The organism is Leclercia sp. M-A074-M (genome assembly GCF_965195605.1).
Taxonomy (GTDB): Bacteria; Pseudomonadota; Gammaproteobacteria; order Enterobacterales; family Enterobacteriaceae; genus Enterobacter.
In genome coordinates this window covers 226,900-281,369 of record NZ_CBDAHM010000001.1, presented here as the reverse complement: position 1 = coordinate 281,369, position 54,470 = coordinate 226,900, and the positions used below count along the sequence as shown (strand labels likewise).

General features: G+C 56.1%; 56 protein-coding genes and 2 other RNA genes (1 of these 58 running past the window's edge). 25 read left to right on the top strand and 33 right to left on the bottom strand.

Annotation, left to right across the window (positions count from 1 at the left end; all coding sequences use genetic code 11):
* Both ACOKCT_RS01525 and ampC read left to right on the top strand, forming a co-directional pair.
* On the top strand, positions 1-1,030 hold the 3' portion of the coding sequence (locus tag ACOKCT_RS01525) for a fimbrial protein (protein ID WP_159339184.1). It extends 35 nt beyond the left edge of the window; only the last 1,030 of its 1,065 coding nucleotides appear in the window; its start codon lies off the left edge, out of view; the stop codon is at positions 1,028-1,030.
* A gap of 97 nt (positions 1,031-1,127) precedes the next feature.
* The gene (gene ampC / locus ACOKCT_RS01520; RefSeq protein ID WP_420193090.1) at positions 1,128-2,270 is read left to right on the top strand and encodes a class C beta-lactamase; all 1,143 of its coding nucleotides are present in this window, start codon (positions 1,128-1,130) and stop codon (positions 2,268-2,270) included.
* Between the two features lie 66 nt (positions 2,271-2,336).
* Here the strand turns inward: ampC and ACOKCT_RS01515 are convergent, their stop codons facing one another.
* From ACOKCT_RS01515 to ACOKCT_RS01500, 4 genes are all read right to left on the bottom strand, one after another.
* The gene (locus ACOKCT_RS01515) at positions 2,337-3,707 is read right to left on the bottom strand and encodes a M24 family metallopeptidase (RefSeq protein WP_420193089.1); all 1,371 of its coding nucleotides are present in this window, start codon (positions 3,705-3,707) and stop codon (positions 2,337-2,339) included.
* 26 nt (positions 3,708-3,733) lie between these two features.
* Positions 3,734-3,970, bottom strand: a complete 237-nt coding sequence (locus ACOKCT_RS01510; protein ID WP_103178985.1) for a DUF1272 domain-containing protein — start codon at positions 3,968-3,970, stop codon at positions 3,734-3,736.
* A gap of 92 nt (positions 3,971-4,062) precedes the next feature.
* Positions 4,063-4,629, bottom strand: a complete 567-nt coding sequence (locus ACOKCT_RS01505) for an NTP transferase domain-containing protein (RefSeq protein WP_325940197.1) — start codon at positions 4,627-4,629, stop codon at positions 4,063-4,065.
* A 126-nt stretch (positions 4,630-4,755) separates the two neighbouring features.
* Positions 4,756-5,550 carry an SDR family oxidoreductase gene (locus ACOKCT_RS01500; RefSeq protein ID WP_325940196.1) on the bottom strand — a complete coding sequence of 265 codons (795 nt, stop codon included), beginning with the start codon at positions 5,548-5,550 and terminating at the stop codon, positions 4,756-4,758.
* A gap of 214 nt (positions 5,551-5,764) precedes the next feature.
* Here ACOKCT_RS01500 and ACOKCT_RS01495 point away from each other — a divergent pair, with 214 nt between their 5' ends.
* From ACOKCT_RS01495 to ACOKCT_RS01485, 3 genes are all read left to right on the top strand, one after another.
* A complete protein-coding gene (locus tag ACOKCT_RS01495) occupies positions 5,765-6,625 on the top strand; it encodes a DMT family transporter (RefSeq protein ID WP_420193088.1) in 861 nt (286 codons plus the stop codon).
* Between the two features lie 327 nt (positions 6,626-6,952).
* Complete coding sequence (locus tag ACOKCT_RS01490) at positions 6,953-7,447, top strand: molybdopterin-dependent oxidoreductase (RefSeq protein WP_103178989.1); 495 nt, start codon at positions 6,953-6,955, stop codon at positions 7,445-7,447.
* A gap of 17 nt (positions 7,448-7,464) precedes the next feature.
* A complete protein-coding gene (locus ACOKCT_RS01485; protein WP_420193087.1) occupies positions 7,465-9,396 on the top strand; it encodes a putative bifunctional diguanylate cyclase/phosphodiesterase in 1,932 nt (643 codons plus the stop codon).
* A 180-nt stretch (positions 9,397-9,576) separates the two neighbouring features.
* Here ACOKCT_RS01485 and ACOKCT_RS01480 read toward each other — a convergent pair whose 3' ends face one another.
* The 10 genes from ACOKCT_RS01480 to ACOKCT_RS01435 all read right to left on the bottom strand — a co-directional run bounded on the left by ACOKCT_RS01480 (position 9,577) and on the right by ACOKCT_RS01435 (position 18,200).
* Positions 9,577-10,566 carry a hypothetical protein gene (locus tag ACOKCT_RS01480; RefSeq protein WP_420193086.1) on the bottom strand — a complete coding sequence of 330 codons (990 nt, stop codon included), beginning with the start codon at positions 10,564-10,566 and terminating at the stop codon, positions 9,577-9,579.
* A gap of 288 nt (positions 10,567-10,854) precedes the next feature.
* On the bottom strand, positions 10,855-11,739 hold the full coding sequence (locus ACOKCT_RS01475; protein ID WP_103178992.1) for an SDR family oxidoreductase: 885 nt from the start codon (positions 11,737-11,739) through the stop codon (positions 10,855-10,857).
* A 175-nt stretch (positions 11,740-11,914) separates the two neighbouring features.
* On the bottom strand, positions 11,915-12,139 hold the full coding sequence (locus ACOKCT_RS01470) for a hypothetical protein (protein WP_420193085.1): 225 nt from the start codon (positions 12,137-12,139) through the stop codon (positions 11,915-11,917).
* Positions 12,140-12,214: 75 nt separating this feature from the next.
* Complete coding sequence (locus ACOKCT_RS01465) at positions 12,215-12,433, bottom strand: YgdI/YgdR family lipoprotein (protein ID WP_103178994.1); 219 nt, start codon at positions 12,431-12,433, stop codon at positions 12,215-12,217.
* A gap of 191 nt (positions 12,434-12,624) precedes the next feature.
* A complete protein-coding gene (locus tag ACOKCT_RS01460) occupies positions 12,625-13,584 on the bottom strand; it encodes a glycyl-radical enzyme activating protein (protein WP_420193084.1) in 960 nt (319 codons plus the stop codon).
* Positions 13,547-15,928: a choline trimethylamine-lyase gene (cutC, locus tag ACOKCT_RS01455; protein WP_420193083.1), complete on the bottom strand. Its 2,382-nt coding sequence runs from the start codon at positions 15,926-15,928 to the stop codon at positions 13,547-13,549. Before cutC ends, ACOKCT_RS01460 begins: the two co-directional genes overlap by 38 nt.
* Before the next feature lie 12 nt (positions 15,929-15,940).
* On the bottom strand, positions 15,941-16,264 hold the full coding sequence (locus ACOKCT_RS01450) for a DMT family transporter (RefSeq protein ID WP_156654247.1): 324 nt from the start codon (positions 16,262-16,264) through the stop codon (positions 15,941-15,943).
* A gap of 14 nt (positions 16,265-16,278) precedes the next feature.
* The gene (locus ACOKCT_RS01445; protein ID WP_103178998.1) at positions 16,279-16,617 is read right to left on the bottom strand and encodes a DMT family transporter; all 339 of its coding nucleotides are present in this window, start codon (positions 16,615-16,617) and stop codon (positions 16,279-16,281) included.
* 121 nt (positions 16,618-16,738) lie between these two features.
* Positions 16,739-17,542, bottom strand: a complete 804-nt coding sequence (locus ACOKCT_RS01440) for a PhzF family phenazine biosynthesis protein (RefSeq protein WP_156654248.1) — start codon at positions 17,540-17,542, stop codon at positions 16,739-16,741.
* Positions 17,532-18,200 carry a helix-turn-helix transcriptional regulator gene (locus ACOKCT_RS01435; RefSeq protein ID WP_214421815.1) on the bottom strand — a complete coding sequence of 223 codons (669 nt, stop codon included), beginning with the start codon at positions 18,198-18,200 and terminating at the stop codon, positions 17,532-17,534. The genes ACOKCT_RS01440 and ACOKCT_RS01435 overlap by 11 nt, the downstream gene beginning before the upstream one ends.
* 216 nt (positions 18,201-18,416) lie before the next feature.
* On the opposite strand from ACOKCT_RS01435, the gene ACOKCT_RS01430 reads away from it, so the two are divergent.
* The 3 genes from ACOKCT_RS01430 (at position 18,417) to ACOKCT_RS01420 (ending at position 20,239) form a co-directional block, all read left to right on the top strand.
* Complete coding sequence (locus tag ACOKCT_RS01430) at positions 18,417-18,773, top strand: hypothetical protein (RefSeq protein WP_159339173.1); 357 nt, start codon at positions 18,417-18,419, stop codon at positions 18,771-18,773.
* 104 nt (positions 18,774-18,877) lie between these two features.
* Complete coding sequence (locus tag ACOKCT_RS01425; protein WP_231736603.1) at positions 18,878-19,441, top strand: YcxB family protein; 564 nt, start codon at positions 18,878-18,880, stop codon at positions 19,439-19,441.
* 3 nt (positions 19,442-19,444) lie between these two features.
* Positions 19,445-20,239 (top strand): AraC family transcriptional regulator, encoded by a 795-nt coding sequence (locus ACOKCT_RS01420; protein ID WP_103823641.1) that lies wholly within the window; start codon positions 19,445-19,447, stop codon positions 20,237-20,239.
* On the opposite strand, the gene leuA is transcribed toward ACOKCT_RS01420, so the two are convergent.
* Both leuA and ACOKCT_RS01410 read right to left on the bottom strand, forming a co-directional pair.
* Positions 20,191-21,867 (bottom strand): 2-isopropylmalate synthase, encoded by a 1,677-nt coding sequence (leuA, locus tag ACOKCT_RS01415; RefSeq protein ID WP_103179003.1) that lies wholly within the window; start codon positions 21,865-21,867, stop codon positions 20,191-20,193. The two genes, ACOKCT_RS01420 and leuA, sit on opposite strands and share 49 nt — an antisense overlap.
* Before the next feature lie 94 nt (positions 21,868-21,961).
* Entirely contained in the window at positions 21,962-22,843 is an 882-nt protein-coding gene (locus ACOKCT_RS01410; protein WP_103179004.1) for a LysR substrate-binding domain-containing protein, read from the bottom strand.
* 100 nt (positions 22,844-22,943) lie between these two features.
* Between ACOKCT_RS01410 and ACOKCT_RS01405 the strand changes: the two genes are divergently transcribed.
* Genes ACOKCT_RS01405 through ACOKCT_RS01395 form a run of 3 tightly spaced genes read left to right on the top strand, consistent with a single transcriptional unit; the run spans position 22,944 to position 24,143 of the window.
* Complete coding sequence (locus tag ACOKCT_RS01405) at positions 22,944-23,246, top strand: carboxymuconolactone decarboxylase family protein (RefSeq protein WP_103179005.1); 303 nt, start codon at positions 22,944-22,946, stop codon at positions 23,244-23,246.
* Between the two features lie 4 nt (positions 23,247-23,250).
* Positions 23,251-23,640, top strand: coding sequence for a tautomerase family protein (locus ACOKCT_RS01400; protein WP_156654250.1), 390 nt, complete (start codon positions 23,251-23,253; stop codon positions 23,638-23,640).
* Positions 23,637-24,143 (top strand): DUF4865 family protein, encoded by a 507-nt coding sequence (locus ACOKCT_RS01395; RefSeq protein WP_420193082.1) that lies wholly within the window; start codon positions 23,637-23,639, stop codon positions 24,141-24,143. Before ACOKCT_RS01400 ends, ACOKCT_RS01395 begins: the two co-directional genes overlap by 4 nt.
* Before the next feature lie 205 nt (positions 24,144-24,348).
* Here the strand turns inward: ACOKCT_RS01395 and ACOKCT_RS01390 are convergent, their stop codons facing one another.
* Both ACOKCT_RS01390 and ACOKCT_RS01385 read right to left on the bottom strand, forming a co-directional pair.
* Entirely contained in the window at positions 24,349-24,741 is a 393-nt protein-coding gene (locus ACOKCT_RS01390) for a VOC family protein (RefSeq protein WP_420193081.1), read from the bottom strand.
* Positions 24,742-24,766: 25 nt separating this feature from the next.
* Entirely contained in the window at positions 24,767-25,699 is a 933-nt protein-coding gene (locus ACOKCT_RS01385; RefSeq protein WP_420193080.1) for an alpha/beta fold hydrolase, read from the bottom strand.
* A gap of 92 nt (positions 25,700-25,791) precedes the next feature.
* Here ACOKCT_RS01385 and ACOKCT_RS01380 point away from each other — a divergent pair, with 92 nt between their 5' ends.
* From ACOKCT_RS01380 to ACOKCT_RS01370, 3 genes are all read left to right on the top strand, one after another.
* Positions 25,792-26,367, top strand: a complete 576-nt coding sequence (locus tag ACOKCT_RS01380; protein WP_420193079.1) for a CGNR zinc finger domain-containing protein — start codon at positions 25,792-25,794, stop codon at positions 26,365-26,367.
* Positions 26,368-26,423: 56 nt separating this feature from the next.
* A complete protein-coding gene (locus ACOKCT_RS01375; RefSeq protein WP_103179011.1) occupies positions 26,424-26,990 on the top strand; it encodes a TetR/AcrR family transcriptional regulator in 567 nt (188 codons plus the stop codon).
* A gap of 529 nt (positions 26,991-27,519) precedes the next feature.
* Complete coding sequence (locus ACOKCT_RS01370) at positions 27,520-27,996, top strand: DUF1348 family protein (protein ID WP_159339165.1); 477 nt, start codon at positions 27,520-27,522, stop codon at positions 27,994-27,996.
* A gap of 65 nt (positions 27,997-28,061) precedes the next feature.
* On the opposite strand, the gene ACOKCT_RS01365 is transcribed toward ACOKCT_RS01370, so the two are convergent.
* Positions 28,062-28,511: a winged helix-turn-helix transcriptional regulator gene (locus ACOKCT_RS01365; protein ID WP_103179013.1), complete on the bottom strand. Its 450-nt coding sequence runs from the start codon at positions 28,509-28,511 to the stop codon at positions 28,062-28,064.
* 145 nt (positions 28,512-28,656) lie between these two features.
* Here ACOKCT_RS01365 and agp point away from each other — a divergent pair, with 145 nt between their 5' ends.
* On the top strand, positions 28,657-29,898 hold the full coding sequence (agp, locus tag ACOKCT_RS01360; protein ID WP_420193078.1) for a bifunctional glucose-1-phosphatase/inositol phosphatase: 1,242 nt from the start codon (positions 28,657-28,659) through the stop codon (positions 29,896-29,898).
* Between the two features lie 144 nt (positions 29,899-30,042).
* On the opposite strand, the gene ACOKCT_RS01355 is transcribed toward agp, so the two are convergent.
* Both ACOKCT_RS01355 and wrbA read right to left on the bottom strand, forming a co-directional pair.
* Positions 30,043-30,270, bottom strand: a complete 228-nt coding sequence (locus ACOKCT_RS01355) for a YccJ family protein (RefSeq protein WP_103179015.1) — start codon at positions 30,268-30,270, stop codon at positions 30,043-30,045.
* A 20-nt stretch (positions 30,271-30,290) separates the two neighbouring features.
* The gene (gene wrbA, locus ACOKCT_RS01350) at positions 30,291-30,887 is read right to left on the bottom strand and encodes an NAD(P)H:quinone oxidoreductase (protein WP_103179016.1); all 597 of its coding nucleotides are present in this window, start codon (positions 30,885-30,887) and stop codon (positions 30,291-30,293) included.
* A 394-nt stretch (positions 30,888-31,281) separates the two neighbouring features.
* Between wrbA and ACOKCT_RS01345 the strand changes: the two genes are divergently transcribed.
* A complete protein-coding gene (locus ACOKCT_RS01345; RefSeq protein WP_032617468.1) occupies positions 31,282-31,458 on the top strand; it encodes a general stress protein in 177 nt (58 codons plus the stop codon).
* Positions 31,459-31,598: 140 nt separating this feature from the next.
* Positions 31,599-32,516, top strand: coding sequence for an EamA family transporter (locus ACOKCT_RS01340; RefSeq protein ID WP_180210568.1), 918 nt, complete (start codon positions 31,599-31,601; stop codon positions 32,514-32,516).
* Here the strand turns inward: ACOKCT_RS01340 and rutG are convergent.
* The 7 genes from rutG to rutA are packed head-to-tail and all read right to left on the bottom strand — an operon-like array spanning position 32,507 to position 37,942.
* Positions 32,507-33,832 (bottom strand): pyrimidine utilization transport protein G, encoded by a 1,326-nt coding sequence (gene rutG / locus ACOKCT_RS01335; protein ID WP_263950997.1) that lies wholly within the window; start codon positions 33,830-33,832, stop codon positions 32,507-32,509. The genes ACOKCT_RS01340 and rutG overlap by 10 nt on opposite strands.
* Positions 33,833-33,852: 20 nt before the next feature.
* Positions 33,853-34,344: an NADH-dependent FMN reductase RutF gene (gene rutF / locus ACOKCT_RS01330; RefSeq protein ID WP_103823656.1), complete on the bottom strand. Its 492-nt coding sequence runs from the start codon at positions 34,342-34,344 to the stop codon at positions 33,853-33,855.
* 9 nt (positions 34,345-34,353) lie between these two features.
* Entirely contained in the window at positions 34,354-34,944 is a 591-nt protein-coding gene (locus ACOKCT_RS01325) for a malonic semialdehyde reductase (RefSeq protein WP_103179020.1), read from the bottom strand.
* Entirely contained in the window at positions 34,941-35,753 is an 813-nt protein-coding gene (gene rutD, locus ACOKCT_RS01320) for a pyrimidine utilization protein D (RefSeq protein ID WP_420193077.1), read from the bottom strand. The genes ACOKCT_RS01325 and rutD overlap by 4 nt, the downstream gene beginning before the upstream one ends.
* 7 nt (positions 35,754-35,760) lie before the next feature.
* Positions 35,761-36,147: a pyrimidine utilization protein C gene (gene rutC, locus ACOKCT_RS01315; protein ID WP_103823659.1), complete on the bottom strand. Its 387-nt coding sequence runs from the start codon at positions 36,145-36,147 to the stop codon at positions 35,761-35,763.
* A gap of 11 nt (positions 36,148-36,158) precedes the next feature.
* Positions 36,159-36,851, bottom strand: a complete 693-nt coding sequence (gene rutB, locus ACOKCT_RS01310; protein WP_420193173.1) for a pyrimidine utilization protein B — start codon at positions 36,849-36,851, stop codon at positions 36,159-36,161.
* The gene (rutA, locus tag ACOKCT_RS01305) at positions 36,851-37,942 is read right to left on the bottom strand and encodes a pyrimidine utilization protein A (RefSeq protein ID WP_103179024.1); all 1,092 of its coding nucleotides are present in this window, start codon (positions 37,940-37,942) and stop codon (positions 36,851-36,853) included. The genes rutB and rutA overlap by 1 nt, the downstream gene beginning before the upstream one ends.
* Before the next feature lie 290 nt (positions 37,943-38,232).
* Between rutA and rutR the strand changes: the two genes are divergently transcribed.
* A complete protein-coding gene (rutR, locus tag ACOKCT_RS01300; RefSeq protein WP_103179025.1) occupies positions 38,233-38,871 on the top strand; it encodes an HTH-type transcriptional regulator RutR in 639 nt (212 codons plus the stop codon).
* On the opposite strand, the gene ACOKCT_RS01295 is transcribed toward rutR, so the two are convergent.
* Both ACOKCT_RS01295 and putA read right to left on the bottom strand, forming a co-directional pair.
* Positions 38,868-39,263, bottom strand: coding sequence for a lysozyme inhibitor LprI family protein (locus tag ACOKCT_RS01295; protein WP_103179026.1), 396 nt, complete (start codon positions 39,261-39,263; stop codon positions 38,868-38,870). The two genes, rutR and ACOKCT_RS01295, sit on opposite strands and share 4 nt — an antisense overlap.
* A gap of 112 nt (positions 39,264-39,375) precedes the next feature.
* Complete coding sequence (putA, locus tag ACOKCT_RS01290; RefSeq protein WP_156654260.1) at positions 39,376-43,338, bottom strand: trifunctional transcriptional regulator/proline dehydrogenase/L-glutamate gamma-semialdehyde dehydrogenase; 3,963 nt, start codon at positions 43,336-43,338, stop codon at positions 39,376-39,378.
* A gap of 420 nt (positions 43,339-43,758) precedes the next feature.
* On the opposite strand from putA, the gene putP reads away from it, so the two are divergent.
* Both putP and ACOKCT_RS01280 read left to right on the top strand, forming a co-directional pair.
* The gene (gene putP, locus ACOKCT_RS01285) at positions 43,759-45,267 is read left to right on the top strand and encodes a sodium/proline symporter PutP (protein WP_263950992.1); all 1,509 of its coding nucleotides are present in this window, start codon (positions 43,759-43,761) and stop codon (positions 45,265-45,267) included.
* Positions 45,268-45,370: 103 nt separating this feature from the next.
* Positions 45,371-45,790 carry a DUF3574 domain-containing protein gene (locus tag ACOKCT_RS01280; RefSeq protein ID WP_263950991.1) on the top strand — a complete coding sequence of 140 codons (420 nt, stop codon included), beginning with the start codon at positions 45,371-45,373 and terminating at the stop codon, positions 45,788-45,790.
* A gap of 97 nt (positions 45,791-45,887) precedes the next feature.
* Here the strand turns inward: ACOKCT_RS01280 and ACOKCT_RS01275 are convergent, their stop codons facing one another.
* Positions 45,888-47,072 (bottom strand): NupC/NupG family nucleoside CNT transporter, encoded by a 1,185-nt coding sequence (locus tag ACOKCT_RS01275; RefSeq protein ID WP_159339160.1) that lies wholly within the window; start codon positions 47,070-47,072, stop codon positions 45,888-45,890.
* Between the two features lie 250 nt (positions 47,073-47,322).
* Here ACOKCT_RS01275 and efeU point away from each other — a divergent pair, with 250 nt between their 5' ends.
* The 5 genes from efeU to ACOKCT_RS01250 all read left to right on the top strand — a co-directional run bounded on the left by efeU (position 47,323) and on the right by ACOKCT_RS01250 (position 53,853).
* Positions 47,323-48,156, top strand: a complete 834-nt coding sequence (gene efeU / locus ACOKCT_RS01270) for an iron uptake transporter permease EfeU (protein ID WP_103179032.1) — start codon at positions 47,323-47,325, stop codon at positions 48,154-48,156.
* Between the two features lie 43 nt (positions 48,157-48,199).
* Positions 48,200-49,327, top strand: coding sequence for an iron uptake system protein EfeO (gene efeO / locus ACOKCT_RS01265; protein WP_159339159.1), 1,128 nt, complete (start codon positions 48,200-48,202; stop codon positions 49,325-49,327).
* Positions 49,328-49,331: 4 nt separating this feature from the next.
* Positions 49,332-50,615: an iron uptake transporter deferrochelatase/peroxidase subunit gene (efeB, locus tag ACOKCT_RS01260; RefSeq protein ID WP_103823669.1), complete on the top strand. Its 1,284-nt coding sequence runs from the start codon at positions 49,332-49,334 to the stop codon at positions 50,613-50,615.
* A 501-nt stretch (positions 50,616-51,116) separates the two neighbouring features.
* Positions 51,117-51,908 carry a phosphate starvation-inducible protein PhoH gene (phoH, locus tag ACOKCT_RS01255; RefSeq protein WP_168192048.1) on the top strand — a complete coding sequence of 264 codons (792 nt, stop codon included), beginning with the start codon at positions 51,117-51,119 and terminating at the stop codon, positions 51,906-51,908.
* Between the two features lie 451 nt (positions 51,909-52,359).
* Complete coding sequence (locus tag ACOKCT_RS01250) at positions 52,360-53,853, top strand: alanine/glycine:cation symporter family protein (protein ID WP_156654265.1); 1,494 nt, start codon at positions 52,360-52,362, stop codon at positions 53,851-53,853.
* A 173-nt stretch (positions 53,854-54,026) separates the two neighbouring features.
* On the opposite strand, the gene ACOKCT_RS01245 is transcribed toward ACOKCT_RS01250, so the two are convergent.
* A non-coding RNA gene (locus ACOKCT_RS01245) (RtT sRNA) lies at positions 54,027-54,162 on the bottom strand.
* A 46-nt stretch (positions 54,163-54,208) separates the two neighbouring features.
* Positions 54,209-54,344, bottom strand: a non-coding RNA gene (locus tag ACOKCT_RS01240) — RtT sRNA.
* Positions 54,345-54,470 lie beyond the last annotated feature (126 nt).

Here is a 54,470-nt window from a genome sequence, read left to right as displayed (position 1 = left end):
GCTGTTCAGCCCTGGCGTATGGGCGGCAGCCTGCAATGGCGATACCGGCCAGATGACCATCAACGTTCAGAACATCAAGTATCTCCCTTCGCTGCGTAACAACACCCAGATGACCAGCATCATGGCCGACAGCGGCAGCGGGTTTCGTTTTAGCTGCGATCAGGAGGCCCGGCAGGCCGGGGCGATAGCGGTGAAATATGAACAGGAGCGCACCGGGAATGAGACCTTTATCAATGGCCGAATGGTGTTTGAGTCGGCCATTCCGGGTATCGGCTATGCCCTGGGCTTCCAGTGTAGCGGCGGGCCGATCCACTACCTGGACGGCTCCGGTATGCATGAGACGCAGGTCTGTAACAGCAGCGAAAACCCCGCGCTGCTGCACCAGGAACATATCGTGGTGAAGGCGTTTATCACCTTCTTTAAAACCGGTGACGTCAGCCTCGTCAGCGGCAACCACACCAACGCTTCGCCGTTGGGGGCGGTCGGTAAACTCTATGTCGATATTCCCGGCTCAGGCACAACCGGCACGCCCATCAGCGCCGACCTGACGGCGATGAACGTGGATATCGGCGCGGTGGGCAGTTGTAATGTCACCACCCCGACCATTTTTGTCGATTTAGGCAAGGTTAACCGCGCCGATTTTAAAGGGGTGGGGCAGACGGCGGGGACGGCGAAGAGATTGACCATTCCGGTCTATTGTTCGCAGCCAGCGCAGATCAAAATTGGCTTTTTTGGCACGCCAGCCGCCACCGGCATCACCGATACGCTGGCCATTACCCCGTCGCCGTCGAGCGCCAGCGGCGTGGGGGTCAGGCTGAGCTACGGCAATAATGGCGCCAGTGCGCCGGTCGCGGGCACTGCCCTGCACATCAACGAGGCCGGAAACCTGCCGGGTCTGGGACAGGTGACCGCGACAAATGCCGCCAGCGCCCAGCCTTTCCACTTTGTTGCCCAGCTGGTACAGACTGACCCGACCGTGACGGCGGGGTGGGCAAACACCACTGCCACCTTTGCGCTGGAGTATAACTAGCCTTCTGCGAACGGGCGTCGGTTCACGCGTGCCCGTTTTACATCTTCCCGTCAGGCCTGCAAAATAGCGCTCTCACTTTTCGCTAAAGATCATAACGATGAAAAAATCCCTGCTCTGTATGCTCCTCGTTTGCCTGTCTGGTTCCGCTCTCGCCGCCACCCCGGAGGAGGCGCTGGTCGCGGAGGCGGTGAACCCCACCATGACCGCGTTGATGCACGACCAGTCGATCCCAGGCATGGCCGTTGCGGTCATCTATAAGGGCCAGACCTATTTCTTCACGCAAGGGCTGGCGGATGTCGCCGGGAAAAAGCCCGTCACCCGGCAAACCTTGTTTGAGCTGGGCTCGGTAAGCAAAACCTTTACCGGGGTGCTCGGCGGCGATGCGGTGGCGCGCGGGGAGATTGCCCTCAACGATCCGGCCAGCAACTACTGGCCCGCGCTGTCAGGCAAGCAGTGGCAGGGCATCAGCCTCCTCCATCTGGCGACCTACACCGCAGGGGGACTCCCGCTCCAGGTGCCGGAGAACGTGACCGATGCCGCAGCGCTGCAAACGTACTATCAGACCTGGCAGCCAGCATGGACGCCGGGTTCTAAACGCCTCTACGCCAACGCCAGCATCGGCCTGTTCGGCGCCCTGGCGGTCAAGCCCTCAAAGATGAGTTTCGAGCAGGCGCTCACCCGCCGGGTGCTGGAACCGCTGAAGCTGAGCCACACCTGGGTAACCGTACCGGCAAGCGAACAGGCGAATTATGCCTGGGGCTACCGGGACAGTAAGGCGGTGCACGTCTCGCCAGGGATGCTCGATGCCGAAGCCTACGGGGTAAAAACCTCCATCGTGGATATGGCAGGCTGGCTACAGGCCAACCTGCAACCGGACAGCATTAAAGATGCCTCATTGAAGAAAGGGGTGGCGATTGCCCAGTCACGCTACTGGCAGGTAGGCGAGATGTATCAGGTGCTGGGCTGGGAGATGCTCAACTGGCCGGTCTCCTCCCGGACGTTGGAGCAGGGGGCGGATAATAAATATGCCCTGGCTGCCCACGATGCCACGGCTATCGCGCCTCCACAGCCGCCGGTGCAAGCCTCATGGGTACATAAAACCGGCTCGACCGGCGGATTTGGCAGCTACATCGCCTTTATCCCGGAGAAGAACCTCGGCATTGTGATGCTGGCGAATAAAAGTTACCCCAACAGCGAGCGGGTCAAGGCTGCGTACCGCATTCTTGCAGCATTGCAGTAAGGTTTCTGCCCTGAAAGGCCCGGCAAGCGTAGCGCTGCCGGGCCTGTAAAGTGGCAGAAACAAACTTCAACAGGTAAACGCCATCTCCTTTGCCAGCAGGAACGGACGCAGATAACCCACGGTATTCGACAGCGGGATCACCTCATCCGCCAGATTAATGTTTAACACCTCGCGAATGTATGCCCGGCGGCTGGCAATCCGCGCCCACAGTTCCGGGTACGCCGCCTGAATTTTCTCCTGCAAGGCCTGGTCCGCCAGAGCGACGCTCTCCTCAGCGCTCACGCCGGTATAGCCGGAAACAGAGGGGATGATATCGAGTTGCAGGATCATGCCGCTTTTTAGCGTCTCGGCAGAGCCCGGGTAGATGGGGGAGGACATCCACTCCTCGTCGGCGCTAAGGTGCCCGGGATTAAGATGCCAGCCATACTGCGCTTTATTGAGCACCTGTTCGATATGGGCATACAGCCCGCCGCCCGGCATGCCGATTTTAATCTGCTCAAGCCAGCTGGCGATGGCGGCAAAATAGGGTTTCGCCACCCGATCCAGATAATCTTTCTGGCCGTCCGGCAGCTCGCTCTCGTCAGCAATCACAAATCCGGTCCGGCTGGACAGCCCACCCTTAAACCCGGTGGTCAGCGACAGCGGCTGCCCGCGTACCAGCTTTTTATAGGTGGGGTAGAAGTTTGCCTTCTCAAAGCGCTGCCCGGCGGCGGCAATGGTCACCACCGTCTGATACTGCCCCTCTGCCGCCAGCCGTGCCCCCAGCTCGGTTTCGCGGATCCCCGGCTCCACTGCGTCCATGGCGTTCAGCATGCAGGTCGAGGCCAGGTTCGCGCCATATTCATAATGCGCGATTTCATTCTCGTTGTTGGTGATGCGGGCGCCGTTTTCGCCGCCGATAAACAGGTGTGTGGCGTTCTCAAGCGTCGCATCGGTGCTGTTTTTCAGCGCCTCGACGATAAAATAAGGGAGATCGAAAAGCTGCCTGTTATCCGCTCCGGCTGCGGTAAACATCTTCCAGCCCACCACCCCGATTCGGTCATATGCATGCAGACCCGCTTCGCGAAACAGCGACTCCAGCGAGGTTTCATTATCCATCGGCTGATTGGGCAGCGAGAAATATGGGCAGTGTTTGAGGGTAACCGGAATGCGGGAATGGCGGGCCATCTTGAGATTTTCATTGCCGAGGATCGCCGTCGCCGCGCCGCTCTTTTCCAGAATCAGCAGACCCTCCTCAAAGCGCGGCACAAACCCGGTCAGATACTCAAAGTTGCTGCCGTGTTCTTTGTCGGCATAGATCACCAGGGCATCATAGCCCGCCTCGTTGATGCGGGCCAGCACCCTGTTTTTGCGCTCAAGCAGGGTGGCATCGGTAAGCAATACCGGAGCCACATCGGTGAAAGTACGCGGAGCAGGAATGGTCTGCAGCTGGATCATGATTTCTCTCTTCGTCAGAAGGCGGGTCAGGCGCTTTTTTGCGCATGAACCCGCACGGTGGAGGCAGGCGCATTCATCAGCTTATTTGCCGGACGCACCGGGCGGCGCACCAGCTCCCCCTGGCAGTTAGGGCAGCGATGGTTAAGGTGGGTGTCGGCACAGGTCGCGCAGAAGGTGCACTCAAAGGAGCAGATCCGCGCGTCCAGATCATCAGGAGGCAGGTCACGATCGCACCATTCGCAGTTCGGGCGGAGTTCAAGCATGGTTCTTATCCTGTTGGGTTAGTGGCCTTTTTTACTATGCCAGAGAGTAAAAAAAGCCGCGACAGCATAATAGTAACGTGACGCGGGAAGTGTTAACTCTCCTGTTGCACGCTTCTGAAATCGTCAGGAGTATCGATATCAACAATAATTTCCGGGCGATCGAGGGCCACGCACTGGTGTTTACCCTCCATCAGGGCCTGGCGCATGCTGCGGATAGCCGGACGGGAGATCGCCTGTTGCAGGCTGGCGCGATCAATCAAAACAGGGTGGCCGGGCGTACCGTGATAGTGCGGCAGGATCGCCCCCCCGGTGCGTAATGCCCAAAGTTGGCGGTAAATCTCCCCGTCCAGGCAGGGCAGATCGCCGGGGGTAATAAAACAGTAATCCGTGCTCACCGCCCGGGCACCGGTTATCACCGAACTGACCAGTCCGTTTTCATAATCGGGATTATGAACCAGGGTGACATTTTCCCGGTGCTGATATCGCGCCTGTAGCTCCTGGGCGCGAAAACCGGTGACGAGAATAATGCGCGAGCAAAACTGCAGGGCGTTGTTGATACTGGCATCCAGAAGGGTTCCCTCGCGCCAGGGTAACATCATTTTCCACGTCCCCATGCGGGAGGAGAGTCCTGCGGCAGTAATAATACAGTCGACCGGCATTGTCTTATCCCTTTATCAACATGAGAGAAGGTAAAGAGAAAATATACCGCAAATTTCGGGATTTAACGCGCTGACCGTCGCCTGCTAAAACGCCCCTCTGAGCCAGAGGGGCGATCCGCGCAATCCTCAGCGCGTCAGGTAGCGGGGGGCGGGTTCGCCGGTGCGGGCGCTGGCAAACAGCGCCAGGCGCGCCTCTTCGTAGCGCGTCCACAGGGCTTCATCGTGCATCGGCGGGATAGTGATCAGCTCACCCTGGTCGAGCCCCGCCAGCGCCGCATCCACCATATTGTCGGTGGTCATCACCGACCCGGCGGGCAGATCGTCGGCGCTGATGCCGGACAGCTCCCAAATCTCCGTGGCCGTGGCTGCGGGCAATACCGCCTGGATACGCACCTGGCTGTCGGCAAACTCCTCCTGTAATCCGCGCGTAAAATTCAGCACCCAGGCTTTGGTGGCGCTGTAGAGCGCGCTGCCCGCCCGGGCATGGATCGACAATACCGAGGCGATATTAATCAGGGTACCGCGGTTGTTTTGCGCCAGACGCGGCAGCAGGGCATAAGTGAGACGCATCAGCGCGGTGGTGTTGAGCATATTGATCGCCTGATGCTGCGCCACGTCTCCCGCGAGGAACGGCGCCATCTGCGCAGTACCGGCATTGTTGATCAGGGTGTCGATAGCGGCGTTGTTGCGCAACATCTCTTCCACGGCGCGGATCCCGCTTTCATCGGTAAGATCCGCCGTCAGGGGGGTGACCTTTACCCCATAGCGCTGCCTGAGCTGTTCCGCCAGCGCCAGCAGACGCGCCTCCCGACGGGCCACCAGCACCAGATCGTAACCGCGAGCGGCGAGACGGTCGGCGTAGACCGCGCCAATGCCGGAAGATGCACCTGTAATTAAAGCTGTTGAACGTTGCGTAGTCATTGTCGTACCTCATAATGGGAGATAGTGGTTTTAATATGAAACTAAATAAACTGTGCGCCATTTGGTTTTATTATGCAACCAAGTCAGCGAAATTTTTTGATCCCTGCGTTGGGCGGTGGAGATGCGCGTCCGCAAAAGTGCGGTTTTACAGTAAAGTAAATAGACAAACTCACGATCCCACCGTCGGTCCGGAACGGTCTCTCTCAGGAAGGGTATGAAAAAGCTGTTGCTGGTTCTCTTTGTCTTAACTGCATTTGCAGCGAACTCCATTCTTTGCCGCGTAGCCCTGAAGAACGGCCATGCCGATCCTGAAACCTTCAGCATGTTGAGATTACTGGGGGGAGCGGCAGTGCTGTTTGTCTGGCATCTGGCGCGGGGAAGGCTGCAAGAGATACGCTGGAAAATTATCGACGCCCTGCTGTTGTGCGCCTATGTCCTGTTTTTCTCGCTGGCGTATGTTCAGCTCAATACGGCGACAGGCGCATTGCTGCTGTTTGGCGCAGTCCAGGTCTGTATGATCGGCTGGAGCGTGGTAAAAGGCGAGAGACTGAGCGGCTATAAGGCCTGCGGGATACTCATTGCCGTAGGGGGCATTATTACATTACTGCTTCCTGGGGCGACCGCGCCTCCGCTTGCGGCGGCCATTACGATGGTAGCCTCTGGCTTCGCGTGGGGCGCCTATTCGCTGCGCGGCAAAAATATCCAGGCTGCGGCGGGAACAACGAGCGGTAATTTCATCCTCAGCCTGCCGGTTATTCTCCTCCTGAGCCTGGTACGACAGGTGCCAGTCCATATTGACACCAGCGGCATTATCCTGGCCCTGCTTTCTGGCGGGCTGGCATCTGGCGTTGCCTACGTGCTCTGGTATGCCCTGGTCACCACGCTCTCTTCAGCAACCGCCAGCACCCTGCAGCTGAGCGTTCCGTGTATCGCGGCGGCATGCGGCGTGTTATTTCTTGGTGAGGTACCGGATCTGCGGATGTTGCTTTGCACGCTGGCGGTGCTGGCCGGAATAGCACTGGTTATCGCCGCTGATAACAAGAAGCGGCAGCAGCCGGAAAAAAACGGTTTCTGAACGGGAAGGAGGTCATCATTCTCCCGCTGTCATCTCGCTTCTACTGAGCAGGGATAAAAAATAAAACCTTTATATTCTTGTGTGTTTAATTGCATTATATAAGTGGGTAGATTATTTTTTGTACAGATTCAATAAAATTTGCTCTAAATGAAATAAATGTACAGACTTTAGTTAATCATTTTTATAAGAAGGAAAATTTAACTTATTGATTTTAATGATTTATTGTATAAACGGTTTTGTTGCTGCAATAATAGGCAAGGAGCATATATTAATAGCACGTTAACTAAATTATAATTCTTTCATATCCGGCAGATAGGTGAGGTTAGTATGCGGTTTATTGTCATGTTCTTAAGCGTTGTGGTTGCCACCCATGCCTGGGCAGGTGAACTGCCCAAACCCGCCGGTAAAGCCCTTTTAACCCTGTCCGGTAATATACAAAATACAAACGAAGACGGGAAAGCCGTTTTCGATGTCGCCAGCCTTGAGAAACTCGGGATGGTCAGTTTCCAGACTACTTCACCCTGGTATAATGGGCGCACAACCTTTACGGGCGTGCCGCTGCAAAAGCTTATGGATTACGTTGGGGCAAAAGGCACCGTTGCTAAGGTCATTGCGCTCAATGACTACACCACCGTTATCCCGCTCAGTGATTTTAAAAAATACAACGTTATCCTTGCCTTGAAAGTCAACGGTGAATACATGCGTATCCGTGACAAAGGCCCGTTATTCATTGTGTATCCCTATGACAGTCTGCACGAACTGAATAATCAAATTTATTATTCACGATCGGCATGGCAGGTCAGCAAAATGAATATTGAGTAGGAGTTCAGAAGCGCAACATGAACAGGATACTGGCGGGCATCATTTTTTTCCTTTTTATCTCTACGGGATATATCTCTTTCCTTGTGCACGAGAGGCAACAAGAGTTACAAAAACTGACGCACTATACGGACTCATGGTCCGCAGCTCAGCTGGTATCAGAATTTTATCGATTCGAATCAACGCTCGGTCTTTACGCCAACGGTATTGACGCTTTGACGATTGACGACGTGCGCCTGCGTCTTGACATTATGCTCAGCCAGAGCGGTTTAATGAAAGAGGGTGATTTGGGGCGCTATATTGCCAGCAATAAAGCGCACCATGAACTGGCGGTAAATATAGAAAATATTCTCAAAGATCTGGACGCTAACCTTGAGAAAATGGACCGTCCAGCGCTCCAGACCTACCTGATTAAAATGCACCTGCTTGATGCCCCCTTAAGCCGCCTGTCATCCAGTGCGTTAGACAATGATATTAACTCGATCAATAAAGCTAATCTCAAAATACAAACGTTATATTATATTTATTCAGCGGCTTCTCTACTGTTAATCATTTTGAGTGCCATTCTTGGCGTGCTGATATTCTTCCAGAACAGAAATATTCTGACGGCGCATCTTCAGGTCAAAAGCCTTGCTGAAGAGCTGCAAAAATCTAAGGAGAAACTGCAAATCCAGAATACACAGCTGGAATATGACGTTTACCATGACTCGTTGACAGGCATGAATAACCGCCAGTTTTTCTGGGAAAATATAAAGAAAATCATTCAGGTGGCGGAAAAAAATAATGAATCTGTGACCGTCATGCTGTTTGATCTGGACCGCTTCAAGGAGATCAATGATACCTACTGTCATGATGTTGGCGATATGCTGCTGCGCCAGATCTCCGAACGCCTGATTGCCATGAGCCTGACGACCGATACCCTTTATCGCTTAGGCGGGGATGAGTTTGCCTTTCTCTCGAGCGGTTTGACAGAGAGCAGCGCCGTTTCGCGCGCGCAAAAAATATGTGCTTCTATCAACCAGCCGTACACCATTTATAACACCATCATTAATATCGCCACCTGTGTCGGCATTGTTATCTCGGACACGGAGCGCCGCTCCGACTTTCTCTATAAATTTGCCGATCTGGCCCTGTATGAAGCCAAAAAAGAGGGCCCCGGACAGATAAAAGTCTTCCGGCCGATCATGTTACAAAAGCTGCAGGAGAGCAGAACCCTTGAGCACGATCTGGCGATGGCCTTAGCGAATAAAGAATTCGTGGTTTATTATCAGCCCATTGTCGATTCGTTCAGCCGGGAAATTTACAGCTATGAAGCCCTTGTTCGCTGGGTGCATCCATTAAAGGGGCTTCTGTCGCCGGACAGCTTTATTCCCGTTGCGGAAAAGACAGGCATGATTAATGAACTGGGAAGATCGGTGCTTGAACTCGCCTGCCGGGAAGCGGCGACCTGGGCGGTTCCGGCAAAAATCTCGGTGAATGTTTCGCCTATCCAGCTCAGCAGCAAAGCCTTTGCCGGCATCGTGCTCTCCATTCTCGAAGAGACAGGGCTTGCGGCCGATCGTCTGGAGCTGGAGGTGACGGAATCCTCTCTCTTTACCGATAACGATACTCCGCTCAATACCCTCAACACGCTCAGAGCCCGTGGCGTGCAAATCTCCATTGATGATTTTGGTACGGGGTATTCTTCCCTTTCGCGGCTGAGCAAGCTCGCCTTCGATAAAATTAAAATCGATAAATCCTTTGTCCATTCGATCTCTGACCAGGACGACGCCCTGACCATCATCAAACTGATTACCGGGATGGCGAAGTCCCTTAATATGAAGGCGGTTGCAGAAGGGGTCGAAACGCAGGAACAGCTGGAAAGTCTCCAGGCGCTGGGTTGCGATCTCGCCCAGGGTTATCTTTTTGGTAAACCGCAGCCGGGAATCGATGGCAGGATCCGCAACGGATAAATCGCGTGGCCGGATGAAGGCGTGGTGAAAAAAGAAAAAAACATAAATGCCCGTCAGGGCATTTATGTTTTAAAAAGCGATTAATGGAAGAACAGTGCAATCAGGATAATGATTGGAATAGGTACGCCTAAAAAGAAGAGTAATAGTGAGCGCATTTTAAACCTCCTGCTTAATTAAGAATTATAAATCACGTTGACGACCACCGAAGGTCGCACACAGGCTGGCAACGAAAGCACCGGCCAGCAGCGCAATAAATGTCCAGAGCATCAGATAGCTTGTGGTTTTACGTGCGGCATCAGCAGCTTGCTGCGCTTTCTCCTTCGTTTCTTTTAATTTAGCCTGGGCTTTGTCATAGGTGGTTTGTACACGCTGTTCAGCTTCTTGCTGACTGATACCGGTCTTTTGTGCAATCAGCTGGGCGACATACTGACGATCTTCCGGCGGTAAGGTACCGGTGGTAATGCTGTTGGCAAAAATACCGGTCACTTCACTTACCTGCGCAGGCGTTAATGGCTCAGCAGGTGCGGCTGGCGTGGCGGGAGCAGGTGCAGCGGTTGGATCAGCAGGATCGGTAGCACCGTTTGCCGGTGTGGCAGGGTTACTGGCCCTGAACATCGAATTCACAAAATAGTCCATGGATGAACCCGGCGCCTCAGACGAACTGTTCGCCATACCCGCCGCGCCAGCTGCTGTGGCCGTCGCAGCCCCGCCGGCAACGGTACCCACGACTTTAGCGCCGCCACCAATCAGGGCGCCCACGGTGCTTGTAAACAGCGCCGCAGAAACCAGTGCAGCGACAGCCCAGGTTAAAAACCCGTGGGCAGTATCGCGGAAGTAGACTTCATCGGTACGGGTATCGACCCATTTGGTACGCAGTCGCCCGGCTAAATAGCCGCCCATGCCAGACGCCACGATTTGCGTGAACGTCAGCCAGGCGATGGCAGCAATGCCCACCGTGCCGGCGTCAAGCCCGCGGTTTTCCCAGGGTGAAATCGTTGTCAGGCCCAGCCCGGTACCCAGCATTAGCAAAATTAGCGACAGGGATGCCGCTGCCGCTGCGCCGGCAAAGATGGCACCCCATGATACGGCACTGCTGTTCGTTGTGGGCAGGGGCAGCCGCGAATCGGGATAGGTTGTGTTAACCGTGGCGTGTTCATGAATGTGAGTCATAGCTGTTGTCCTTTAATTAATCTTTGCGTTCGGAACCAGGAACTGATTGAAAAACAGGAAACATTATCAACGTGAACGTTTAAGCCCTTGAGGGACCGGATGATGTCATTTATAACGAGGAAGGCTGTAAAACTGACCGAAATAAAAAACAAAAATCAACGATCTAAGAATAGTTGATAATTTTGCGCCGGACGGCTTTTCAGCTTTAAAAATCCGTTACCGCTTCGGATAACGGATTTTATAATAAGTCTTGTCGTCGTCAGGCGCGTCAAAATAAAGGCAACAGAATTAGGCTACGCCGGTACCGCCGTCAGAGCACCAGACCTGACCGGAAGCATAGGAACACTCTTCAGATGCCAGCAGAACATACAGCGGTGCAATCTCCACGGGCTGACCCGGTCTGCCCAGCGGCGTATCTGCCCCGAACTGCTGCACCTTCTCCTGCGGCTGACCACCGCTTGACTGCAACGGCGTCCAGTAAGGGCCCGGCGCCACGGCATTCACGCGGATCCCTTTCGGCCCAAGCTGTTTTGCCAGTGATTTGGTAAACGCCACGTTACAGGCTTTGGTCTGGGCGTAATCGAGCAGGATTTCGCTGGGCTTAAAGGCCTGAACCGAAGAGGTATTGATAATCACCGCGCCTTCCGTCAGGTGACGCAGGGCGGCGCGGGTGATCCAGAAGGGGGCATAAACGTTGGTTTTGAAGGTCGCGTCGAAAGCGGCGGTGGTCAGATCTTCAATGGATTCGCAGAACTGCTGTCTACCCGCATTGTTGACAAGAATATCGAGCCCGCCGAGCTCCGTCACGGCGCGCTCAACCAGTGTCTCACAGAACGACTCCACCCGAATATCACCCGGGATCGCGACGGCTTTGCGTCCTTCCGCCTGAATCAGGGCAATAACGGCTGCCGCATCGGACTCCTCTTCCGGCAGATAGCCAATGGCCACGTCTGCCCCTTCACGGGCATAGGCAATCGCCACCGCGCGACCAATCCCGGAATCGCCGCCGGTAATCAGCGCTTTTTTACCAGAAAGTCTGCCCGAGCCGGTATAACTCGTCTCGCCATGATCGGGGATTGGCTTCATCTCTGACGCCAGTCCGGGCATTTGCTGCGGCTGTTCCACAAACGGGGGTTGTGGGTAGTTTTTTGAAGTGGTGTTTCCTGATGTCATCCCGACCTCCTTTATCAATGAATTTAAAGCGTAGCCACTGTGACGGAACGCACCTTTCTGGAAGGGATAATTCAGATTATTCTTCTTCTGGATATATTTTTGATTTTATCTTCACTTTGTAAGGCTATTAAACACGCGCCCCCTTTTTTGGCTGCTAGCATGAGGGCGGATGAGATTATTTCTGCTGTCGTTTACGGGTAATACCGGAAATGAAGCGTCTGAGATGTTTTTTGGGTGAGCGCCTGCGTGTGGCGTTGATTTTTGCCGGATCGACGACGACCTTATTCGCTTCCGGGAGGATCGGCTTTTGGCTGCCCGAGCGATATTGCCGGAGGGCGCCTGAATCGCCATGAATAAACAACGCGCATGACAGGAGGAGGGGAAATAAGATCTTCTTCATCGTCTTTAGCCTCTCTCCTGAACGAGCATGCAAGCAGGGCAGAGTTTCCGGCGATCCTCTGCCCGCTGTGCTACCTTATTTCTCTATCATCTGGATAATCTGATCCCGGTTGATCGCATGTTCATTTCCCGCGATATCTTCATAAGTAATGAGGCCATTATCATCATCAACTTCGGGTTTGCCGTGAGTAATAATCATCTCACCATTTTTCTTCTGTAAAACATAATCGCTTGAACATCCGGCGACGGTGAGGCTCAATAGCACCAGGCTAATGACAGCCACAACTTTCTTCATTACAACTCCTTATTTACTCAAGCCTGTCACAGGCACAATGATGCCGCACGCTAGTTAAATTGCGTCAGAAGCAGTGCAGCATAAATCACGAACATGAAAAAGAGCGTACCGATAACGACGCGGCGTTCGAGAACCAAACTATTTTTTTCAGAACTCTTTTCTGGTTTATTTAACATGATTACCTCTTTTCGTTAGCCCACCATTACCCCTGAAACCCTTACCGGTAGGTTATATTTGTGGGTATGTTGTAAGAAGTTTTCTACTTGTGCAGCAGAGTCGTTCCATTCGTAGGCCTTATTAAGTAAGGCATATTTCCCGGTGCCAAAACGATGGTAGGGAAGTAATTCGATAAATTTGAACGCAGGACGGTGCCAGGTCAGGGAATGTATCAGCATGAACAATTTTTCAGCCTGTTCGGGGCTATCGTTAAAGTCTGGAATAACGGGGATACGGATAACGATCTGTCGATCTCCCTGCAATAATCTTTCAAGGTTACGCAGGATGATCTTATTACTCACTCCGGTATAGCGTTTATGCTGCTCGTCATCGGCGCTTTTCAGGTCAAAGAGAATCAGATCGCAAACCGATGCGATCTGTTTTACGGCGCGCCAAGGGGCGTACCCGGCGGTTTCAATTGCCGTGTGAATATCCTCTGCGCTAATTTTTTGCATGAGTTGTCTGGCAAACTCGGGCTGAGTGCACACTTCACCCCCGCTGAGGGTGATGCCGCCCCCGGATTGACGAAACCAGGTTTCATCCGCCATGACGCGGTTAAAAACGGCCTCTGAGGTCAGTTTTTCCCCTGTCACATTAAGTGCACCAGCCGGGCAGCTCTCTTCGCATCGCCTGCAACCCTGACACTGACGCGAGCGATCAAGCGTGTGCACACCGTCCACCCAACGATGTACGCCGGCCGGGCAGTGCAGGGCACATTTTCCACAGTGAAGGCAGCGCTCAGCATGCCAGAAGATCTCGCTGCCAGAGTTGAGCCCTTCCGGGTTGGCGCACCAGCGGCAGCGCATCTGGCAGCCTTTCAGAAACACAACGCTGCGAATACCCGGTCCGTCATGCAGCGAAAACCGCTGAATATGTGTTATCCAGCCGGATGCCGGCTCAGAAGCGACGTTGAGTGGTTCGGCTGATGATCTCATCCTGCACCTCTTTACTTAATTCAACGAAAAAGGCGCTGTATCCTGCGACACGGATCATCAGGTTGCGGTACTCCGCCGGGTTTTGCTGCGCCTTCAGCAGCGTTTCATCATCCAGGTAGCTGAACTGCAACTGGGCATTTCCCAGGATACTGGCTGTCCGCAGCAGATGGATAAGGCTGTTTTGCCCTTCCGGCGTTTCCAGCATGCCGTACATAAGCTTGATGTTATGGACCATGCCGATATCCATCTCTTCAACATTGATTCGGCTGACCGAGTTGATGATCGCGGTGGGGCCCAGATAATCTGTCTGCTGGGCAGGGCTTATTCCATCCGCCAGCGGCTTGCCCGCAAGGCGACCGGATGGAAGGGCGCCGGTTATTAGCCCAAACGGCGTATTGTTCGAGATGGAGAGCGTGCCGAATGCAAAAGGTGCATACAGCATCCGATACTGACGATGCTCCTTTTCCAGAAAGTGCACGCTTTCACGGGCCATCTCATCCACGTCGGCAATGTCGTTACCGTATTTCGGCACCCGCAGGCATGCAGTAAGGAGCGCCTCATAACCGACAAAATTATGGTCGAGCGCGTCAACAAGCTCTTGCAGCGTGAAGCGGGAGGTTTCAAATACCAGCCTCCTGATGACCATCAGAGAGTTCACGAAGTCGGCAAGCCCCGTCCAGATAAGACCCGGCCCCGCATTCAGAAACGCGCCGCCCTGGGTGACATCCTTCGCGGTGGCCATACAGCCCTCGATGAGGCTCGACATCAGCGGTTTTCTGGCATGATCCGCATGCAGTTTTTGTACGATGAGCGTGACCTGCGCGGCCTTTCTGACCATAGCGGATAACTGGGCCATAACCGCACGTTTGACATCTTCATAGCAGTGGAACTGCGACACCTCGCCGGTGCGGGGGCCTGTCTGCTTCCCGGCGCGCGAGCGGCCGTTATGCAGCGCCATCTCGATCGCTGCGGTGAAGGTGGTATAACCCACGGAGGTCCACTGGTACATTTTCCCCGCTTTCTGTGGCTCGACGCAGCCCATCAGACAGTAGTCCCGGCCATCTTCATAGCTGAACCCTTTATGCAGCATCATGCGAATATGCGCATCATCGAAATGGCACGCCGGAAACCCCATTCCGCCGCGCACCACATCCACCACCTTGCGCATAAAGGACTGCGGCGACTGATTGTGAATTCGCACGGCCAGGCCCGGTTGATAAATTTTTAATCGCGCGGAGCAGTCCATAATGAGCAGCGTGAGCGGATTGGTGGCATCGCCGCCCTCACGCTTCTGTCCGCCGACCACGAGGTTGATAAAGGGCTGATACCCGGCGAAGTACATTGCCGTCGATTCGCTGCAAATCCACAGGGTTTCCGCCATCTTAATCAGCCAGCAGCAAAGCAGCTCTTCAGCCTGGGCATGCGTTAAGGTCCCGTCCCTGAGATCGCGCTCCAGCAACGGCCAGAGATATTGATCGACGCGGCCAAGGGAGATACCGGTCTGATTCTCTTCCAGCATAAACAGCGAATGCACGAACCAGATAGCCTGCAGGGCATCGTAAAAATGCTGCGGAGGATGTTCAGGGACACGCTCGCAAATCGTGGCAATCTGCAGCAGTTCTTCCCGGCGAAGGGGGCGGGTCTCGGCCCCGGCCAGCTGGCGCAGATAACGCGCATAGCGCCGGGTGTAAGCCATCACGCCGTCACAGGCGTGCTGCACGGCGGTATAAAAATTAAACGCCTCGATGCCGTCGGAGGTGGCGGGATCGAGGGCGGCCAGGTGCGCGGCCGCCTCATCCCGTATTCCCTTTATCCCTTTGGTCAGCAGAATATTGTCGTAGCCCGGGCAAGCGTCACCGCCGCCGTTTTGGGTTTTAATCGTGACGTCGCATATCGCATCGTCATGACACCACTCCCACAGCCCGACGGTTTTTAGCTGCGTCTCCGCCATCTCATCCAGAGAGCGGCCTTGCCAGTAAGGAAATACCTCTTCCCGCAGGAGACGTTTCGTCTCGTCGTCAATCTGGTAAGGATCCTGGGCCCGGAAAGGGAGGTTATCCAGCTCGTCGGCCACCCAGCGCCAGCTTATTTCCGGCGAAACTTCACCCCCGCGCGCGCCGCCCGCAGGGTGGCTGACGATAAGCTCGTTTTCGGCGACATATAAAGGCGCGTTCTCGCAGGCATGACGAAACGCTAACGCCCTGAGCAGAATATTATCCATTCCCGGATTGGCCTGATAAACCCGGGTGACGCTGACAGCCCGATGGGCAGAAATAAAGGGCTTCGCCTGTAAAAAGGCGTCGCGCAGCCGTTCCACACGCGATGGAAGGGGTTTGCTATTCATACTGTCGATCCTTTAAAACGCAATCACGATGAGTCCGGCGACGATGCAGCCGATCCCCACCTTTTCCAGGGCGCTGCTGCGCAGTTGATAAAAGATGCTGCTCAGGAGTGAAATCATCACAATGCCGGTTCCTGACCAGGCCGCATAGGCGACAACCGGTGAAATCCAGCCCATCAGCATCGACAGGGCAAAAAAGGCTGTCGCGTAACAGATCAGGCAGAGAACCGTTATCAGCGTATTTTTGAATGTATTGGTTTGCGGCAGCATTAAGGTGGCAATCACTTCTATTGAGACGGAAATAAAAAGCCAGAAAAAGCCAAATAATATATTAACCATTTAAAACCACACTGTTATCTTTTTTGTTTGATAGCAAGGTTGAGAATTAATGTGCCAATAATAACCATGCACACACCTATCCACGAATCCTGTGTCAGGGTGAAATCAAAGTAACGGGTTTGTATAAAGGTAATACTAATGATCCCGACCGCAGACCAGATAGCATAGGCCACACCTATATGAATCCGCCTCAGGGCGAGAGATAAAAAATAGTAGCTAACGCCATAACAGATAATGGCCAGTACGCCAGCGGAGATAATTTTAAAACTGTCAGAAAGCGATAATAATGTTGTCGCGACGATTTCAATGGATACGGCAGCAATAAGCGCAGTAACGCACCTGGTTAAAGTCATTGGATTATCCTTGGTTATAAGTCACCAATAGTGTTTGGTTCAGGTAACAGGATGCCGGGCAGAATTTAATCCGCTTATTCTATTCTCGGTGAATTAAATGAATACTTTTAAATAGCTCTGTTTAAATAATAAATATCCCCTCAAGGACCAGACAGGCTTCGCCCGTCAGCGTCACGCGGCCCGTATCGTTAATATGGCAGATCAACTCTCCTTTACGGCTGCCGCCCTGTTGTGCATGGAGCGTTTTTTTCGCCAGCTTATCGCTCCACAGCGGGGCCAGAAAGGTATGCGCCGAGCCGGTAACGGGATCTTCATTGACGCCCACCTGGGGCCCAAACCAGCGGGAGCGAAAATCAAACTGACGAGAAGGCGCCGTCACGACCACGCCGCGGGTGTTGAATTTCGCCAGGGCGGTGAAATCTGGCGTTAAGCCGTCGAGTTGCGCTTCGTCATCCATGACCACGATCAGATCGGAGGCCTGCCAGATTTCAGTCGCCCCGGCAACGATGCCAAGTGCTGACAAAAGCCCGTCCGGGGCCGCAATCCTGCGGGGGGTGACGAGGGGAAAATCCATCGTGAATTTTCCATTATCCGAGGTAACGGTCAGCTCACCGCTGCGGGTGGAAAAACGAACCGTCTTGCCCGACTCTTCATGGCGCAGAAGCACACTGGCTGCGGCAAGCGTCGCATGACCGCAAAGGTCGACTTCAACGGCAGGGGTAAACCAGCGAAGGGCGTAATCGTGGCCCTGCTTAACAACAAACGCCGTTTCGGAGAGATTATTCTCGCTGGCTATACGCTGTAACAGCGCATCCTCCGGCCACGCTTCCAGCAGACAAACCGCTGCGGGATTACCCGTAAACGGCCCCTGAGAGAAAGCATCCACCTGGTAAAAAGGAATGCGTTGCGGATAACTATTTTTCATTCATCACCTCAAGATCGTTATAAACCGTATAACGTGTCACACCCAGCGCCTGGGCCGCATGTTGCACGCCCCCCCTCATTTTAAAAATGCCTTTATCGCGCATCTCCGCAACGATTTTAAGGCGTTGCGTTTTCTGAATTTTCTTTCCGGTAACGGTATGTTTTTCAATAATTTCCTGAATTGATTGCTCAACAAGGCCACCCAGGTTGAGATCGGCTGCATCCGTTTCGGCAGGCGCGGTGGCCATGATGATGTCGAGACTTTTGCGAATGTGTTCATACGGCGAGGTGTCGACATTAATGCAGAAAGCCATCAGCGGATGGCCGTCATCGCTGTAGTAGATGGTGGAGGCGCTGTTGAGGATCTTCTCCGAGGCGGTCACGGTTTTATAATCTTTAACCGTCAAGGACTTACGTCCCTCGTTTTTACCGAGCAACAGGGCAAATCCCTTATCTTTCTCGGGGCCAGATAACAGGTGGTCGCCTTTACCTCTGCCGCTGACATGCCCGTTAATGATTTTGACAATCGAGCATTCGGGCGTGGTGAGATTGTGTAAAACGGCTTCCTGATTGGCGGAGAGCGTACCCGCCAGCGCCTCCATGGCGGCTTCCAGTGGCCCGGAAATTAGCTCAATCTGTTCTGCATATTCTGACTTCATCATTTTTCCTTCGTCTGGGTCATTGTCAGGGCCACGAGTTTACCCTTTGCCACCCGAACCTTCGCCTCTGTAGGGGAGAATGGGCTGGCAGTCTTAAATTATACTCATAATGTTTAATTATCAACAAAAAGTTGATTTTTGGTTTTTGCAGGGGTAAATTCACCGCCACTGATGGCGGGCTTCCTTCCCGGGAACCTCTGAAAAGTGGGAACTAGTATGAAAATCATTGGACTTATCGCGTTAGCGGGTATCCTGACGGCGTGCAGTGTTATCCATCCCTTTGGTGATGCGACGGTGTATCAGGTCTATTCGGTCTCTTCTCACCCGGGGCTGGTGGGGCGCTACCACTGTATGCGGGATGCCTTGTCGGCAGAGGGCTATGGCGTTGAGGTGATTTATCCTGAGGCGGATAACCCTAACTTTTTTGATATCAGCAAAGCGCAGCAGCGGATCGCTCAGGTAGATATGTACCATGTGCGCGGGTCAGAAGAGATCAATATCACGCTCATTGCCGGGGCAAAAACAGATCTCCGTACCCTGGATGACATCATGCAACCCTGTGTAAGAGGGTAATAAGCTGAGGGAAACGCTAATAATGATGGGGCAATATGTTAGGATAAATAATCAGGCGCGAATAAGAGAGAGGGAGAGGCATGATAAGAAAAAACAGGATCGTTGTGGAATATTCATTATCAGCACTGGAACGTACTAAAGCGGGCAAGCTCATCAACGATCATAAAAAAGAACACCTCAAACCTTACGGTTCTCTTTTTCTCATTCATAAGGCTGCGGTCTCTGTTTTAGCGGTGGCGGCCTTATTTAATTTTATCACCCTGTTGCAGTTAAGCCTGCAAACTGCCCCCGACGGTGATTTTCTCGCCAGAGCAAAAATGTTCAGTATCGCGCTGCTCGTGCTGTTTGGCGTCGGGTTGGCGCTGTTCAAACTCTATGATGTAGTTATGAATAAGGTCATGCAAAAGCAGCAGCAGGCTGAGCAGGAAGACGAGGAGACTTTACAGAAAGTGAAGCTCAACCGCTTCTTTATTGAAAATATCACTAACACCGCCAGCGTTAAAATCTATTGGGAAAAAGTGAAGGAAAGCTACAGAAAAGGGGGTTTTATTTTTATCCATATGCGGAGTGATAATTGTGTGGTGATACCCGAGAGAGTATTTGCCTCAGCAAACGAAGCCGCGGACGTGTTTGACTTTATCAACGCGCAGATAGCGCAAAATAGATAATCGATGACAACCCAACAGCAGTTCAGCTTTGCCACCCGCCCGCTGGTGCCTTTTGCCCATGATTACACCCATGGTGAAACGGAGCCCTGGCACAGCCATACCTGCGCCCAGCTTCTGCATACCCTCAGCGGAGTGGTGCGGGTAGAGACCGGGCAGGGGATCTGGATTGTACCGCCGGGGCGAGGCGTCTGGCTGCCTGCCGGGACGCAGCACCGGCTGCTGATCACCGGTGACGTGGCGGCCCGGACGCTCTTTATCGATCCCTTCGCCCGGGCGGATTTACCCTCAGTCTGCCAGGTTGTGCAAATCTCCACCCTGCTGCGCGAGCTGATCGTCGCCTCGCTGCAACTGCCGGAAAGCTACGCCGCGGGCAGCCGGGCGGAGCGCATTTACGAGCTGATCCTCGATGAAATCAGGGGGATCGGCGTGCTGCCGTTTAACCTGCCGGAACCCCAGGCCCCCGCGCTGCTGGCCCTGTGCCGCCAGATCCAGGCCGAGCCGGGAACAAAATGGACGACGGCGCTGGCAGCAAAAACGCTCAATATTAGTGAACGCACCCTGCTGCGGCACTTTCGCCAGCAGACCGGGCTGGCCTTCAGCGAATGGTTGCGCCGGGCGCGGCTGATGGAGGCGCTGAACCGCCTCGCGCAGGGGCAATCGGTGCTACGGGTGGCGCTGGACCTCGGTTATGAGAGTCACAGCGCCTTTAGCGCCATGTTCCGCCGCACGCTCGGCGTGGCGCCGAGCGACTACTTCCCGCCCGAGGCGCTCTCCGGCAACGCATTCAGCAAAGCCTGAAGCGACGCCCGGGAAACATCGTTGTCGATGCCCGTTCCCCAGCGGCTGGCTCCCTGCTTAAAGCTGCAGCGGATATAGGCCGCCGAGCGGCTTTCGCTGCACCTGCCGAGGGTATGCTCGTGATAATCCTCAATGGCGAAGGCCAGATGAAAACTGGCTTTTATCGCGCTGGCGGCGGCAGAGAGCAGGCCGTTGCCGTTCCCCTCCAGGATCACAATCCCGTCGACGGTCTGGACGCGGGCCCACAGCAGCAGCCCGCCGTCGGCCTGGCTTTCGGTTCGGTAATCCAGCAGCTGCCGTGGGGCGTGCTGATGCGGCCCATACAGCTCGCGATAAAGCTGCCACAACGCACTTAGCGTCATCTCGGTACCTTCCCGATCGGTGTGCGCCTGAACGTGGCGGCTAAAGTCCTGTTGCAGGGCCCGGGGCAGCGCCAGGCCATGATTTTGCTCCAGCATCCACGCCGCGCCGCTTTTGCCGGACTGACTGTTAACGCGGATCACCGCCTCATAGCTACAGCCGATATCTTCCGGATCCACCGGGAGATAGGGCATCTCCCAGCGCGGGGAGAGGGACTGTTCCCGGGCGTGAAACCCTTTTTTAATGGCATCCTGATGCGAGCCAGAGAAGGCGGTAAAGGCCAGCTTACCGGCGTAAGGATGGCGGGGATGCACCGGCAGCTGGTTGCACTGTTCCACAAGTTCCACCACCTGCTTCATATCGCTGAAATCGAGCTGCGGCGAAATCCCCTGGCTGTAGAGATTCATCGCCAGGGTCACCAGACAGACGTTCCCGGTGCGCTCCCCGTTACCGAACAGGCAACCTTCCACCCGGTCGGCACCCGCCAGCAGGGCGAGCTCGGCGCTGGCAACGCCGCTGCCGCGATCGTTATGGGGATGGACGCTGATGCAGACCTCGCTCCGACGGGAGAAGTGGCGGCAGAAATACTCGATCTGATCGGCATAGACGTTGGGGGTGTTGACCTCCACCGTGGCAGGCAGGTTGACGATCATGGGCCGTTCGGCAGAGGGTTCCCAGACATCCGCCACCGCCTCGCAGATGTGCAGGGCAAACTCCGGTTCGGTAAAGCAGAAGGTTTCCGGCGAATACTCATAGGTCCAGCGCGTCTGCGGGTTGGTCTCGCACAGCGCACGTATCTGCCGCGTGGCGCTGACCGCCAGCTGGACAATCTCCTCCTGGCTCTGGCGAAAGACCAGCTGGCGGAACAGCGGCGCAGTGGCGTTATAGAGATGCACCGTGGCGCGTTTTGCCCCGTCGAGGGAAGCGAAGGTGCGCTCAATCAGATCGCTGCGGGCCTGGGTAAGCACCTGAATGGTGACATCATCCGGGATGCGCTGCTCCTCAATCAGCTGGCGGACAAACTGGAAGTCCGTTTCGGAGGCGGAGGGGAACGCCACCTCAATCTCCTTGAAGCCGCATTTGATCAACTGCTCCCAGAAGCGCAGCTTGCGGGGGATATCCATCGGTTCGGCCAGCGCCTGGTTGCCGTCGCGCAGGTCGGTTGAGAGCCAGCGCGGGGCGTGGGTCAGCCTCTTATCAGGCCACTGACGGTCGGGTAACGAAATGGGGGCATAGGCCACGTACTTTTGCGAAGGGTTGCGCAACATAGGGGTTCTCCAGGTGATGTTCTGTTTTTATCCTGGCGAAGAACGGAGCAGGGTACTGGCGCAAAACTGACAACCTGTGGCGAGGATCCGCCATTTATTTCACTCCGAGCAGAGCCTGCTCCATCAGTTGCGCCAGCAGGGCCTGCGCCCGTGGTTCTGCCTCGCTGCCGTGCTGTTCGAGGGTGATCCCCAGCCTGCCCGGCGTGGGCAGCACGCTTCCCGCCGCCCGCAGGCTGGCAGGCATCCCGATCCGGGTCCGCAGCGTCACGCCGAGCCCGGCCTGCACCGCCGCCCAGATCCCGCTCAGGCTGTGGCTGACAAAGACCACCCGCCAGGGGATGCCCGCCCGGTTCAGGCAGTCGATGGCGTGGGTGCGCATCAGGCAGGGGGTGTCGAACATCACCAGCGGCAGGGGCTCGCCCCGGGCAAGCAGGGAACGGATCTCCATCTCCGGAGGCTGGATCCACACCATCTGGCTCTGGCCGATCGACCGTCCCTTGCGTGGCTCGCTCTCGTTCTGCCACAGCAGCACCATATCCAGGGCGTGATCGTCAAAGGCGTTGAGCAGCGCCCGGTTGCGATCCACTCTGGCAACGATCCGCACTCCCGGATGGTGGCGTCTGAATTCGCCCAGAATGCCCGGCATCAGCGACTCACCAAAATCCTCCTGCATGCCGATGCGGATCTCCGCCTGCAGCAGCTCGCCTTTCAGCGCAAACTGCACCTCGTCATTCAGCGCCAGCATGCGGCGGGCGTAGCTCATGACGATCTCTCCGTTGCGGGTCAGCGTCAGGCCACGGCCCTTTTTCATCACCAGCTCTGCACCGCACTGCTGCTCCAGCTTTTTGAGCTGGGCGCTCACCGCCGAGGTGGAGCGGCAGAGATGGGTGGCGGCCAGGGCAAAGCTGCCGCACTCAATGCCGGTGACAAAACTGCGCAGCGCATCGAGGTCGAGCGTCGGAGGGAGCTTGTTCATAAATGTCCTGAAATACGGGATGGTGGTGCAAATATAATTTGATTTTCAGGATGAAACTATGGGGCCAGAATCGCCTTACTGTCAATGCGGAGAGAACATCATGGCCACATCCCTTACTTCTGAAACCCTGAGCCGCGTCGCGCCGAAACTGGCCGAGCTGAGCAAGGAGGTGCTGTTCAATGACATCTGGAAACGCGACGCGCTCTCCCCGCGGGATCGCAGCCTCATCACCCTGGGCGCGCTGACGGCGCTGGGGCGTGTACAGCAACTGCCCTGGCATATCGACTTTGCCCAGCAAAACGGCCTGACCCGGGAGGAAATTACCGAAGTGTTCACCCACCTGGCGTTCTACGCCGGCTGGCCTGCGGCGGTCTCCGCCCTCGGCTGCCTGGAAGAGGAGTAACCCGATGCCCTTTACACGTGTCTCCCTGCGGCCGGGGTACAGCGACGCGCAGATAGCGCAGATCTCCGACCTCCTCCAGCAGAGCCTGGAGGCAGAATTCGCGGTTCCGCCGGGGGACCGCTTCCAGATTTTTGAGGAGATCCCGGCCACGCGGCACCTGTTCGATCGCCACTATAAAAGCGGCGGGCGCAGCGACAAATTTATTCAGTTTCACATTCTGGCGGGCAAGCCCCGCACCGCTGCGCAAAAGCAAAATCTCTGCCGCAGGCTGTGTGAAGAGCTGCACAGGACGCTGGCTATTCACCCGGATGACGTCATGGTGATGATCCAGTTCAATACCGCCGAAGAGTGGAGCTTTAGTCGGGGAAGGATGCTGTCTGAGGAGGGGTTATGATCGTTATGCAATATCGCTTCACGCTGCCAGCCGACTACGATATGACCATTATTGAACGGCGTATTGCGGAGCATGGCGCGGAGCTGAACGGCTTTCCCGGCCTGCTGTTTAAGGCATTCCTTGTTGCCAGACGCGATGCCGCTTTTAGCGTGGAAAACCGCTATGCGCCGCTCTACGTCTGGGAGAGTGCCGCCGGGATGACGCAGTTTTTACAGAGCCCCGGTTTTCGCAGGTTGACGGAGGATTTTGGCTGGCCGCAGATCGACACCTGGCTGGCGCTGCGCCTGCCGGCTGTGGCAGAGGTGAAAAGTGCCGCCTGGCTATCGATTGCCCGCGAGACGATCCCCGTGCACAGCGACCTGTCGGCACTGCAACTGCATGCCCCGCTTTGCGGGTGGGATGTCAGCCGCTGGCAACTGTTGCAGGTAAATTTTGGCGAGACGCCGCAGGAGGGGAGGGAGAATTACCGGGTTGCGTATGTGGCGAGTGAGGACATACGTTAAGTTCCCCACCGTTGATCAGGCTTAACTCTTGATACAAGGTGTCCGGCGAACCGGGCACCTGTTTTTTTCCTTTCAAGGCTCGCTATTTCGGATGGACATAAAAGAATAGATGCTAAGGCGCTGGACGCTGGAAGGGCAAAATGCCGGTTACATATGGGATTTGCCCAGGATGGAGCGGCCTCAAAAGCATTCAAACAATGCCCATCTATCCAGGATAATAGAATTCGATTCTGATGCCGCTCGGTTCGTAACACATCATATGCATTGATGGCCCCTCCCGGATTAAAGTGGGTTCAAATTCGATTTCAATCTGATTCGCCTTTAACAGGTCAACAAGCCTGAACAGATCCACTTTATTTTCGACCCGTAAAGCTAAGTGATGAAGTCCGACATTGGTTTTACGATTAAATGTAATGGGCTCATCGGTTTGTGTTTTCCATAGCATGATGGTCAGCGCATCATCTCTTACGAAGATAGCGGGATAATCTTCACGTCGTTTCACTTCCTCCCAGCCCAATATATTGGTAAAAAACGCAGCGCTTTCTTCAAGCTTAGATACGGCTAAGCCGATATGTTGCACACCAGCAGTAACAGCCATCGTTGTGTTCTTCAGAGAAAGTGTTTTAGCCAACGCTTACATCACCCATCGGTGAAGAGGTCTGGCGGATGTGGCGGTCAAGGAAGACCCGAATATCAGACCCTATCTCTCTGGCGTGCGTTTCAAGGGCAAAGTGGCCCGTGTCGTAGAAGCGGATTTCCGCGTCTGGCAGATCGCGTTTCCAGGCTTCAGCGCCCGCCGCCATGAAAAAGGGATCGTGTTTACCCCACACGGCCAATAACGGGGGCTGATGCTGACGAAAATAGTGCTGAAACAGAGGATACATCTTCACGTTTGAGGCGTAATCCAGTAACAGGTCAAGCTGAATCTCGGCATTACCAGGCCGTAATACCTGCATTCCTTCAAGGGAATAGCCATCGGGTGAAACCTGGCTTTGATCGGCAACACCTTCCAGATATTGCCATTTGATTGAAGCCGGGGTCGGAAACTCACGCAGCGCATGCCGGTTTTCAGGCGTGGGCTCGCGCCAGTATCTCTGAATGGGTTCCCAGGCCTCGCCCAGGCCCTCTTCGTAGGCATTGCCATTCTGGGAAATAAGCGCTGTCACACGCTCCGGATGGGCTAATGCCAGCCGCCATCCGACAGGGGCACCGTAGTCATGAACCATCAGCGCATAGCGGTTGAGATTAAGTGCTTCGGTAAACCGGTCAATGGTTTCCGCGAGCTGGTCAAAGGTATAAGCGTATTCACCGCGCGCTGGCGCCTCGGTAAAACCGAAGGCCGGCAAATCTGGCGCGATTAAGTGATAACGATCCGCCAGCTGGGCAAAAAGATCCCGAAACATAAATGATGAGCCTGCGAAGCCGTGAAGTAACAACAATACAGGCGATGCCGGATCGCCGGCCTCACGGTAGAAAACGTTAACATCACCTGCCTGTTTATAGCGGTAATGCACCGGCGTAGCGGGAGCAGATAAATCCGTAGTGGAAGAGATCATGATAAGCCTCATGTAACCTTTAAAGTGGTTATTTGAAGGTTACATGTAAATTTGGTAACCTGTCAAAATGATTTTATGAGTTACGGAGCGGTATGGAATTTAAACCACCTTCTTCTCAGCCCCTCTTCCTGGCTGACAACCTTGCGCTGGATTTTATTAACAGTGAATACGGGACAGGGGATGAACGGCACGACTGTTTTGAAGACGATACCCGCGTCATCGACTGGCTGGTGATAGCGGGGCTTGTGCCGAAAGGTACTAAGGCACCTGATGGGCTCGTGGCGGAAGCCCAGCAGCTGCGCGATGCCGCCAGGGCAGTCGTGCATGCCGCGATGAAGTCCGTTGCGGCTGACCTGACGGTGATTAACCACGTACTCCAGGCGGGGCGTCCTGAGACGACTCTGCAGTGGGACAAAGAGACGCAGCGATACCGGATTACTGTTCGGCCGGAGGTGCTCAGCCCCGCAGGCCTGCTCTGGCCTGTTGCGGATGCGTTGGTGAAACTCATCGCTGACGATAAGTTTGAATACGTGCGGCAATGTGAAGCGCATAACTGTATTTTGCTGTTTCATGATTTGAGTAAATCCCATCGCCGCCGCTGGTGCAGTATGGCGACGTGCGGCAATCGCATGAAGGTAGCGGCATTCCGGAACAGGAAAAATTCGTAGCGATTCTGGACGAAAAGAGAATTGACTGAGGAGAACGATCGTTCTACCATTACTCTATGAACAAAAATACGACTGACACACGAGAAAAAATCCTCGCGTCCGCTGAAGAACTCATTTACCAGAACGGCATCCATGCCACCGGTATGGACCTTCTGGTGAAGACCTCAGGTGTGGCCCGGAAAAGCATCTATCGCTATTTCGCGAACAAAGACGAAGTGGCGGCTGCCGCGCTGAACGCGCGGGATGTCCGCTGGATGGAGTGGTTCAGGAGCGAGTGCGACAAAGGGGACACGCCGCAGGAACGTATCCTGAATATGTTCACCGTGCTTAAAGGCTGGTTTGAGTCGGAAGGATATCGCGGGTGTGCATTCATCAATACCGCCGGGGAAGTGGGGGACAGTGCCGATCCCATCCGGCAGATTGCCAGGCTGCATAAACAGAAAATACTGGATTACGCTCTTGAGCTAACCGGGCAACTGAATATTGAGCACGCTTCAGCCCTGGCAAGGCAATTGCTGTTATTGATTGAAGGCGCTATAACCGTATCACGCGTCATGGGCGAATACAGCGCCGCCGATGATGCAAAAGATATTGCTCAATTGTTACTGAAACAGGTCTCGTAAAAGAGACCTGAACTCACAGGGAAACAGATACTGAAACAGAAATAATTCATCCTCATACCTTTCACACTTATATTCTGTTTTTATGAACAGGATATAAAATTTCATAAAATATCTCCTCCCTTGTCGGATATTAATTCCCGACGCTATTCCCTGCCGCCTTTTTTCTATTCTGACCGGGTGCGATTTTCGTACCTCAAAGGCCATAAAATTAAGATGCTATAATCATATCCTATTGTATATAAAAGTATTTTGTCGGCTTGCTTGTAAGGGGACGGTAAAATAATTATATCGATAATGACATTTTTTATTTTTTTAATCATTTTACAGACTCGCGCTTGACGAGGTAGAACGATCGTTCTACCATGAATGCATGGACAACAAGAACCCTCTGGTAAATGGATGTTGGCGCGACTGCATATTGCAAAACCGCTATGAATGAAAAGGACGTTAAATAACAGGGGAATTAGTCTATATGTCTATATCGAAAAGGCGTTTTAACCCTCTCTGCCAATTTACAGGAGTCTTAACCATGTCTGATGCACAAATTCGTTCGCCACTGCCTCCGTTTACGCTTGAATCAGCAATTGAAAAAGTCAGGCTTGCTGAAGATGGCTGGAATAGCCGCGACGCTGAAAAAGTCGCGCTGGCCTATTCTCTGGATACCAAATGGCGTAATCGCGCAGAATTTGCGAATAATCGCGAAGAAGCCAAAGGCTTCCTTGAGCGCAAATGGAAAAAAGAACTTGAGTATCGCCTGATTAAAGAATTATGGGCATTTGGCGGCAACCGCATTGCCGTCCGTTACGCTTATGAATGGCGCGATGATTCCGGTAACTGGTTCCGCTCTTATGGAAATGAGAACTGGGAATTTGGCGAAGATGGCCTGATGCAGCGCCGTTTCGCCTGTATCAACGATATGCCTATCAAGGAAAGCGAACGTAAATTCCACTGGCCGCTGGGGCGTCGTCCTGACGATCATCCGGGGTTATCGGAACTGGGTCTTTAACGTCCCGATTGATTCCGCAATGCCCGGCGACTCTCCTGTCGGGCATTTGTGTTGTTTCTCTCACGTTATTTCGTCTGCGGATACTTCGCCACCACCTCACCTGGCTCCAGCTCCCGCCCATCGCTCGCCACCATCGTGAGCTTGCGTAGCGGCTGGCGATCCCGCGCGTCCACCAGCACCGTACCGGTATCCCCCTCGGCAAACAGGTGTTCATTTCCCCACTGGGAGAGCGCCAGCAGCACGGTTTGCAGCTCGCGGCCTTTTGCGGTCAGCACATACTCCTGCCAGGCGCTGCCGTCGGAGGCGGGTTGCAGCGTCAGTATGCCTTCGTCCACCAGTAGCTTTAGTCGGGTCGCCAGCATGTTTTTGGCGATGCCGAGGCTTTTCTGAAACTCACCAAAACGCGTTATGCCGCTCAGGGCATCACGCACAATCAGCAGGGACCACCAGTCGCCGATAATATCCAGCGAGCGGGCGACAGGGCAGGGGCTCTCTTCGAGGCGGGTACGTTTCACGGTCTCTCCTTATCAGCGGTAAGTTTAATTATAAAACCAATTACCCCGGCGCACAAAGCAAGCTGTCACTTTGCGGGCAGGCTCCAGGTAATTCGTCACAGATCTGTCACACTGTTAACGACAATAAACAGGTGAGGAATTAGGGATGAGAAAAGCACTAATCGCTGTCGCCGTGGCGGGCACCATCGGGCTCTCTGGCGGCGTTCAGGCGCAAACCGCGCCGGAAGGGTATCAGCTGGAACAGGTTCTAATCATGAGCCGTCATAACCTGCGTGCGCCGCTGGCCAATAACGGCAGCGTGCTGGAACAGTCGACCCCGGAAAAATGGCCAGAGTGGGATGTGCCTGGCGGGCAGCTCACCACCAAAGGTGGGGTGCTGGAAGTCTACATGGGGCACTACATGCGTGAATGGCTGGCAGAGCAGGGGCTGGTGACCGCCGGGGAGTGTCCGGCAGCGAACAGCGTCTATGCCTATGCCAACAGTCTGCAACGCACGGTGGCGACCGCGCAGTTCTTCATTACCGGCGCGTTCCCGGGGTGCGATGTGCCGGTGCACCATCAGGAAAAGATGGGCACCATGGACCCGACCTTTAATCCGGTGATCACCGACAACTCCCCGGAATTCCGCGAAAAAGCGCTACAGGCGATGAACAAAGAACGTCAGGGGATGCAGCTTGACGAGAGCTACAAACTGCTGGAGCAGATGACCGACTTCAAACAGTCTCCGTCCTGCAAAGAGAAACAGGTCTGCTCCCTGACGGACGCGAAAGACACCTACAGCGCCGAGTACCAGAAAGAGCCTGGGGTATCCGGTCCGCTCAAGGTGGGTAACTCGCTGGTTGACGCCTTCACGTTGCAGTATTACGAAGGCTTCCCGCTGGATCAGGTGGCGTGGGGCGAGATCAAAACCGACCAGCAGTGGCGGGTGCTCTCTCAGCTAAAAAATGGCTATCAGGATTCGCTTTTTACCTCGGCAGAGGTGGCGCGTAACGTGGCGAAACCGCTGGTGAAATACATCGATAACGCGCTGGTCACCGACCGGACGAAAGCGCCGAAAATCACCGTGCTGGTGGGGCATGACTCTAACATTGCCTCCCTGCTGAAGGCGCTGGATTTTAAACCCTATCAGCTGCACGGCCAGTATGAGCGCACACCCATTGGCGGCAAGATCGTCTTCCAGCGCTGGCACGACAAAACCGGCAATCGCGATCTGATGAAAATTGAGTATGTCTATCAGAGTACCGAGCAGCTGCGTAATGCCCAGGTGCTGACGTTAGAAGCCCCAGCCCAGCGCGTTACCCTGGAGCTGAACGGCTGTCCGGTGGATGCGAATGGATTCTGCCCGGTGGAGAGCTTTAATAAGGTATTGAATACCGCGGCGCAGTAAGTTCAGCCCCTCCCCCTGAAGGGGAGAGGGGCTGAAATGTCGGGTGGCGCTTCGCTTACCCGACCTACAAAATCCAACTCTGGTTCCGAATCTTGTAGGCCTGATAAGCGTAGCGCCATCAGGCGTTTTTTGTCCGCACGATTATCAGACGTTTTTACGCTCAATGGTCTGCTCGCCCCAGAACAGCGAGTCTTTGTCGGTTTTTTGGAAGGCTAACATCAGAACTTCATCATTACCTTCTTCCCAGATTTTCTCTGCCAGTTTTTCGTCATATTTTGCGACTTCAAAAATCGCCTCAGCGATCTCCGGTGACGTATTACGTAAACGCGCAAATTCCCCGACGCGATGTGCTTTAGCTTCTTGAGTTGGCATAGTAATCCTCCTGTTGAGAGTTAACCTTTCAGTTTAGCAGCCAGGCCGGCGACATATTCACCCTGATAGCGGGCAATGTTCAGTTCTGCTTCCGAAGGCTGACGTGAACCGTCGCCCCCGGCAATCGTTGTTGCGCCATAGGGCGTACCGCCACGGAGCTGGGAAAGATCAAACAGTTCCGGGGTGCCGTAGCCGATGGGCACAATCACCATCCCATGGTGCGCAAGGGTGGTCCAGGTTGAGGTGATGGTCTGCTCTTGTCCGCCACCGGTGCCGGTGGAGCTGAACACGCTGGCGACTTTGCCGAGTAACGCATTTTTGGCCCACAGTCCCCCGGTCTGGTCGAGGAAGGTACGCATCTGGCCGGCCATATTGCCGAAGCGCGTCGGGGTACCAAAGATGATTGCATCGTAATCGCCCAGCTCCTGCGGCGAAGCTACCGGCGCCTCCTGCGCTTTACCGCCCGCTTTGGCAAAAGCTTCTGCCTGCATGGTTTCCGGTACGCGTTTGATCACCACCTCAACCCCCTCGATTTTCCTGGCGCCTTCCGCAACTGCATGAGCCATGGTTTCGATGTGTCCGTACATGGAATAGTAGAGCACCAGAATTTTCGTCATTTCGCTTCACTCCTCGCATGATTTTTTCGGTCAGCGGCATGCTGCCGTTATTTAAAGATATGACGTGACAGCGAGACTGCAAATCTGGACACCATTTATTTGATTTTAAACAACAAAGGATGGCGGGCTTTCTTCGTAGCAAAATGAAACATTTTCAGCAGAGCAAATTTTCGGAATGATAAGAAAGGCTTATGGTTTCTTTTCGGCAGGCTTCATACAAAAGGCTGATATCGTATTGCAGGATATTACGATTCGCTGGCTGAATGCGCCTGCTCCACTAAGCTTAAGTTCACGCGGCGCAGTTAAAGACTCTTTTTTAGCGTCGTCAGGTGGAAGAATTCGCTTTCGCTGAATACAGAATTAAATCTTATGTTTTTAACTCTGGAGGTCCGACATGGCAAACCATCGTGGTGGGTCAGGTAATTTTGCAGAAGACCGTGAAAGAGCATCAGAAGCAGGACGTAAAGGTGGCCAGCAGAGCGGGGGTAATTTCAAAAATGACCCTCAGCGCGCATCCGAAGCTGGCAAAAAAGGGGGCAAAAATAGCCATGGCGGCAACAAGAGCAGTTAAGTTGCAGCCGTCTGAAGTAGGGGTCTTTTGACCTGTGGCACCCCCGCCGCCGGGATCCCCGGCGGTTTTTTTATGCCTGTTATTGAAGTGTTATCAAATTCCTTTCACACTAGCGGATTCACTTTTTGTGCTGGTGCCCCATGTCTCTCTCCCGTTATGCCTTTTCGATCAAACCGCAGGAAGCGATCCTGATCCTTATCACCATGTTCTGGGGTGGGACCTTTCTTGCCGTACAGTACGCCGTCACGCAGAGCGGCCCTTTCTTCTTTGTCGGCCTGCGTTTTGCCACGGCTGCGTTGGCGGTGGCACTCATTTCGCTCAAAACCCTGCGCGGCCTGACCCTGACCGAACTGAAAGCGGGGCTGGCGATCGGGGTGGCGATCGCGATGGGCTACAGCCTGCAAACCTGGGGATTACAAACTATTCCCAGCAGTAAATCGGCGTTTATTACCGCCATGTATGTCCCGCTGGTGCCGCTGTTGCAGTGGCTCTGCCTGCGCCGCATGCCGGGAATGATGTCCTGCATCGGCATAGTGCTGGCTTTTATCGGGCTGATCCTGCTGGCAGGGCCGGAAGATAACCTGCTGGCGCTCGGGCCTGGAGAGATGATCACCCTGGTGGGCGCGGTGGCGATTGCCGCCGAGATCATCCTCATCAGCGCCTGGGCCGGAAAGGTGGACGTCAAGCGCGTCACCGTCGTGCAGCTGGCGACCGCCTCGCTGGTGGCGTTTCTGACCATGCTCCCGGCCGGGGAGTCGGTTCCGCCGATGTCGGCAGGGCTGTGGATGGTGGCCCTTGGGCTGGGGATTTTCAGCGCCATTATTCAGGTAACCATGAACTGGGCCCAGCGCAGCGTCTCGCCCACCCGGGCGACGGTAATATATACCGGGGAGCCGGTGTGGGCGGGGATCTTTGGCCGTCTGGCCGGGGAGCGCCTGCCGCTGCTCGCCCTGCTGGGGGGCGCCTTTATCATCGCGGGCGTGCTGGTGAGTGAGCTGAAGCTGAAAAGAAAAAAGAAGGCGCTGCCGGACGACAGCGCCACGCTGGATCAGTCCTGAGTCGCCACTGTGCCCTGCGTCACCCCCGCCATCCGGCGGCTGAGCAGGGCGTTAAGGGCAATCGCGCCAAAGGTGGCCGTGCCGATCCCGCCCAGGGTGAAGCCGCCGAGCGAAAGGGCAAAATCCCCTGCGCCCAGCACCAGCGTTACGGCGACCATAATCAGGTTGCCATTCTGGCTGAGATCAACATGGTTCTGCACCCAGATCCGCGCCCCGGCCACCGCAATCAGGCCAAACACCACAATCGACGCACCGCCAATCACCGGCCCCGGGATGGTGTGGATTAAGGCACCGAATTTAGGTGAAAAGCCGAGCAGCACGGCAATCACCGCTGCCGCCACGAACACCAGCGTTGAGTAGACCTTGGTGACCGCCATCACGCCGATGTTCTCGGCATAGGTGGTCACGCCGCTGCCGCCCACCGAACCTGACAGCATGGTCGCCAGCCCGTCTCCCACAAATGCCCTCCCCATATAGGGGTCCATATTGCGTCCGGTCATGCCGGCCACCGCTTTCAAATGGCCGAGGTTTTCCGCCACCAGGATCACCGCCACCGGGGCGATCAGCATTATCGCCTGGCCGTCAAAGGTGGGCGAGGTGAGCTGCGGAAGACCAAACCACGTCGCCTGGGCGACCTGGGTAAAATCCACCGGCTTGCCAAGCCCAAACACGCTGGTCAGCAGGGCGTAGAGCAGGCAGGCGAAGATCAGTCCCACCAGGATCAGCAGCCGCTGGATCATCCCCCGGGTAAATACCGCCACCAGGCCGATGCAGAGCACCGTCATTACCGCCATCCAGCTGTCAAAGGCGGAGCCGGAAACCCCTTTGACGGCGATGGGTGCCAGGTTGAGGCCAATCGCCATCACCACTGCTCCGGTGACCACCGGTGGCATCAGCCGTTCGATCCAGCGGGTGCCCAGCTTCATCACCACCAGACCCACCGCGGTGTAGAGTGCCCCGCAGGCGATGATCCCGCCCAGCGCCACGCTCAGCTGAGGGTTTACCCCCTGGCCGGAAAAGCCGGTGGCGGCAATCACCACCCCGACAAAGGCGGCGCTGGAGCCGAGATAGCTCGGCACCCGTCCGCCGGTGATGAAAAAGAAGAGCAGGGTGCCAATGCCCGACATCAGAATCGACAGGTTAGGATCCAGCCCCATCAGAATGGGCATCAGCACCGTGGCGCCAAACATCGCCACCGCATGCTGCACCCCCATCACCGCGGTTTGCGCCAGCGGGAGACGTTCATCCGGCGCGACCACGCCGCTATCAGAGGAGGTCGATTTCAACTGCCAGTGAGGAAAACCGAATAGTGCCATCAGCTGCTCCTTAAGGAGGATTAACAGGCGGGTCGCATCAGCGCGTGGTAGCCGCGGTCAAACCACACCAGGCCCTGGGGCACCGGGTGGCGGGTTATTGCAACGATCTCGCAAAACAGAATGTCGTGGGTGCCGACGCTCACCACCTGGCTAATGCGGCAGTCGAACGAGGCCAGCGCCTCGTCGAGACGTGGACAGCCGGTGGCACCCGTCTGCCAGCCTGCTGCGGCAAAGCGGTCGGCCATCGGGGTTTTGCCGCCAAACAGATTCGAGAGGGACTCCTGCCCGGCGCTCAGGGTGTTGACGCACAGGGTGCGGTTGTCGTTAAACACCGGCCACACCGAGGCGCTACGATTCAGGCACACCAGCAGCGTTGGCGGCGAGTCGGTCACGCTGCACACCGCGCTGGCGGTAAAGCCCGCCTGTCCGGCCGGGCCGTCGGTGGTGATGATATTGACCGCCGCGCCCAGACAGGCCATGGCATCACGAAACGTTTGTTTATCGATATTCATGGTGGCTCCTTATGCCAGCCCGCAGGCGTCTTCAAAACTCAGGCGGGGCAGTCGTCCGTAGAGTTTGCGGGTATCGCCGTAGCCAATGTTGATCAGCAGATTGCTTTTCAGGTTGCTGCCGGTGAAGAAGGCCGCATCCACCTTTTCGCGGTCAAAGCCGGACATCGGCCCGGTGTCCAGCCCCAGCGCCCGACAGGCGACAATCAGATAGGCCGCCTGCATCGTGCTGTTGCGAAAGGCGGTCTCCTCGGCGAGCTGCGGGCTGGCGGTAAACCAGCTCCGGGCATCGCCGTGGGGGAACAGCTCCGGCAGTCGCTCGTAAAACTGGCTGTCCCAGGCAACGATAACCGTCACCGGGGCGGTGAGGGTCTTTTGCAGGTTGCCGCTGGAGAGGGCCGGGCGCAGCTTCTCTTTGCCTTCCGGGGTGCGGATAAACACCATCCGCGCCGGAGAGCAGTTGGCGGAGGTGGGCCCCCATTTCATCAGGTCATAGATTTCGCGCAGCGTCTCGTCGCTGACCGGACGATCCAGCCAGCCGTTATGGGTCCGCGCCTCGGTAAACAGCGCATGCTGCGCCGTCGGGGTGATGGCTTCACTCATGACAACTCCTTCAGTAAACGTTCGTGGCGGTGCAGCAGGCTGGCGAGCCCGTTTTGCAGCAGGGCGTTAAACGCCTCCGGCTCGGTCACGTTGCAGGCGTGCCCGCCCCGGGGCATCACGGTAAGCAGGCTGCCGGGCAGGGCGGCATGCAGCTCTGCCGAACAGACCGAGGGCACCAGCAGATCGTCGGCGGCGCAAAGTATCTGCACCGGGCAGTGAATGCGCGCCGTCTGGCGGCTGAAATCGGCCCGCTTCAGGGCATTGAGCCTGCGCAGCAGGGTGCTTTTGCCCTGGAAGTGGGCCAGGGCCAGCGCCTCTTCGGCCTCCATGCGCGGCTGGCGGGCCGCCATCCAGTCGGCGGGATAGAGAAAGAGCGGCTGGGCTTCCACCCACGCCTGCGCCCCTCCGGCATGCAGCAGCCGCTCGCGGATCTGGAAGCAGCGGCGGGTATGCGGATTCAGCGTCAGCCAGCCGTTAACGCATATCAGGGCACCGATCGCCTCCGGGTGATCCACTGCCAGCTGCAGGCCGATTAGCGCCCCCAGGGCATGGCCCACCACGCTGAACCGCGCGATCCCTGCGAGAGAGAGCGCCTGCCACAGCTCGTCGGCCATCGCTGCCAGGGTGTAATCTTCCGGCAGCTCGCCGGGGTTATTGCCGGTGCCGCGCTGGTCGTAGCAGACCACCTGATACCCTTGCTCAAGGTCGGCGAGCTGGGGCAGCCAGTAGCTGCCGCTGCCCCCCAGTCCGGCGATCAGCACCACAACCGGCGCGTCCGCAAAGGGCGGCGGTGAAATGGAAAGATTCATGGCAACCTCACCGGCCAATGTGGGCGATAGTGGCGATCTCCACCAGCGCCTCGGGTTTCACCAGCCCGCACTGAATGCAGAAGCGCGCCGGTTTATCGCCGGGGAAAAATTCAGCGTAGATCTCGTTAATCGCGGCGTAGTTTTTCCAGTCGGTAATAAAGATGCTGTTGAAGGTCACATCCGCCATCGTCCCGCCTGCCGTTTCGATAACGCGCTGGATGGTCTGCAGCACGTGGCGGGTTTGCGCCTTTGGGTCATCGGGAAACACCACGTTGTTATCCGCGTCGAACGGCAGGGTGCCCGAGACGTAAACCACCCCGTCCGCCAGGGTGCCGGGGACGAAGGGGGCAATCGGCGTGCTGGTCCCCTGGGGGATAATCACAGATTTCGGCATAACGTAGCTCCTCAGGCGATACGGGCATAAGCGGCAGGGGAAAGGGCGTCGCAGAAGGTGGCGACGTCAGTAACCCAGCCAAAAAAGGTTTCGATGTTGAACAGCGCAGCCTGCTGGGCAAATGCAGGCCCTGCCTGGTGGGTGGCGTCTTCCAGCACCACGCCAAAGTACTCCAGGAAGAAGCCGTCGCGCAGGGTGGACTCCACGCAGACGTTGGTGGCGATGCCGGTAAAGATCAGGTGGCGGATGCCGCGGCTGCGCAAAATGCTGTCCAGCGGGGTGTTGAAAAAGCCGCTGTAGCGCGGTTTCGGCAGCACGATGTCCCCCGGCTCCGGCACCAGGTCATTCACCAGCTGGTAATCCCAGCCGCCTTTCGCCAGCAGCTTGCCGTGCAGCTCCGGGCGCTGGCGCATGGTTTTCAGCGCATTCGATTTGTGGAAGTTGGGCGAGCCAGGGCCCCCCGCCTCCACATACTCTTCATCCCAGCCGTTCTGGAACCAGATAATCAGCATCCCGGCCTTGCGGGCGGCGGCCACCGCGGTGCGGATATTCTCGATCACCGGCCGGGTGACGGAGACGTCAAACCCGGCGAGGTCGAGATAGCCGCCAGGGCTGGCGTAGGCGTTCTGCATATCCACCACGATCAGCGCGCTCTGCTGGGCGTCAAAGGTGATGGCTTCCGGGCGTGCGGGCAGAGTGGTCATCACGCGACCTCCTTTGTCATAACCGGAATATGGGCGCGGCACTGCATCAGCGGCTGGATGCGCTCGCCAAACGTTTCAATCCCGGCAATAAAGTCATCAAAGGTCAGCAGCACCCCTTCGGCACCCGGCACGCTGGCTACCTCATCAAGCATCCGCGCCACGCTGGCATAAGAGCCGACCAGGGTGCCCATGTTGATATTCACCGCCGAGGTCGGGTCGGCCATCTGCCGCACGTTGGTGTCGGCCCCGGAGCGGGTGTCCTTCTGGCTCTGCTCGCTGAGCCAGCTCAGGGCCTCGTCGTCGGCCCCGGCTTTGTAGTGCTCCCACTTCGCCCGCGCCGCCTCGTCGGTCTCGTCGGCAATGACCATAAACAGCACATAGGAGCCGACATCGCGCCCGGTTTTTTCAGCGGCCTGTTTCATGCGCGCAGCGGTAGGGGCAAAGGCCGTTGGGGTGTTAACCCCTTTGCCGAAGCAGAAGTTGAAGTCGGCATATTTCGCCGAGAAGTCCATCCCGGCATCGCTCTGCCCGGCGCAGATCACCTTCATCGGCACCGACGGCTGGGGGCTGACGCGGCAGTCGTTCATGGTGAAGAACTCACCTTTGAAGTCGCTCTTGCCGGTGCCCCACAGATCCCGCAGGACCTGCACATACTCGGTGAGGTAGTCATAGCGCTTCGAAAAATAGTCATCTCCCGGCCAGAGCCCCATCTGCTCATACTCCGGCTTCTGCCAGCCGGTGACGAGGTTAACGCCAAAGCGTCCGCCGGAGATGGTGTCGATGGTGGAGGCCATCCGCGCCACGATGGCCGGAGGCAGGGTCAGGGTGGCGGCGGTAGCGTAGATCTGGATGCGGGAGGTGACCGCCGCCAGCCCCGCCATCAGGGTGAAGGACTCCAGGTTGTGATCCCAGAATTCGGTTTTCCCGCCGAAGCCGCGCAGCTTAATCATCGACAGGGCAAAATCGAAGTGATAGTGCTCTGCCTTCTGCACGATGGCTTTGTTCAGCTCAAAAGTCGGCATGTACTGCGGCGCGTGGGTAGAGATCAACCAGCCGTTATTGCCAATGGGAACGAATACGCCAATTTTCATCACGAACCTCTCTTCATCTCAGCTTGGGGGTGAAAGTCAGACGTGGCGCTGCATCCTGCATCTCCTGTTCAGCCGCGTAGTCTCGGTTTTGCAAAGGGAGTGCCAGTTTTGAAATCTGTAATGTTATTAGTGTGTTAAGAAATGGTTGATGAATTGCTGGTGATAAAAGTGGACTGTCTGGTCAAAATAGTTGCACACAAAGCAGGCAGTCGTGCGCGGTGGCGGTGCAGATTGTCGTGGTAAAGCAGGGGTTTTGCTATGCTGGGGGCTGATCAACACGGAGTGAGCAAATGGCACAAGGCGCAGTGAAGACAGGCGGTAAACGTTCGCAGGCGGTGAGCGCGAAAAAACAGGCGATCCTTGCGGCGGCGCTGGAGACCTTCTCGCAGTTTGGCATCCACGGCACCCGGCTGGAGCAGGTGGCGGAGCTGGCGGGGGTGTCAAAAACCAATCTGCTCTACTACTTTCCCTCGAAAGAGGCGCTGTACGTCTCCGTTCTGCAACAGATCCTCGATATCTGGCTGGCCCCGCTGAAGGCGTTTCGTGAGGAGCTCACCCCGCTGGTGGCGATCCAGCAGTATATTCGCCTGAAGCTGGAGGTCTCCCGGGACTATCCTCAGGCGTCGCGACTGTTCTGTCTGGAGATGCTGCAGGGGGCACCGCTGCTGAAAACGGTGCTGAGCGGGGATATGAAATCGCTGGTGGATGAGAAGTCAGCGATCATTGCCGGGTGGGTCGCCACCGGCAGACTGGCCCCGGTCGATCCACACCATCTGATCTTTATGATCTGGGCCGCCACCCAGCACTACGCCGACTTTTCCGCCCAGGTGGAGGCGGTGACGGGCAAGACGCTCAAGGATGACGACTTTTTCCACAGCACGGTGGAGAACGTGGAGCGGATGATTATCGAAGGGATCCGGGTGCGTTAATTCCCCGGGGGCAGCGGGCAGCTTAAATCGCCCTCTTCACACTGCATCAGCGTGGCCAGATAGGCTTCCCGTTCGTTGGTTTTATCCGCCAGACACTGGTTCACAATCATTGGCTGAATAGAGCCGCCTTGAGTGCCGGAGCCGATAAAGGCGCAGTCAGCATCGCGCAGGGCGATCCACGCCTGTTGCGCCTTTTTCAGCAGCTCACGCTGGGGGGCGTCGGCGCGCTTGATGGCTGCCTGATACGTCTGGTTCAGGGTTTTATCCGCGGCCTGATACTGCTGCGCGGTGCAGCTGTTCATCTCCGCCTGGGTGCTGGCGTTGGCGCACTCATCCGCCAGCGCGCTGGTGCTCAGCAGTAACGCGGCACCGGCGATAAAAGCTCGTTTCATCTTTCCCTCCCTATAAAAAAGCCGGATGCGCTGTGCTTATCCGGCCTACAAAAACAGAATGTCACCTCTGTAGCCCCGGTAAGCGTAGCGCCACCGGGGAGAGATTGCACGCTTAACCGATGGTCATCAGGCTGGCGTTACCCCCTGCTGCGGCGGTGTTCACGCTGAGCGAACGCTCCACGTACAGACGCTCCAGCTGCAGGTTGGTTTCACCCCGGGCGAAGCCCTGCACGGAGACAATCGCCCCGCTGCGGGCCGCAACCTGCTCGCACAGCTCGCGCAGCTGGTCGGAATCACCGTGATAGATCACCGCGTCGAACGGCTGGCTGGTCAGCACATCAGCTTTGGCGAAACGAATCCGTTCCGTCACCGCCTTCGGCAGCTGCTTCGCCAGGTCACGGTGCAGGCTATCTTCCGGCCAGAGCACTTCACACCCGGTCGCCATCGCCGCCGCCAGCTGGATCAGCGCATCCTGCTCGTTATCCGCCACGCACAGCACACGCTCGCGCGGCATCAGCGTCCAGGTGTTGCGCTCGCCCGTTGGCCCTGGCAATACGCGCTGGGTACCGGCCTGAGCCAGCTCGCCATACTCCTGACACAGCTCGCGCAGTTCAGGACGTTTTTCCGCCCACGCTTTTAATGCTTCCAGCGGCTGGGTCAGCACCGTTTTCACCTGGGTGTCTACCGCGTACTGCGCATCCTGACGCGCCAGGGTGACGCCCAGCGCATTGGCCGGACGGTTAGCCAGCAGGCGATAGAGGTACATTGGACCACCGGCTTTCGGACCGGTGCCCGACAGCCCTTCGCCGCCGAACGGCTGCACGCCGACCACGGCGCCGACCATGTTGCGGTTCACGTAGAGGTTGCCGACGTTGGCGCTGCCGGTCACCTGGGCGATGGTTTCATCGATGCGGGTATGCACTCCCAGGGTCAGACCGTAGCCGGAGGCGTTGATCTGCGCGATCAGCTGGTCGAGGTTGTTACGGTTGTAACGCACCACGTGCAGCACCGGGCCAAACACCTCTTTCTTCAGTTCATCGAAGCTCGCCAGTTCAATCAGGGTTGGCGCCACAAAGGTGCCGCTGGTCCACTCGCGGGCATCTTCGCTGTTCTCACGCACCGCCTGGTAGACCGGACGGCCTTTCGCACGCATCGCCTGGATGTGGTTTTCGATGTTGGCTTTCGCTTCGGCGTCGATCACCGGGCCAATGTCGGTGGTCAGACGGCCCGGGTTGCCCATCCGGCACTCCGCCATCGCGCCACGCAGCATTTTCAGGGTGTGATCGGCCACTTCGTCCTGCACGCAGAGTACGCGCAGGGCAGAGCAGCGCTGTCCGGCACTGTCGAAGGCCGAAGCCACCACATCCACCACCACCTGCTCGGTGAGGGCGGAGGAGTCGACGATCATCGCGTTCATACCGCCAGTTTCCGCAATCAGCGGCGTTGGACGGCCCTGGGCATCCAGACGGGTGGCGATGTTGCGCTGCAACAGGGAGGCCACTTCGGTGGAGCCGGTGAACATTACGCCGCGCACGCGGTTGTCGGCGGTGAGTTTGGCACCCACGGTCTCGCCGCGGCCCGGCAGCAGCTGCACGACGCCTGCCGGAACACCCGCTTCCAGCAGGATATTGATTCCCTGAGCGGCAATCAGCGGGGTCTGTTCCGCCGGTTTGGCCAGCACGCTGTTACCCGCGGCAAGGGCGGCGGCAATCTGGCCGGTGAAGATCGCCAGCGGGAAGTTCCACGGGCTGATACAGACCACCGGCCCCAGCGGGCGGTGGGTTTCGTTGTCGAAATCGTCACGCACCTGACCGGCATAGTAGTGCAGGAAGTCAACGGCCTCGCGCACTTCGGCGATGGCGTTGCTGAAGGTTTTACCCGCCTCACGCACCAGAATGCCAATCAGCTGCTGCATCTGATCTTCCATCAGCACCGCAGCGCGCTCCAGAATGGCTGCACGCTCCTGCGGCGGGGTGGCGAACCAGATCGGCGCATTGTTCACCGCGCTGTCGAGAGCCAGATCCACTTCCTCTTCGGTCGCTTCGCGGACAAAGCCGACAATGTCTTTCGGTTCGGCCGGGTTGATCACCGGCTGCATTTCGCCATTGCTGACCGGCTGCTCCAGGATCGGTTTCGCCTGCCATTTTTGCAGGGCGCTGTTGAGCAGCGACGAGGAGAGCGATGCCAGACGGTGTTCGTTCGCCAGATCGAGGCCCGCGGAGTTGATGCGGCCATTGCCGTACAGCTCACGCGGCAGGGCAATCTTCGGATGGGGCAGACCAACCTGACCCTCCTGGGCGGCCAGCTTTTCCACCGCCTGTACCGGGTCCGCCACCAGCTCATCCAGCGGCAGGGTGGCATCGGCGATGCGGTTAACGAAGGAGGTGTTGGCCCCGTTCTCCAGCAGACGACGCACCAGGTACGCCAGCAGCGTTTCGTGAGTACCGACCGGGGCGTAGATACGGCACGGACGATTCAGTTTACCCTCGGACACTTTACCGGTGACCTGCTCGTACAGCGGTTCACCCATGCCGTGCAGGCACTGGAACTCGTACTGGCCCGGATAGTAGTTCTGACCGGCCAGCTGGTAGATGGCCGCCAGGGTGTGGGCGTTGTGGGTGGCGAACTGCGGATAGATCAGGTTCGGCACGCCGAGCAGCTTTTTGGCGCAGGCGAGGTAGGAGACGTCGGTGTAGACCTTGCGGGTATAGACCGGATAACCCTCCAGACCTTCCATCTGCGCGCGTTTGATCTCGCTGTCCCAGTAGGCGCCCTTCACCAGACGGATCATCAGGCGGCGACGGCTGCGGGTGGCGAGATCAATCAGGTAATCAATGACGAACGGGCAGCGTTTCTGGTAGGCCTGAATGACAAAGCCAATCCCGTTCCAGCCCGCCAGCTCCGGCTCGAAGCAGAGTTTTTCCAGCAGATCGAGGGAGATCTCCAGACGGTCAGCCTCTTCGGCGTCGATGTTGATCCCGATGTCATACTGGCGCGCCAGCAGGGTCAAGGACTTCAGGCGCGGATAGAGCTCTTCCATCACCCGGTCGTACTGGGCGCGGCTGTAGCGCGGGTGCAGGGCGGAGAGCTTGATGGAGATCCCCGGGCCTTCATAAATGCCGCGACCGTTGGAGGCTTTACCGATAGCGTGGATCGCCTGCTGGTAAGAGACCAGATAGGCCTGCGCGTCGGCGGCGGTCAGCGCCGCTTCGCCCAGCATGTCATAGGAGTAACGGAAGCCCTTATCTTCCAGCTTGCGGGCGTTAGCCAGCGCTTCGGCGATGGTTTCGCCGGTGACGAACTGCTCGCCCATCAGGCGCATCGCCATGTCCACGCCTTTACGGATCAGCGGTTCACCGCTCTTGCCGATAATGCGGTTCAGAGAGCGGGAGAGGCTCGCTTCGTTGTGGGTGGAGACCAGACGGCCAGTAAACAGCAGGCCCCAGGTGGCGGCGTTAACGAAGAGCGACGGGCTGCGGCCAATGTGCGAATGCCAGTTACCGTTGCTGATCTTGTCGCGGATCAGCGCGTCACGGGTCGCTTTGTCCGGGATACGCAGCAGCGCTTCCGCCAGGCACATTAACGCCACGCCCTCCTGGGAGGAGAGGGAGAACTCCTGCAGCAGGCTCTGCACCATGCCGGCGCGCCCGGAGGCCGTTTTCTGGTTACGCAGTTTTTCGGCAAGCTGATACGCCAGGCTGTGGGCCTGGGAGGCGACTGGCTCCGGCAGACGCGCCTGTTCCAGCAGCATCGGCACGGCGTCGGTCTCGGCGCGACGGTAAGCGGCGGTAATGGCCGCGCGGCTCACCGACTGGGGCAGGATCTGCTCGGCAAATTCAAGGAACGGCTGGTGGACCTCTTCGATCGCCTCGGCGCTATCGTCGCTCTCGTTGGCGGCACCGGCCAGCAGGGCAGGCAGCTCTGGCAGGGCGTCGTCGCTCTCCAGTTTTTCCAGATAGTTAAAGATCGCCTGCTTGATTAACCAGTGTGGCGTGCGGTCAATTCGGGTCGCAGCCGATTTAATCCGTTCGCGGGTCGCATCATCCAGCTTAACCCCCATGGTGGTCATGCCCATGCCAAAAACTCCTGTGATTCAGTAGCGCTAGTGTAGTTAACGTGAAATATCCACTATGTTGCAACTTTGTGCAACCACGTTAAATGTGACCCGGTTTGCAAGCTGGAAAATGAATGGAATGTTACGTGATAGTTAACCGCAAAAAAGTTGTGGATTTTAGCGATCAACCCTGGTTTCATGCGGCGCTTAACACTTTTTGCAGGTGCAACCTCAAAAAACGTGAGCGAGTGCAACCTCCAGGAATCTGGTGTGAAACCGGGGATGAAATTCATGTAAATGCAGTGTTAAATCATTTGTGTCATGGAGGCGCATACGGCAGGATACGCGCGGCCAACAGAAACACACATCATCACCCTCTCGTTCCGGGGGTGTAATAAAGACGGTCAAAAAGGCTGTCGAACATCTTTGCGGAGTATTTAAATGGCAATTAGCACACCGATGCTGGTGACATTTCTTATCTATATTTTTGGCATGATCCTGATAGGGTTCCTTGCGTGGCGTTCTACCAAGAACTTTGACGACTACATCCTCGGCGGGCGAAGCCTTGGGCCGTTCGTGACGGCGCTCTCTGCGGGCGCGTCGGATATGAGCGGCTGGCTGCTGATGGGGCTGCCGGGCGCCATCTTTATCTCCGGTATTTCAGAAAGCTGGATCGCCATCGGTCTGACGCTGGGGGCATGGATTAACTGGAAGCTGGTGGCCGGGCGTCTGCGCGTGCACACCGAAGCTAACAACAACGCCCTGACCCTGCCGGACTACTTCACCGGCCGTTTCGAAGATAACAGCCGCATCCTGCGTATTATCTCCGCGTTAGTTATTCTGCTGTTCTTCACCATCTACTGTGCCTCCGGCATCGTGGCAGGCGCGCGCCTGTTCGAAAGCACCTTCGGCATGAGCTATGAAACCGCACTGTGGGCGGGCGCGGCGGCGACCATCCTCTACACCTTCGTAGGCGGGTTCCTGGCCGTCAGCTGGACCGATACCGTGCAGGCCAGCCTGATGATTTTTGCCCTGATCCTGACCCCAGTGATTGTGATCCTGTCGGTAGGCGGCCTGGGTGACTCCCTGGCGGTGATTCAGCAGAAGAGCATCGAAAACGTCGATATGCTGAAAGGGCTGAACTTTGTTGCCATCGTGTCGCTGATGGGCTGGGGGCTGGGTTACTTCGGTCAGCCGCACATCCTGGCGCGCTTTATGGCGGCGGATTCGCACCACACCATCGTCCATGCCCGTCGTATCAGTATGGCGTGGATGATCCTCTGCCTGGGCGGCGCCTGTGCGGTGGGCTTCTTCGGTATCGCCTACTTCAACAACAACCCGTCGCTGGCAGGTGCAGTAAACCAGAACGCCGAGCGTGTGTTTATCGAGCTGGCGCAGGTGCTGTTTAACCCGTGGATCGCCGGTATTCTGCTCTCCGCTATTCTGGCGGCGGTGATGTCCACCCTGAGCTGCCAGCTGCTGGTCTGCTCCAGTGCCATCACGGAAGATCTCTACAAAGCCTTCCTGCGTAAGGGCGCCAGCCAGAAAGAGCTGGTGTGGGTCGGTCGCTCTATGGTGCTGGTGGTGGCGCTGGTCGCCATCGCGCTGGCGTCAAACCCGGAAAACCGCGTGCTGGGTCTGGTGAGCTACGCCTGGGCGGGCTTTGGTGCCGCCTTTGGTCCGGTGGTGCTGTTCTCCGTGATGTGGTCCCGCATGACTCGCAATGGCGCCCTGGCGGGGATGATCATCGGTGCGGTTACCGTTATCGTCTGGAAGCAGTTCGCCTGGCTGGGCCTGTATGAAATCATTCCGGGCTTTATCTTCGGCAGCATCGGGATCGTGGTCTTCAGCCTGATGGGTAAAGCGCCCTCTACCTCAATGCAGAAACGCTTTGCGGAAGCCGACGCCCAGTACCACACCACCGCGCCAACGAAGTTGCAGGCGCAGTAAGTGACAGACACGCTATAAGCCGGGCTTGCCCGGCTTTTTTTATTGCTAATTTCCGTGATTTACGCTGATATCGCAGGGCAAATTACAATGAGGATAGCGAAGAATGAGACTTAAAAACGGGCTTGTGGCAGGCGCGATTTTACTGCTGGCAGGCTGTAATGCCCCCTCACACAGCACCGCGGACAACACCTGCAAAGCCGATAACCAGCTGCAGCAAACCACCCTCTTTTTCGGCCTGAACCGTCCGGCAGGGGAGGCGATCACCGGCCAGGAGTGGCAGCAGTTTGTGGATCAGGACGTGACGCCGCGTTTTCGTGATGGCTTAACGGTATTTGATGCCCGCGGGCAGTGGCTGGGTAACGACGGAAAAGTGGCGCGTGAGTCGAGTAAGGCGCTGATGCTGATCCACGGTAAAGATGCGCAAAGTGAGAGCAATATCGAGGCGCTGCGCGGGATCTATAAAACGCGCTTCGCCCAGGAGTCGGTGATGCGCGTTGACCAGCCGGTGTGCGTGCAGTTCTGATAAGACCGGGTGCGGCCTGTTTGCCGGGTGGCGCTAGCGCTTACCCGGCCTACTTATCCTGTAAGCCCGCGCAAGCGCAGCGCCGCCGGGCAACAAACTACAACACTAACCCCGCAAAGCTCGCCGACAACAGACTCACCAGCGTCGCGCCATACACCAGACGCAGACCGAAGCGTGACACCACGTTGCCCTGCTTCTCATTTAGCCCTTTAATCGCCCCGGCGACAATGCCAATAGAGGCAAAGTTAGCGAAGGAGACAAGGAACACCGACAGAATGCCCAGCCCGCGCGGGGTCATCTCTGCGGCAATCTTTTGCAGCTCGATCATCGCCACGAACTCGTTCGCCACCAGTTTAGTCGCCATAATGCCGCCCGCGTGCAGGGCATCGCTCAGCGGAATACCCACCAGCCAGGCCAGGGGATAGAAGACATAGCCCAGAATCTGCTGGAAGCTCAAGCCAAACAGGCTGGAGAAGAGGGCGTTGACGGCGCTGATCAGGGCAATAAAGCCAATCAGCATCGCCAGAATTATCATCGCCACTTTGAAGCCAGCCAGAATATATTCCCCCAGCATCTCAAAGAAACTCTGGGACTCATGCATCTTCTCCAGCTTAATTTCCGGCTCCGCTTCCGGGCGGGTCGGGTTAATCACCGTGAGGATGATAAAGGTGCTGAACATATTCAGGATCAGCGCCGCGACCACATATTTTGCTTCCAGCATCGTCATATAGGCGCCGACGATGGAGAGCGACACGGTGGACATGGCGGTGGCCGCCATGGTGAACAGACGACGCGAGGAGAGATCGCCCAGCACCCCTTTGTAAGCAATAAAGTTTTCCGACTGGCCCAGCGTCAGGGAGCTGATGGCGTTAAACGACTCCAGCTTGCCCATGCCGTTCACTTTCGACAGCAGGGTGCCGACTATGCGAATTATCACCGGCAGAATACGCCAGTGTTGCAGAATGCCGATCAGTGCGGAAATAAAAATAATCGGACACAACACTCCAAGGAAAATAAATGCCAGCCCTTTTTCTCCCATCCCGCCAAAGACAAAGTTGGTCCCTTCGGCGGCATATTTCAGTAACGATTCAAAGAAGCCCGAGACATACTGAATAACAAACAGGCCGCTTTCGGCATGGAGGAAAAAGAACGCCAGCGCAATCTCAATGACAATGAGTTGAATGACGTAGCGAATACGGACGTTGCGGCGGTCGAAGCTCACCAGCCAGGCCAGCGCAAGGATAACCACCAGCGCCAGCAAGAAGTGCAGGAATTGATACATAGTTGATTTTCAGCAGATTAATGAGGCGCATATTTAGCCACAGCCTGCTGTGAGCGTAAATGGGCATTTACGTTATAACTTATTCACCTTTTAGTCACTTATGTGACTATTTTCCCGGTACGGGTTTACATCCTGTCATCAAAATGCAGCATATTTCGCTTGTATTTCTTATTGCCGTAATGATAATCACTATCACAAGAATTTACCTTTCTTTGCATCAGTTGACGGCGAAAAACATTTAAGGTGTCGCATGTTTGTTCCATTCCTCATTATGTTACGTGAAGGGCTCGAAGCAGCCTTAATTGTCAGTCTTATCGCCAGCTATCTGAAACGTACCCAGCGGGGCCGCTGGATCGGCGTGATGTGGATTGGCGTCTTCCTTGCTGCCGCCCTCTGCCTGGGCCTGGGCATTGCCATCAACGAAACCACCGGTGAATTCCCGCAAAAAGAGCAGGAGCTGTTTGAAGGGATCGTGGCCCTGATTGCGGTGGTGATCCTCACCTGGATGGTCTTCTGGATGCGTAAAGTGTCCCGTAACGTCAAAGTCCAGCTGGAGCAGGCGGTGGACAGCGCGCTGGCGAAGGGCAAGAGCCACGGCTGGGCGCTGATCATGATGGTCTTTTTCGCCGTGGCGCGTGAAGGGCTGGAGTCGGTCTTCTTCCTGCTGGCCGCCTTCCAGCAGGATGTCGGGATCTGGCCGCCACTGGGCGCGGTGCTGGGCCTGGCGACCGCGGTGGTGCTCGGTTTCCTGCTCTACTGGGGCGGCATTCGTCTCAATCTGGGCGCCTTCTTCAAATGGACCAGCCTGTTTATTCTGCTGGTGGCCGCCGGACTGGCCGCGGGAGCGATCCGCGCCTTCCATGAGGCGGGCCTGTGGAACCACTTCCAGGAGGTGGCGTTCGATCTCAGTAACGTCCTCTCTACCCATTCGCTGACCGGCACCCTGCTGGAGGGGATCTTTGGCTATCAGGAGACGCCGAGCGTCAGCGAAGTGGCGGTGTACTTTATCTATCTTATTCCGGCGCTGGCGCTGTTCTTTATGCCATCGCGCCCCAGCGCTCAGCCGTCGCGTACTGCGCCCTGAAGTGCTCATTGTAGTTACAACATACTTTTAAAAGGGAAAAGTCATGGCAATCCACTTTCGTCGCAGTGCATTACAGGCTAGCGTGGCAGCGCTGATCGTTTCTGCATTCGCCGCACAGGCCGCGGATGTTCCACAGGTAAAAGTTACCGTCAATGATAAACAGTGTGAGCCGATGACCATCACGGTCAATAGCGGTAAAACGCAGTTCATCATCCAGAACCACAGCCAGAAAGCGCTGGAGTGGGAGATCCTGAAAGGGGTGATGGTGGTGGAAGAGCGGGAAAACATCGCGCCGGGCTTTAGCCAGAAGATGACCGCCAACCTTGAGCCGGGCGAATACGACATGACCTGCGGCCTGCTGACCAACCCGAAAGGCAAGCTGATCGTGAAAGGTGCCGCCACCGCCGATGCCGCCAAAGGCGACGCGCTGTTGAGCCTCGGCGATGCCATTACCGCCTATAAAGCGTACGTCACTCAAGAGACCGCGGATCTGGTCGCGGGTACCAAAGCCTTTACCGACGCGGTGAAAGCGGGCGATATGGAAAAAGCGAAATCCCTCTATGCGCCGACCCGTCAGCACTACGAGCGTATCGAGCCGATTGCCGAGCTCTTCTCGGATCTCGATGGCAGCATCGACGCCCGTGAAGACGATTACGAGCAGAAAGCCGCCGATCCGAAATTCACCGGTTTCCACCGCCTGGAGAAAGCGCTGTTTGGCGACAACTCCACCAAAGGGATGGAGCAGTACGCGGAGCAGCTGAACAGCGACGTGCTGGAGCTGCAAAAACGCATCAGTGAGCTGGCCTTCCCGCCCTCAAAAGTGGTGGGTGGCGCGGCAGGGCTGATTGAAGAAGTGGCCGCCAGCAAGATCAGCGGGGAAGAAGATCGCTACAGCCATACCGACCTGTGGGACTTCCAGGCCAACGTCGAAGGCGCGCAGAAGATCGTTGACCTGCTGCGTCCTCAGCTGCAAAAAGATAACAGCGCCCTGCTGGAAAAAGTGGATGCCAACTTTAAGAAAGTGAATATCATTCTGGCGAAGTACCGCACCAAAGAGGGCTTTGAGACTTACGACAAGCTGACCGATGCCGACCGTAATGCCCTGAAAGGGCCGATTACCACCCTGGCGGAAGATCTGGCGCAGCTGCGTGGCGTACTGGGTCTGGACTAAGTTGATGAACAAGCATGACGAGTACGACGTGGCTGAACCTTCACGACGTCGGTTGTTAAAAGGGGTAGGGGCGCTTGGCGGCGCCCTTGCTCTGGCGGGTGGCTGTCCGGTGGCGCATGCGGCAAAACCGCAGAGTGCGCCGGGCACGCTCTCCCCGGATGCGCGAATGGAGACGCAGCCGTTTCACGGCCTGCATCAGGCCGGGATCTTAACCCCGCAGCAGGCTTCGATGATGCTGGTGGCTTTTGACGTGCTCGCCAGCGATAAAAGCGAGCTGGAGCGCCTGTTCCGTCTGCTGACCCAGCGCATTACTTTTCTGACCACCGGCGGCCCGGCGCCTGAGACGCCGAACCCGCGTCTGCCGCCGATGGATTCCGGTATTCTGGGGAGCTATATCGCCCCGGATAACCTCACCATGACGGTGTCGCTGGGGGCGTCGCTGTTTGATGACCGCTTTGGTCTGGCGGCGCAGAAACCGAAATCGTTGCAGAAGATGGTGCGCTTCCCGAATGACTCCCTGGATGCGGCGTTGTGCCATGGCGATCTGCTGATCCAGATCTGCGCCAATACCCAGGACACGGTGATCCACGCCCTGCGGGATCTCATCAAGCACACCCCGGATCTGTTAAGCGTACGCTGGAAGCGGGAAGGGTTTATCTCTGACCACGCCGCGCGCAGCAAAGGCAAAGAGACCCCGGTGAACCTGCTCGGCTTTAAGGATGGCACCGCCAACCCCAACAGCCAGGATGGGCCATTAATGGATCGGGTGGTGTGGGTGACCGCCGATCAGGGCGAACCGGCCTGGGCGGTGGGCGGCAGCTATCAGGCTGTACGCATTATTCAGTTCCGCGTGGAGTTCTGGGACCGGACGCCGCTGAAAGAACAGCAGACCATTTTTGGCCGCGACAAGCAGAGCGGTGCGCCGCTGGGCATGAAGAACGAGCACGACGTGCCGGATTACGCCAGCGACCCGGAGGGCAATGTTATCGCCCTCGACAGTCATATCCGCCTCGCCAACCCGCGCACTCAGGAGACCGAGCAAAACCTGATGATGCGCCGGGGCTACAGCTACTCGCTGGGGGTGACCAATTCCGGTCAGCTGGATATGGGGCTGCTGTTTGTCTGTTTCCAGCACGATCTGGAGAAGGGCTTTTTGACCGTGCAGAAACGCCTGAACGGCGAGGCGCTGGAGGAGTACGTCAAACCCATTGGCGGAGGCTACTTCTTTGCGCTGCCTGGCGTACAGGACAAAAACGGCTGGCTTGCTCAGGGGCTGCTTGAGGCCTGAATACCGTCCCGCTTACCCCTTAAGCGGGACAGTTTTTTTCTCGTCCCACTATCTCTTTGTTATAATTCTGTAATATCCCCATAGCAGACTAAGTATCGCTGTCAGGCGAATCTTAAAAGTTGCATTCAGGTAAAAATAATGTTGCATTCATGCTAAATCCTGATGTACTTAAATTAAGAAAGCGGTAAACCTTACAGTGAACATGAATCACTCTGGAGATCGCGAATGGTTGGGTCCTCAACTGGACATGGTAAACGCAACAACCGCAGCACACGGCGCGGAGGCCCACACTCCGGCAGCGATCTCTTCACCGAAAAATTCTCCCCCTCCACAGCAAATCCTGATTTTTCCGACCTGACGAATGGTGAGCATAGCGATTCGGCCGGGTCATTTAACCAAGCAAGCTATGGCTTAGAAGGAAGCCAACCCTCAGATGTTTGTTCGCCTAATCGCACCGACTCTGGTGCGAGTGATGAATACCAACAACTCAAGGTGCTATCCATGGGAAGACAAAAAGCAGTGATCAAAGCTCGTCGTGAAGCAAAACGTGTGCTGAGACGGGATTCACGTAGCCATAAACAGCGTGAAGAAGAGTCGGTCACCTCGCTTGTGCAGATGAGTGGTGTTGAAGCAATTGGCATGGCGCGGGACTGCCGTGATACAACTCCAATTGCGGCACGCAACGACGCTCAGGCGCAGTACCTGAATGCTATTGAGAATAAGTCGCTTATTTTCGCCACCGGGGAAGCCGGGTGCGGGAAAACGTGGATAAGTGCAGCCAAAGCGGCGGAGGCGCTGATTCATAAGGACGTCGATAAAATCATTGTCACCCGTCCGGTACTGCAAGCTGATGAAGATCTCGGCTTCTTGCCAGGCGATATTTCGGAGAAATTTGCCCCTTACTTCCGGCCCGTTTATGACGTGCTGGTGAAGCGTCTGGGGGCCTCTTTTATGCAGTACTGCCTGCGTCCCGAAATCGGTAAGGTTGAAATTGCGCCGTTCGCCTATATGCGCGGACGTACATTTGAAAATGCAGTTGTGATTCTCGACGAGGCTCAGAACGTAACTGCTGCGCAAATGAAGATGTTCTTAACGCGCCTCGGGGAGAACGTGACGGTTATCGTCAATGGCGATATCACCCAGTGCGACCTGCCGGCGGGGGTTCCGTCCGGGCTGAGCGACGCGCTGGCACGTTTTGAGGAAGATGAGATGGTGGGCATTGTGCGTTTCAATAAAGACGACTGCGTGCGCTCGGCGCTGTGCCAGCGGACGCTGCAGGTCTATTCCCGGTAATGGTATAACCTTCTCGTTTTACTTTCTTCTGCAATCCCTTCCCGGCGCAATGCCGGGAAGCTGTGTCTGTCGAAACACTTCTGTTGGGTTGTCTATTTAAAGATCACATTATGATGATGTCATACTTATTTCGTATAGAAAATGCCGGGTATTACGCAACGTTTTGCTGTATCTATAAGTCTTAACGTTAATTCAAATGGGCTTTTTAATAAAAAATGCAGAAGTGTGATATTAAATCATAATATCCACAAAATATGTATGAAAATCATGAGCAGGCTAATTATAAATAATCAATTAAACGTGAATGTTGTCACAATTCATTACTGCCACGCGAATATTAAGTTGGTCTCTTTCGGGCTATTATCTATGTTTCGTAGTAATCCAAACACAATTCTATAAAGAAACTTCCAGGGAATCCGTTTTCTCTGGACCATCACGCTGAGGGCCATACATGAACGAACTGGTTGGTGCAATTAATGGTGTTATCTGGAGCCCGGCGTTAATATTTTTATGCCTGGGTGTCGGCCTCTATTTCTCACTGCGTAGTCGCTTTCTGCAATTACGCCATGTTAAACATATGGTCGCGCTGATGTTTCAGGGGCGCGCCACCGATGCAGGGGTGTCGTCGTTTCAGGCACTGACGATGACGCTGGCAGGACGTGTGGGGACCGGGAATATTGCCGGCGTAGCGACCGCCATTACCTTTGGTGGTCCTGGCGCGCTGTTCTGGATGTGGATGGTAGCCTTTTTGGGTGCCAGCTCTGCTTTTGTTGAATCCACGCTGGGTCAGGTTTATAAAGAGAAAATTAACGGTGAATATCGTGGCGGTCCTGCCTTTTATATTGAAAAAGGGCTGGGCGTAAAATGGTATGCATGGTTATTTGCTGTAGTGACTATTTTCTCCTGCGGCTTATTACTTCCAGGCGTACAGGCAAACTCTATTGGTGCCAGCCTGGATATTGCCTTCGGACTTAATCCGAATGTTACCGCCGCAATATTGGCCATACTGTTAAGCTTCATTATTTTCGGTGGTGTAAAAAGGATCGCCAGCTTTAGCAGCATGGTCGTTCCTTTTATGGCGCTCGGTTATATTATTGTGGCCTGCGTTATTATCGCCATTAATATTGAACAGCTTCCTTCCGTTATTCTGCTGATCTGGAAAAGTGCATTTGGCCTCGAAGCGGGCTTTGGCGCCGTTCTGGGGCAGGCGATCATGTGGGGCGTTAAGCGCGGGGTTTATTCCAACGAAGCGGCGCAGGGTACAGGGCCACATGCGTCATCAGCGGCCGAAGTCAGTCATCCGGCGAAACAGGGGCTGGTTCAGGCTTTCTCAGTCTATATCGACACGCTGTTCGTCTGCTCCGCTACCGGCTTTATGCTGTTGATCACCGGCTTGTATAATGTTCAGGGCGTTGATGGCGCGGCAATCTACACCGGCATCGCAGGTGTGGCAGCAGGCCCTGGCTATGTGCAGACCGCGATGGAAAGTATGATGCCTGGTTTTGGTAACTACTTTGTCGCCATTGCGCTGTTCTTCTTTGCCTTCACCACTATTATTGCCTACTACTATATTGCTGAAACAAATATTGCCTTTATCAACCGCAAAATTAACCGCCCATGGCTGACGTTCTTGCTGAAAATATTCCTGTTAACCTCCACGGTATATGGCACCGTGCGTACTGCGGAGCTGGCATGGGGTCTGGGCGATATTGGGGTCGGGTTGATGGCGTGGCTTAACATTATTGCAATTGTTCTTTTACATAAAAAAGCATTTGCCAGCCTTAAAGATTATGAAACGCAGAAAGCGCAAGGTATCGATCCGCAATTTGACCCGATCCGGCTTGGGATTAAAAATGCCGATCACTGGGTTAAGGAACGTAAAGATGAAAAAGGTGTGAACCCGGATCAGACATCTTCTCTGCCGGGAGGCCGTACAATAAGCTGATGGCGCGAAAAAAGCCCGTACGAAAGTACGGGCTTTTTTTTAATAGCGTTGTGAGGGGGGATTGACTCGCTGTCGCCAGTTGTCGAACCCGGTCGGGGGTTCTCATCCCCCTACAGGCATGCAACATGCGAAAAAAAAAAGCCCGCATTTTCATGCGAGCTCTTCTTTAAATATGGCGGTGAGGGGGGGATTGACTCGCTGCGCTCGCCCTACGGGCAGCCCACTCACTGCGTTCGCGGTCTGTCCAACTGGCTGCGGCAGTTGTCGAACCCCGGTCGGGGATTCTCATCCCCCCCACAGGCGAGCAACATGCGAAAAAAAAGCCCGCATTTGCATGCGAGCTCTTCTTTAAATATGGCGGTGAGGGGGGGATTGACTCGCTGCGCTCGCCCTACGGGCAGCCCACTCACTGCGTTCGCGGTCTGTCCAACTGGCTGCGCCAGTTGTCGAACCCCGGTCGGGGATTCTCATCCCCCCCACAGGCGAGCAACATGCGAAAAAAAAGCCCGCATTTTCATGCGAGCTCTTCTTTAAATATGGCGGTGAGGGGGGGATTGACTCGCTGCGCTCGCCCTACGGGCAGCCCACTCACTGCGTTCGCGGTCTGTCCAACTGGC

What these genes read in the sequence shown, in the direction of transcription:
- ampC (WP_420193090.1), top strand. Translation starts at nt 1,128, where the DNA reads ATGAAAAAATCCCTGCTCTGTATGCTCCTCGTTTGCCTGTCTGGTTCC.
- ACOKCT_RS01515 (WP_420193089.1), bottom strand. Translation starts at nt 3,707, where the DNA reads ATGATCCAGCTGCAGACCATTCCTGCTCCGCGTACTTTCACCGATGTG.
- ACOKCT_RS01510 (WP_103178985.1), bottom strand. Translation starts at nt 3,970, where the DNA reads ATGCTTGAACTCCGCCCGAACTGCGAATGGTGCGATCGTGACCTGCCT.
- ACOKCT_RS01505 (WP_325940197.1), bottom strand. Translation starts at nt 4,629, where the DNA reads ATGCCGGTCGACTGTATTATTACTGCCGCAGGACTCTCCTCCCGCATG.
- ACOKCT_RS01500 (WP_325940196.1), bottom strand. Translation starts at nt 5,550, where the DNA reads ATGACTACGCAACGTTCAACAGCTTTAATTACAGGTGCATCTTCCGGC.
- ACOKCT_RS01495 (WP_420193088.1), top strand. Translation starts at nt 5,765, where the DNA reads ATGAAAAAGCTGTTGCTGGTTCTCTTTGTCTTAACTGCATTTGCAGCG.
- ACOKCT_RS01490 (WP_103178989.1), top strand. Translation starts at nt 6,953, where the DNA reads ATGCGGTTTATTGTCATGTTCTTAAGCGTTGTGGTTGCCACCCATGCC.
- ACOKCT_RS01485 (WP_420193087.1), top strand. Translation starts at nt 7,465, where the DNA reads ATGAACAGGATACTGGCGGGCATCATTTTTTTCCTTTTTATCTCTACG.
- ACOKCT_RS01480 (WP_420193086.1), bottom strand. Translation starts at nt 10,566, where the DNA reads ATGACTCACATTCATGAACACGCCACGGTTAACACAACCTATCCCGAT.
- ACOKCT_RS01475 (WP_103178992.1), bottom strand. Translation starts at nt 11,739, where the DNA reads ATGACATCAGGAAACACCACTTCAAAAAACTACCCACAACCCCCGTTT.
- ACOKCT_RS01470 (WP_420193085.1), bottom strand. Translation starts at nt 12,139, where the DNA reads ATGAAGAAGATCTTATTTCCCCTCCTCCTGTCATGCGCGTTGTTTATT.
- ACOKCT_RS01465 (WP_103178994.1), bottom strand. Translation starts at nt 12,433, where the DNA reads ATGAAGAAAGTTGTGGCTGTCATTAGCCTGGTGCTATTGAGCCTCACC.
- ACOKCT_RS01460 (WP_420193084.1), bottom strand. Translation starts at nt 13,584, where the DNA reads ATGAGATCATCAGCCGAACCACTCAACGTCGCTTCTGAGCCGGCATCC.
- cutC (WP_420193083.1), bottom strand. Translation starts at nt 15,928, where the DNA reads ATGAATAGCAAACCCCTTCCATCGCGTGTGGAACGGCTGCGCGACGCC.
- ACOKCT_RS01450 (WP_156654247.1), bottom strand. Translation starts at nt 16,264, where the DNA reads ATGGTTAATATATTATTTGGCTTTTTCTGGCTTTTTATTTCCGTCTCA.
- ACOKCT_RS01445 (WP_103178998.1), bottom strand. Translation starts at nt 16,617, where the DNA reads ATGACTTTAACCAGGTGCGTTACTGCGCTTATTGCTGCCGTATCCATT.
- ACOKCT_RS01440 (WP_156654248.1), bottom strand. Translation starts at nt 17,542, where the DNA reads ATGAAAAATAGTTATCCGCAACGCATTCCTTTTTACCAGGTGGATGCT.
- ACOKCT_RS01435 (WP_214421815.1), bottom strand. Translation starts at nt 18,200, where the DNA reads ATGAAGTCAGAATATGCAGAACAGATTGAGCTAATTTCCGGGCCACTG.
- ACOKCT_RS01430 (WP_159339173.1), top strand. Translation starts at nt 18,417, where the DNA reads ATGAAAATCATTGGACTTATCGCGTTAGCGGGTATCCTGACGGCGTGC.
- ACOKCT_RS01420 (WP_103823641.1), top strand. Translation starts at nt 19,445, where the DNA reads ATGACAACCCAACAGCAGTTCAGCTTTGCCACCCGCCCGCTGGTGCCT.
- leuA (WP_103179003.1), bottom strand. Translation starts at nt 21,867, where the DNA reads ATGTTGCGCAACCCTTCGCAAAAGTACGTGGCCTATGCCCCCATTTCG.
- ACOKCT_RS01410 (WP_103179004.1), bottom strand. Translation starts at nt 22,843, where the DNA reads ATGAACAAGCTCCCTCCGACGCTCGACCTCGATGCGCTGCGCAGTTTT.
- ACOKCT_RS01405 (WP_103179005.1), top strand. Translation starts at nt 22,944, where the DNA reads ATGGCCACATCCCTTACTTCTGAAACCCTGAGCCGCGTCGCGCCGAAA.
- ACOKCT_RS01400 (WP_156654250.1), top strand. Translation starts at nt 23,251, where the DNA reads ATGCCCTTTACACGTGTCTCCCTGCGGCCGGGGTACAGCGACGCGCAG.
- ACOKCT_RS01395 (WP_420193082.1), top strand. Translation starts at nt 23,637, where the DNA reads ATGATCGTTATGCAATATCGCTTCACGCTGCCAGCCGACTACGATATG.
- ACOKCT_RS01390 (WP_420193081.1), bottom strand. Translation starts at nt 24,741, where the DNA reads ATGGCTGTTACTGCTGGTGTGCAACATATCGGCTTAGCCGTATCTAAG.
- ACOKCT_RS01385 (WP_420193080.1), bottom strand. Translation starts at nt 25,699, where the DNA reads ATGATCTCTTCCACTACGGATTTATCTGCTCCCGCTACGCCGGTGCAT.
- ACOKCT_RS01380 (WP_420193079.1), top strand. Translation starts at nt 25,792, where the DNA reads ATGGAATTTAAACCACCTTCTTCTCAGCCCCTCTTCCTGGCTGACAAC.
- ACOKCT_RS01375 (WP_103179011.1), top strand. Translation starts at nt 26,424, where the DNA reads ATGAACAAAAATACGACTGACACACGAGAAAAAATCCTCGCGTCCGCT.
- ACOKCT_RS01370 (WP_159339165.1), top strand. Translation starts at nt 27,520, where the DNA reads ATGTCTGATGCACAAATTCGTTCGCCACTGCCTCCGTTTACGCTTGAA.
- agp (WP_420193078.1), top strand. Translation starts at nt 28,657, where the DNA reads ATGAGAAAAGCACTAATCGCTGTCGCCGTGGCGGGCACCATCGGGCTC.
- ACOKCT_RS01355 (WP_103179015.1), bottom strand. Translation starts at nt 30,270, where the DNA reads ATGCCAACTCAAGAAGCTAAAGCACATCGCGTCGGGGAATTTGCGCGT.
- wrbA (WP_103179016.1), bottom strand. Translation starts at nt 30,887, where the DNA reads ATGACGAAAATTCTGGTGCTCTACTATTCCATGTACGGACACATCGAA.
- ACOKCT_RS01345 (WP_032617468.1), top strand. Translation starts at nt 31,282, where the DNA reads ATGGCAAACCATCGTGGTGGGTCAGGTAATTTTGCAGAAGACCGTGAA.
- ACOKCT_RS01340 (WP_180210568.1), top strand. Translation starts at nt 31,599, where the DNA reads ATGTCTCTCTCCCGTTATGCCTTTTCGATCAAACCGCAGGAAGCGATC.
- rutG (WP_263950997.1), bottom strand. Translation starts at nt 33,832, where the DNA reads ATGGCACTATTCGGTTTTCCTCACTGGCAGTTGAAATCGACCTCCTCT.
- rutF (WP_103823656.1), bottom strand. Translation starts at nt 34,344, where the DNA reads ATGAATATCGATAAACAAACGTTTCGTGATGCCATGGCCTGTCTGGGC.
- ACOKCT_RS01325 (WP_103179020.1), bottom strand. Translation starts at nt 34,944, where the DNA reads ATGAGTGAAGCCATCACCCCGACGGCGCAGCATGCGCTGTTTACCGAG.
- rutD (WP_420193077.1), bottom strand. Translation starts at nt 35,753, where the DNA reads ATGAATCTTTCCATTTCACCGCCGCCCTTTGCGGACGCGCCGGTTGTG.
- rutC (WP_103823659.1), bottom strand. Translation starts at nt 36,147, where the DNA reads ATGCCGAAATCTGTGATTATCCCCCAGGGGACCAGCACGCCGATTGCC.
- rutB (WP_420193173.1), bottom strand. Translation starts at nt 36,851, where the DNA reads ATGACCACTCTGCCCGCACGCCCGGAAGCCATCACCTTTGACGCCCAG.
- rutA (WP_103179024.1), bottom strand. Translation starts at nt 37,942, where the DNA reads ATGAAAATTGGCGTATTCGTTCCCATTGGCAATAACGGCTGGTTGATC.
- rutR (WP_103179025.1), top strand. Translation starts at nt 38,233, where the DNA reads ATGGCACAAGGCGCAGTGAAGACAGGCGGTAAACGTTCGCAGGCGGTG.
- ACOKCT_RS01295 (WP_103179026.1), bottom strand. Translation starts at nt 39,263, where the DNA reads ATGAAACGAGCTTTTATCGCCGGTGCCGCGTTACTGCTGAGCACCAGC.
- putA (WP_156654260.1), bottom strand. Translation starts at nt 43,338, where the DNA reads ATGGGCATGACCACCATGGGGGTTAAGCTGGATGATGCGACCCGCGAA.
- putP (WP_263950992.1), top strand. Translation starts at nt 43,759, where the DNA reads ATGGCAATTAGCACACCGATGCTGGTGACATTTCTTATCTATATTTTT.
- ACOKCT_RS01280 (WP_263950991.1), top strand. Translation starts at nt 45,371, where the DNA reads ATGAGACTTAAAAACGGGCTTGTGGCAGGCGCGATTTTACTGCTGGCA.
- ACOKCT_RS01275 (WP_159339160.1), bottom strand. Translation starts at nt 47,072, where the DNA reads ATGTATCAATTCCTGCACTTCTTGCTGGCGCTGGTGGTTATCCTTGCG.
- efeU (WP_103179032.1), top strand. Translation starts at nt 47,323, where the DNA reads ATGTTTGTTCCATTCCTCATTATGTTACGTGAAGGGCTCGAAGCAGCC.
- efeO (WP_159339159.1), top strand. Translation starts at nt 48,200, where the DNA reads ATGGCAATCCACTTTCGTCGCAGTGCATTACAGGCTAGCGTGGCAGCG.
- efeB (WP_103823669.1), top strand. Translation starts at nt 49,332, where the DNA reads ATGAACAAGCATGACGAGTACGACGTGGCTGAACCTTCACGACGTCGG.
- phoH (WP_168192048.1), top strand. Translation starts at nt 51,117, where the DNA reads ATGGGAAGACAAAAAGCAGTGATCAAAGCTCGTCGTGAAGCAAAACGT.
- ACOKCT_RS01250 (WP_156654265.1), top strand. Translation starts at nt 52,360, where the DNA reads ATGAACGAACTGGTTGGTGCAATTAATGGTGTTATCTGGAGCCCGGCG.